54 protein-coding genes and 1 other RNA gene (1 of these 55 only partly in view) are annotated in these 56,304 nt (G+C 70.3%); 18 read left to right on the top strand and 37 right to left on the bottom strand.

Annotated elements, in window-relative coordinates; genetic code table 11:
• The 3 genes from AC0AIB_RS20225 to AC0AIB_RS20215 form a co-directional block, all read left to right on the top strand.
• Positions 1-1,727: the 3' portion of an NAD+ synthase gene (locus AC0AIB_RS20225; protein WP_328344152.1), read on the top strand. Its footprint begins 34 nt before the window's first position; 1,727 of the gene's 1,761 nt are visible here — the last part of the coding sequence; its start codon lies beyond the left edge, outside the window; it ends in the stop codon at positions 1,725-1,727.
• A 162-nt stretch (positions 1,728-1,889) separates the two neighbouring features.
• Entirely contained in the window at positions 1,890-2,735 is an 846-nt protein-coding gene (gene panB, locus AC0AIB_RS20220; RefSeq protein ID WP_328344150.1) for a 3-methyl-2-oxobutanoate hydroxymethyltransferase, read from the top strand.
• Positions 2,736-2,909: 174 nt separating this feature from the next.
• Complete coding sequence (locus tag AC0AIB_RS20215; protein WP_328344148.1) at positions 2,910-3,416, top strand: hypothetical protein; 507 nt, start codon at positions 2,910-2,912, stop codon at positions 3,414-3,416.
• A gap of 37 nt (positions 3,417-3,453) precedes the next feature.
• Here AC0AIB_RS20215 and npdG read toward each other — a convergent pair whose 3' ends face one another.
• From npdG to AC0AIB_RS20195, 4 genes are all read right to left on the bottom strand, one after another.
• Complete coding sequence (gene npdG / locus AC0AIB_RS20210; protein WP_465097244.1) at positions 3,454-4,152, bottom strand: NADPH-dependent F420 reductase; 699 nt, start codon at positions 4,150-4,152, stop codon at positions 3,454-3,456.
• 133 nt (positions 4,153-4,285) lie between these two features.
• Positions 4,286-5,719 (bottom strand): RNB domain-containing ribonuclease, encoded by a 1,434-nt coding sequence (locus AC0AIB_RS20205; protein ID WP_465097243.1) that lies wholly within the window; start codon positions 5,717-5,719, stop codon positions 4,286-4,288.
• A gap of 65 nt (positions 5,720-5,784) precedes the next feature.
• Positions 5,785-6,687 carry a histone gene (locus AC0AIB_RS20200; RefSeq protein WP_465097242.1) on the bottom strand — a complete coding sequence of 301 codons (903 nt, stop codon included), beginning with the start codon at positions 6,685-6,687 and terminating at the stop codon, positions 5,785-5,787.
• 82 nt (positions 6,688-6,769) lie between these two features.
• Positions 6,770-6,973: a hypothetical protein gene (locus tag AC0AIB_RS20195; protein WP_088644869.1), complete on the bottom strand. Its 204-nt coding sequence runs from the start codon at positions 6,971-6,973 to the stop codon at positions 6,770-6,772.
• A 341-nt stretch (positions 6,974-7,314) separates the two neighbouring features.
• On the opposite strand from AC0AIB_RS20195, the gene AC0AIB_RS20190 reads away from it, so the two are divergent.
• From AC0AIB_RS20190 to AC0AIB_RS20170, 5 genes are all read left to right on the top strand, one after another.
• The gene (locus tag AC0AIB_RS20190) at positions 7,315-8,535 is read left to right on the top strand and encodes a M48 family metalloprotease (protein WP_328344139.1); all 1,221 of its coding nucleotides are present in this window, start codon (positions 7,315-7,317) and stop codon (positions 8,533-8,535) included.
• Positions 8,536-8,843: 308 nt separating this feature from the next.
• A complete protein-coding gene (locus AC0AIB_RS20185; RefSeq protein WP_465097241.1) occupies positions 8,844-9,215 on the top strand; it encodes a hypothetical protein in 372 nt (123 codons plus the stop codon).
• Positions 9,212-9,700, top strand: a complete 489-nt coding sequence (locus AC0AIB_RS20180; protein WP_328344136.1) for a roadblock/LC7 domain-containing protein — start codon at positions 9,212-9,214, stop codon at positions 9,698-9,700. Before AC0AIB_RS20185 ends, AC0AIB_RS20180 begins: the two co-directional genes overlap by 4 nt.
• A 289-nt stretch (positions 9,701-9,989) precedes the next feature.
• Positions 9,990-11,408 (top strand): hypothetical protein, encoded by a 1,419-nt coding sequence (locus AC0AIB_RS20175; protein WP_465097240.1) that lies wholly within the window; start codon positions 9,990-9,992, stop codon positions 11,406-11,408.
• 225 nt (positions 11,409-11,633) lie between these two features.
• Positions 11,634-12,116: a hypothetical protein gene (locus tag AC0AIB_RS20170; RefSeq protein ID WP_328344132.1), complete on the top strand. Its 483-nt coding sequence runs from the start codon at positions 11,634-11,636 to the stop codon at positions 12,114-12,116.
• Positions 12,117-12,127: 11 nt separating this feature from the next.
• Here the strand turns inward: AC0AIB_RS20170 and AC0AIB_RS20165 are convergent, their stop codons facing one another.
• Entirely contained in the window at positions 12,128-12,559 is a 432-nt protein-coding gene (locus AC0AIB_RS20165) for a nuclear transport factor 2 family protein (protein WP_328344131.1), read from the bottom strand.
• Positions 12,560-12,652: 93 nt separating this feature from the next.
• Here AC0AIB_RS20165 and AC0AIB_RS20160 point away from each other — a divergent pair, with 93 nt between their 5' ends.
• Complete coding sequence (locus tag AC0AIB_RS20160; protein ID WP_465097239.1) at positions 12,653-12,886, top strand: hypothetical protein; 234 nt, start codon at positions 12,653-12,655, stop codon at positions 12,884-12,886.
• 112 nt (positions 12,887-12,998) lie between these two features.
• On the opposite strand, the gene AC0AIB_RS20155 is transcribed toward AC0AIB_RS20160, so the two are convergent.
• Genes AC0AIB_RS20155 through AC0AIB_RS20140 form a run of 4 tightly spaced genes read right to left on the bottom strand, consistent with a single transcriptional unit; the run spans position 12,999 to position 17,494 of the window.
• Positions 12,999-14,300 (bottom strand): hypothetical protein, encoded by a 1,302-nt coding sequence (locus tag AC0AIB_RS20155; RefSeq protein WP_465097238.1) that lies wholly within the window; start codon positions 14,298-14,300, stop codon positions 12,999-13,001.
• A 43-nt stretch (positions 14,301-14,343) separates the two neighbouring features.
• Entirely contained in the window at positions 14,344-15,558 is a 1,215-nt protein-coding gene (locus tag AC0AIB_RS20150) for a tyrosine-type recombinase/integrase (protein ID WP_465097237.1), read from the bottom strand.
• The gene (locus AC0AIB_RS20145) at positions 15,558-15,743 is read right to left on the bottom strand and encodes a helix-turn-helix transcriptional regulator (RefSeq protein WP_364310734.1); all 186 of its coding nucleotides are present in this window, start codon (positions 15,741-15,743) and stop codon (positions 15,558-15,560) included. The genes AC0AIB_RS20150 and AC0AIB_RS20145 overlap by 1 nt, the downstream gene beginning before the upstream one ends.
• Positions 15,740-17,494: a replication initiator gene (locus AC0AIB_RS20140; RefSeq protein ID WP_465097236.1), complete on the bottom strand. Its 1,755-nt coding sequence runs from the start codon at positions 17,492-17,494 to the stop codon at positions 15,740-15,742. Before AC0AIB_RS20140 ends, AC0AIB_RS20145 begins: the two co-directional genes overlap by 4 nt.
• A gap of 95 nt (positions 17,495-17,589) precedes the next feature.
• On the opposite strand from AC0AIB_RS20140, the gene AC0AIB_RS20135 reads away from it, so the two are divergent.
• Positions 17,590-17,943, top strand: coding sequence for a hypothetical protein (locus AC0AIB_RS20135; RefSeq protein ID WP_194822074.1), 354 nt, complete (start codon positions 17,590-17,592; stop codon positions 17,941-17,943).
• 26 nt (positions 17,944-17,969) lie between these two features.
• On the opposite strand, the gene AC0AIB_RS20130 is transcribed toward AC0AIB_RS20135, so the two are convergent.
• From AC0AIB_RS20130 to AC0AIB_RS20110, 5 genes are all read right to left on the bottom strand, one after another.
• A complete protein-coding gene (locus tag AC0AIB_RS20130; RefSeq protein ID WP_465097235.1) occupies positions 17,970-18,539 on the bottom strand; it encodes a DUF2637 domain-containing protein in 570 nt (189 codons plus the stop codon).
• Positions 18,536-18,727, bottom strand: a complete 192-nt coding sequence (locus AC0AIB_RS20125) for a hypothetical protein (RefSeq protein ID WP_208565250.1) — start codon at positions 18,725-18,727, stop codon at positions 18,536-18,538. Before AC0AIB_RS20125 ends, AC0AIB_RS20130 begins: the two co-directional genes overlap by 4 nt.
• 5 nt (positions 18,728-18,732) lie before the next feature.
• Positions 18,733-18,984 (bottom strand): hypothetical protein, encoded by a 252-nt coding sequence (locus tag AC0AIB_RS20120; RefSeq protein WP_208565251.1) that lies wholly within the window; start codon positions 18,982-18,984, stop codon positions 18,733-18,735.
• The gene (locus AC0AIB_RS20115; protein ID WP_465097234.1) at positions 18,981-20,597 is read right to left on the bottom strand and encodes an FtsK/SpoIIIE domain-containing protein; all 1,617 of its coding nucleotides are present in this window, start codon (positions 20,595-20,597) and stop codon (positions 18,981-18,983) included. Before AC0AIB_RS20115 ends, AC0AIB_RS20120 begins: the two co-directional genes overlap by 4 nt.
• A 279-nt stretch (positions 20,598-20,876) precedes the next feature.
• On the bottom strand, positions 20,877-21,272 hold the full coding sequence (locus tag AC0AIB_RS20110) for a transcriptional regulator (protein WP_104113758.1): 396 nt from the start codon (positions 21,270-21,272) through the stop codon (positions 20,877-20,879).
• A gap of 325 nt (positions 21,273-21,597) precedes the next feature.
• On the opposite strand from AC0AIB_RS20110, the gene AC0AIB_RS20105 reads away from it, so the two are divergent.
• The gene (locus AC0AIB_RS20105) at positions 21,598-22,848 is read left to right on the top strand and encodes a hypothetical protein (protein ID WP_465097233.1); all 1,251 of its coding nucleotides are present in this window, start codon (positions 21,598-21,600) and stop codon (positions 22,846-22,848) included.
• 36 nt (positions 22,849-22,884) lie between these two features.
• Here AC0AIB_RS20105 and AC0AIB_RS20100 read toward each other — a convergent pair whose 3' ends face one another.
• The 4 genes from AC0AIB_RS20100 to AC0AIB_RS20085 form a co-directional block, all read right to left on the bottom strand.
• Positions 22,885-23,661, bottom strand: a complete 777-nt coding sequence (locus tag AC0AIB_RS20100; protein ID WP_465097232.1) for a glycosyltransferase family 2 protein — start codon at positions 23,659-23,661, stop codon at positions 22,885-22,887.
• On the bottom strand, positions 23,649-24,461 hold the full coding sequence (locus tag AC0AIB_RS20095) for a GntR family transcriptional regulator (RefSeq protein WP_465097247.1): 813 nt from the start codon (positions 24,459-24,461) through the stop codon (positions 23,649-23,651). Before AC0AIB_RS20095 ends, AC0AIB_RS20100 begins: the two co-directional genes overlap by 13 nt.
• Before the next feature lie 156 nt (positions 24,462-24,617).
• Positions 24,618-24,815: a precorrin-4 C11-methyltransferase gene (locus AC0AIB_RS20090; RefSeq protein ID WP_465097231.1), complete on the bottom strand. Its 198-nt coding sequence runs from the start codon at positions 24,813-24,815 to the stop codon at positions 24,618-24,620.
• Positions 24,816-24,951: 136 nt separating this feature from the next.
• On the bottom strand, positions 24,952-25,284 hold the full coding sequence (locus AC0AIB_RS20085; protein ID WP_255597805.1) for a hypothetical protein: 333 nt from the start codon (positions 25,282-25,284) through the stop codon (positions 24,952-24,954).
• Positions 25,285-25,838: 554 nt separating this feature from the next.
• Here AC0AIB_RS20085 and AC0AIB_RS20080 point away from each other — a divergent pair.
• Entirely contained in the window at positions 25,839-26,261 is a 423-nt protein-coding gene (locus tag AC0AIB_RS20080; RefSeq protein ID WP_204959414.1) for a GntR family transcriptional regulator, read from the top strand.
• 60 nt (positions 26,262-26,321) lie between these two features.
• Here AC0AIB_RS20080 and AC0AIB_RS20075 read toward each other — a convergent pair whose 3' ends face one another.
• Positions 26,322-27,365, bottom strand: coding sequence for a DNA cytosine methyltransferase (locus AC0AIB_RS20075; protein ID WP_204959415.1), 1,044 nt, complete (start codon positions 27,363-27,365; stop codon positions 26,322-26,324).
• Positions 27,366-27,501: 136 nt separating this feature from the next.
• Between AC0AIB_RS20075 and AC0AIB_RS20070 the strand changes: the two genes are divergently transcribed.
• On the top strand, positions 27,502-29,760 hold the full coding sequence (locus AC0AIB_RS20070; protein WP_465097246.1) for an ATP-binding protein: 2,259 nt from the start codon (positions 27,502-27,504) through the stop codon (positions 29,758-29,760).
• Positions 29,761-30,322: 562 nt separating this feature from the next.
• On the opposite strand, the gene rnpB is transcribed toward AC0AIB_RS20070, so the two are convergent.
• Positions 30,323-30,742: RNase P RNA component class A (gene rnpB / locus AC0AIB_RS20065), an RNA gene on the bottom strand.
• Positions 30,743-30,878: 136 nt separating this feature from the next.
• Between rnpB and AC0AIB_RS20060 the strand changes: the two genes are divergently transcribed.
• Entirely contained in the window at positions 30,879-31,640 is a 762-nt protein-coding gene (locus AC0AIB_RS20060; RefSeq protein ID WP_465097230.1) for a sulfite exporter TauE/SafE family protein, read from the top strand.
• Between the two features lie 52 nt (positions 31,641-31,692).
• On the opposite strand, the gene AC0AIB_RS20055 is transcribed toward AC0AIB_RS20060, so the two are convergent.
• Complete coding sequence (locus tag AC0AIB_RS20055) at positions 31,693-32,925, bottom strand: MFS transporter (protein WP_328344127.1); 1,233 nt, start codon at positions 32,923-32,925, stop codon at positions 31,693-31,695.
• 77 nt (positions 32,926-33,002) lie between these two features.
• Here AC0AIB_RS20055 and AC0AIB_RS20050 point away from each other — a divergent pair, with 77 nt between their 5' ends.
• The gene (locus AC0AIB_RS20050; RefSeq protein WP_328344125.1) at positions 33,003-33,482 is read left to right on the top strand and encodes a MarR family winged helix-turn-helix transcriptional regulator; all 480 of its coding nucleotides are present in this window, start codon (positions 33,003-33,005) and stop codon (positions 33,480-33,482) included.
• 1,127 nt (positions 33,483-34,609) lie between these two features.
• On the opposite strand, the gene mctP is transcribed toward AC0AIB_RS20050, so the two are convergent.
• The 7 genes from mctP to AC0AIB_RS20015 all read right to left on the bottom strand — a co-directional run bounded on the left by mctP (position 34,610) and on the right by AC0AIB_RS20015 (position 41,403).
• Entirely contained in the window at positions 34,610-36,265 is a 1,656-nt protein-coding gene (gene mctP / locus AC0AIB_RS20045; protein WP_328344124.1) for a monocarboxylate uptake permease MctP, read from the bottom strand.
• On the bottom strand, positions 36,265-36,507 hold the full coding sequence (locus AC0AIB_RS20040; RefSeq protein WP_328344123.1) for a DUF3311 domain-containing protein: 243 nt from the start codon (positions 36,505-36,507) through the stop codon (positions 36,265-36,267). The genes mctP and AC0AIB_RS20040 overlap by 1 nt, the downstream gene beginning before the upstream one ends.
• A 199-nt stretch (positions 36,508-36,706) precedes the next feature.
• The gene (locus tag AC0AIB_RS20035) at positions 36,707-37,918 is read right to left on the bottom strand and encodes a bifunctional RNase H/acid phosphatase (RefSeq protein ID WP_328344121.1); all 1,212 of its coding nucleotides are present in this window, start codon (positions 37,916-37,918) and stop codon (positions 36,707-36,709) included.
• A 4-nt stretch (positions 37,919-37,922) separates the two neighbouring features.
• Positions 37,923-38,660: a zinc ribbon domain-containing protein gene (locus tag AC0AIB_RS20030; protein ID WP_328344119.1), complete on the bottom strand. Its 738-nt coding sequence runs from the start codon at positions 38,658-38,660 to the stop codon at positions 37,923-37,925.
• Positions 38,657-39,523: a Nif3-like dinuclear metal center hexameric protein gene (locus AC0AIB_RS20025; protein ID WP_328344118.1), complete on the bottom strand. Its 867-nt coding sequence runs from the start codon at positions 39,521-39,523 to the stop codon at positions 38,657-38,659. Before AC0AIB_RS20025 ends, AC0AIB_RS20030 begins: the two co-directional genes overlap by 4 nt.
• Before the next feature lie 55 nt (positions 39,524-39,578).
• Positions 39,579-40,160: a flavoprotein gene (locus AC0AIB_RS20020; RefSeq protein WP_328344117.1), complete on the bottom strand. Its 582-nt coding sequence runs from the start codon at positions 40,158-40,160 to the stop codon at positions 39,579-39,581.
• 16 nt (positions 40,161-40,176) lie between these two features.
• Positions 40,177-41,403 (bottom strand): helix-turn-helix domain-containing protein, encoded by a 1,227-nt coding sequence (locus AC0AIB_RS20015; RefSeq protein ID WP_328344116.1) that lies wholly within the window; start codon positions 41,401-41,403, stop codon positions 40,177-40,179.
• A gap of 255 nt (positions 41,404-41,658) precedes the next feature.
• On the opposite strand from AC0AIB_RS20015, the gene AC0AIB_RS20010 reads away from it, so the two are divergent.
• Positions 41,659-42,330, top strand: a complete 672-nt coding sequence (locus AC0AIB_RS20010) for a bifunctional DNA primase/polymerase (protein ID WP_328344114.1) — start codon at positions 41,659-41,661, stop codon at positions 42,328-42,330.
• A 331-nt stretch (positions 42,331-42,661) separates the two neighbouring features.
• Here the strand turns inward: AC0AIB_RS20010 and AC0AIB_RS20005 are convergent, their stop codons facing one another.
• The 5 genes from AC0AIB_RS20005 to AC0AIB_RS19985 are packed head-to-tail and all read right to left on the bottom strand — an operon-like array spanning position 42,662 to position 48,911.
• Positions 42,662-43,384 carry an FAD:protein FMN transferase gene (locus AC0AIB_RS20005; protein WP_328348703.1) on the bottom strand — a complete coding sequence of 241 codons (723 nt, stop codon included), beginning with the start codon at positions 43,382-43,384 and terminating at the stop codon, positions 42,662-42,664.
• Positions 43,385-43,431: 47 nt separating this feature from the next.
• The gene (locus tag AC0AIB_RS20000; protein ID WP_328344112.1) at positions 43,432-44,025 is read right to left on the bottom strand and encodes an FMN-binding protein; all 594 of its coding nucleotides are present in this window, start codon (positions 44,023-44,025) and stop codon (positions 43,432-43,434) included.
• Positions 44,026-44,038: 13 nt separating this feature from the next.
• The gene (locus AC0AIB_RS19995; protein WP_328344110.1) at positions 44,039-45,460 is read right to left on the bottom strand and encodes a ferredoxin reductase family protein; all 1,422 of its coding nucleotides are present in this window, start codon (positions 45,458-45,460) and stop codon (positions 44,039-44,041) included.
• Complete coding sequence (locus AC0AIB_RS19990; RefSeq protein WP_465097229.1) at positions 45,457-46,848, bottom strand: DUF1501 domain-containing protein; 1,392 nt, start codon at positions 46,846-46,848, stop codon at positions 45,457-45,459. The genes AC0AIB_RS19995 and AC0AIB_RS19990 overlap by 4 nt, the downstream gene beginning before the upstream one ends.
• A 20-nt stretch (positions 46,849-46,868) precedes the next feature.
• Positions 46,869-48,911 (bottom strand): DUF1800 domain-containing protein, encoded by a 2,043-nt coding sequence (locus tag AC0AIB_RS19985; RefSeq protein ID WP_465097228.1) that lies wholly within the window; start codon positions 48,909-48,911, stop codon positions 46,869-46,871.
• A 501-nt stretch (positions 48,912-49,412) separates the two neighbouring features.
• Between AC0AIB_RS19985 and AC0AIB_RS19980 the strand changes: the two genes are divergently transcribed.
• The gene (locus tag AC0AIB_RS19980) at positions 49,413-49,676 is read left to right on the top strand and encodes a DUF3040 domain-containing protein (protein WP_328344105.1); all 264 of its coding nucleotides are present in this window, start codon (positions 49,413-49,415) and stop codon (positions 49,674-49,676) included.
• Between the two features lie 37 nt (positions 49,677-49,713).
• Here AC0AIB_RS19980 and AC0AIB_RS19975 read toward each other — a convergent pair whose 3' ends face one another.
• The 3 genes from AC0AIB_RS19975 to AC0AIB_RS19965 all read right to left on the bottom strand — a co-directional run bounded on the left by AC0AIB_RS19975 (position 49,714) and on the right by AC0AIB_RS19965 (position 54,674).
• Complete coding sequence (locus tag AC0AIB_RS19975; protein WP_328344103.1) at positions 49,714-50,697, bottom strand: SWIM zinc finger family protein; 984 nt, start codon at positions 50,695-50,697, stop codon at positions 49,714-49,716.
• The gene (locus AC0AIB_RS19970; RefSeq protein ID WP_465097227.1) at positions 50,694-53,990 is read right to left on the bottom strand and encodes an SNF2-related protein; all 3,297 of its coding nucleotides are present in this window, start codon (positions 53,988-53,990) and stop codon (positions 50,694-50,696) included. The genes AC0AIB_RS19975 and AC0AIB_RS19970 overlap by 4 nt, the downstream gene beginning before the upstream one ends.
• Positions 53,991-54,152: 162 nt before the next feature.
• A complete protein-coding gene (locus AC0AIB_RS19965; RefSeq protein ID WP_328344099.1) occupies positions 54,153-54,674 on the bottom strand; it encodes a DinB family protein in 522 nt (173 codons plus the stop codon).
• 84 nt (positions 54,675-54,758) lie between these two features.
• Here AC0AIB_RS19965 and AC0AIB_RS19960 point away from each other — a divergent pair, with 84 nt between their 5' ends.
• Positions 54,759-54,956, top strand: coding sequence for a hypothetical protein (locus tag AC0AIB_RS19960; RefSeq protein ID WP_328344098.1), 198 nt, complete (start codon positions 54,759-54,761; stop codon positions 54,954-54,956).
• Positions 54,957-55,089: 133 nt separating this feature from the next.
• Here the strand turns inward: AC0AIB_RS19960 and AC0AIB_RS19955 are convergent, their stop codons facing one another.
• Positions 55,090-56,238: a polysaccharide pyruvyl transferase family protein gene (locus tag AC0AIB_RS19955; RefSeq protein ID WP_328344097.1), complete on the bottom strand. Its 1,149-nt coding sequence runs from the start codon at positions 56,236-56,238 to the stop codon at positions 55,090-55,092.
• Positions 56,239-56,304: the final 66 nt, after the last annotated feature.

The following is a 56,304-nucleotide window of genomic DNA, read 5'->3' as shown; positions in this document are numbered from 1 at the left end:
ACCCGACCGTCGGCGACACGGCCGGCAACGCCGAGCTGATCCGCGCCTGGACCCGTCGGGCCGCCGACGCCGGTGCCCAGCTCGTCGCGTTCCCGGAGATGGTGCTCACCGGCTACCCGGTCGAGGACCTGGTCTTCCGCCGTTCCTTCGTCGCCGCCTCGCAGGCCGCGCTGCGCCGGCTCGCCGCCGACCTGGCCGCCGACGGCCTCGGCGACCTGCCGGCCGTGGTCGGCTACCTGGACGCCGACGGTCCGCCCCAGGTCAGCGGGGACGCCCGGCCGGGTCGGGGGGCCCGCAACGCCGCCGCGCTGCTGCACCGGGGCGAGGTGGTGGCCCACTACTTCAAGCACCACCTGCCCAACTACGGCGTCTTCGACGAGGACCGCTACTTCGTGCCCGGGGACACCCTGACCGTGGTCCGGGTCGGCGGGGTGGACGTGGCGCTTACCATCTGCGAGGACCTGTGGCAGGCCGGCGGCCCGTTCGCGGTGGCCCGGCAGGCGGGTGTCGGCCTGGTGGTCAACATCAACGGCTCGCCGTACGAGTTGAACAAGGACGACGTCCGGTTGCCGCTGGTGCGCCGCCGGGCCGTCGAGGCCGGTGCCCCGATCGCGTACGTCAACATGGTCGGCGGCCAGGACGAGCTGGTCTTCGAGGGCGACTCGATGATCGTCACGGCCGACGGGGACCTGCTCACCCGCGCGCCGCAGTTCGTCGAGCACCTGCTGGTGCACGACGTGGAGCTGGCCGGGGCGGGCCCGCACGCCGCCGACACCGAGGACCTCGCCGACGGGATGCGGGTGGTACGTCGTACCGTCGAGGGGATTCCGGCGGCACCGACCGGGCCGGCGGCCGACGGCGGTCTGCTGGCGCCGGTCGCCGACGAGGCCGAGGTGTGGCACGCGCTGGTGCTGGGCCTGCGCGACTACGTCGACAAGAACCGGTTCCCCTCGGTGGTGCTGGGCCTGTCCGGCGGGATCGACTCGGCGGTGGTGGCCGTGCTGGCGGTCGACGCGCTCGGGCCGCAGCGGGTGGTCGGCGTCTCGCTGCCCAGCCAGCACTCCTCGGAGCACTCCCGGGCCGACGCCGAGGACCTCGCCAAGCGGACCGGCCTGGACTACCGGGTCGAGCCGATCCAGCCGATGGTGGACACCTTCCTGGCGAACATCTCGCTGTCCGGGGTGGCGGTGGAGAACCTCCAGGCCCGGGTCCGCGGGGTGATCCTGATGGCACTGTCCAACCAGGAGGGCCATCTGGTCCTCACCACCGGCAACAAGAGCGAGCTGGCGGTCGGCTACTCGACCCTCTACGGCGACTCGGTCGGCGGCTTCAACCCGGTCAAGGACGTCTGGAAGACGCTGGTCTGGCGGCTGGCGAAGTGGCGCAACGCCGATGCGGCCCGGCGGGGTGAGACCCCGCCGATCCCGGAGAACTCCATCGGCAAGCCCCCGTCGGCCGAGTTGAGCCCCGGCCAGCTCGACAGCGACAACCTGCCCGACTACGACGTGCTGGACCCGATCCTGATCGGCTACGTCGACGGTGACCTGGGCCGGGCCGGTCTGGTGGAGTCCGGTCACGACCCGGCGGTGGTCGACAAGGTGCTGCGGCTGGTGGACACCGCCGAGTACAAGCGTCGGCAGTCCGCGCCCGGCACCAAGATCTCGATGAAGGCGTTCGGCCGGGACCGCCGCCTGCCGATCACCAACCGGTGGCGCGAGGACGGCTGAGCACCCGACCCGTCGGGGCGGCGCCCGACCTCCGGGGCGGCCGGGTGCCGTCCCGACGGAGTGACATCCTGCACTGTTCCCTGCCGTCGACAGGTCGTGTGGTGCGACGATCGCGACGGAGCCCGGGGACCGCGACAGCGGCCTCGAGGAAAGGAGACAGCCATGGTGGAGTCCACCCCGACCGAGGTGACCGCCCTGTACGGCGGGCCGGCCACCCGCCGGGTCCGCACCCGTGACCTGATCGCCGCCAAGGAGCGCGGCGACCGGTGGGCGATGCTCACCTCGTACGACCAGTACACCGCCGCGATCTTCGACCAGGCGGGGATCCCGGCGCTGCTGGTCGGCGACTCGGCGGCGAACAACGTGTTCGGTTACGAGACCACCCTGCCGGTGACAGTCGACGAGTTGTTGCCGCTGGTCCGCGCTGTGGTCCGGGCGACCCGGCACACCCTGGTCGTCGGCGACCTGCCGTTCGGCTCGTACGAGGAGGGGCCGACCCAGGCGCTGCGCACGGCGGTGCGGTTCATGAAGGAGGGCGGCTGCCACGCGGTGAAGCTGGAGGGCGGCCGGCGCTGCGCCGACCAGATCGCGGCGATCACCGGTGCGGGCATCCCGGTGATGGCGCACATCGGGTTCACCCCGCAGAGCGAGCACACCCTGGGCGGCTACCGGGTGCAGGGGCGCGGCGACACCGCCGACGAGGTGCTCGCCGACGCGCGGGCGGTGGCCGGGGCGGGGGCGTTCGCGGTGGTGCTGGAGATGGTGCCGGGCGAGGTGGCCAAGCGGGTCACCGCCGAACTGACGATCCCCACCGTCGGCATCGGCGCGGGCCCGGACACCGACGCCCAGGTGCTGGTCTGGCAGGACATGGCAGGGCTGCGCACCGGAAAGGCCCCCCGGTTCGTCAAGCGCTACGCCGACCTGGCCGGGGCGCTGACCGAGGCGACCCGCCGGTTCGCCGACGAGGTACGCGGCGGCGACTTCCCCGCCACCGAGCACACGTTCTGAGTCGGGTGGCGCGGTGGCGGTGCCTCCTCCCCGGAGGAGCCGCCACCGCCCACCGGACCGCTGTCGGAACTGCCGCACCCGGGCCCGGCGGACAGGTGTCCGGGTTGGCAGGCCGAAACGGGTTGACCGGGGATCGGCGAAAGCCGCTAGGGTTCGCTCGTGGATCATGTTCGCTTGTCAACTGTCGCCCTGACCTGTGTCTCCGTGCTGGCCCTCGCGGCGTGCAGCACGGCGGAACCGTCGACGACGGCCGCGCCGTCGGCGTCCGCCAGCACTGCGCCGTCCGCCTCCCCGGCCACCACCGACCCCGCCACCACCGGCCCGGCGACCACCGGCCCGGCCGCTGCCGCCGACCCGGCCGCCGACAAGAAGCTCTGCACGACGGCGAAGAAGATCGCCGACGAGACGAAGGCCGACGTGGTGAAGGCCGCGACGTCGGGTGGCGACCCGGCCCCGGCCCTGAAGAAGGCCTACTCCGAGATGGCGACGGGCCTGGCGAAGGCCACGGCCGGCACCCCCGCCAGCGAGGCCGCCACCGCGCTGGCCGCGTTCGGCGCTGCCGCCGGCCGGGTGGCGACCGCCCCGGACATGGCAGCCGCCGCCGGCCGTCCCGAGTTCCAGAAGACCAGCGCGATGGCGAACGCCGCCTGCAAGAAGGTCGGGGTCGACATCAACTTCTGACGGGACGTCCACCACGGCCGCCGGGGACGGGTGGCGGTCAGAGGTCGGTGACCCGGATGCCGGCGTGCGCCTTGTAGCGCTTGTTGATGGCGATCAGGTTGGCGGTGAACGCCTCGATCTGGTGGGCGTTGCGCAGCCGGCCGGCATAGATGCCGCGCATGCCGGGGATCCGGGCGGCAAGCGCGCCGACGACGTCGACCAGTTCCCGATCCTCGGTGCAGATCAGCACGTCGAGGTCGATCCGGTCGACCTCCGGGTCGGCCAGCAGCGGCGCGCTGACGTGGTTGAACGCCGCGCACACCCGGGAATCCGGCAGCAGGGCCGCCGCCTGCTGCACGGCGCTGCCCTCGGCGACCGGCAGGGCGTACGGGCCCTGCTTGTCGAAGCCGAGCGGGTTGACGCAGTCGACGACGATCTTGCCGGCCAGCGGCCCGGCCAGCGCGGTGACGGTGGCCGCGTGCCCGTCCCACGGCACCGCGATCACCACCACGTCGCTGCGGCGGGCCACCTCTTCGTTGTCCGCGCCGGTCACGTCGACCCCGGCGGGCATCCGGGGCAGCGCGGCGATCTCCGCCGCCACCTCGGCGGCCCGCTCGGCGGCACGGGACCCGATCAGCACCTGCTGACCAGCCCGGGCGAACCGGTAGGCCAGCCCCCGCCCCTGGTCGCCCGTGCCACCGATGATGCCGACGGTCAGCCCGGACACGTCGGGGAGGGTGCTCGCGTCGTATGCCATACCGCCATCCTCGCAAACCGGCCGGGCGCGGCGCGGTGCCCCCGGCGCTCTCCTCTCGGCTGCCCGGCGGCCTCGCCGACCGGCCGCCGGGGACGGTCCCGACCGCCGGGGACGAGGACGCGGGCCGGGGAGTTCAGGCGCGGGCGAAGAGGACCTTGCGGTCGACCGGGTCGGCGGTGACCAGGCGTACGGTGACCCGCTCGCCCAGCGGCAGCTCCCCGGTGCAGCGGGCCCGCACCGGCGGATCGTCAAGCGCCACCGTCCCGCCGGGGACCCGGCCGGGCTTCGACTGGCCGTTCGGGGGCGCGTCGGTGTCCAGCACCGCCGCCGAGAACGTCTCCCCCACCCGGTGTTCCAGCAGCACCGCCTCGGCCAACTCGATCGCACCCCGGGTGGCCGTGCCCGCCGTCCGGTCGGTCGAGGCCATCGCCTCCGGCAGCCGGGGCAGCGCCGTCCGGGCCCACTCCGGCACCGGGCGACCCTCGTGCAGGGCCAGGCAGACCTCCGTGGCGTACCGGTCGGCGAGCCGACGCAGCGGGGCGGTGACGTGGGCGTACGCGGCGGCGACCCCGCCGTGCTGCGGCTGCTCGGGCAGCTCGCCGTCGAACGCCGTGTACGCCGCACCACGCATCAGCTCGGCCGCCTGGTCGACGAAGGCGGCGGCCCGGGGTTGCGAGGCGTCCAACCCGGCCAGCACCTCGCCCACCCGTACCCCGTCCGGCCAGTGCACGCCCAGCGGGGCCGCCGCCGCGCGCAGCCGGTCCACCGCCTCCGGCTTCGGCGCCGGCATGGTCCGCAACAGCCCGATCCGGCCGGCGAGCATGATGTCCGCCGCGGCCATCCCGGTGAGCAGGGAGATCTGGGCGTTGTGGTCCTCCATCGGGCCCGGACCGCGCAGCACCAGCCGCCAGCCGTCCCCGTCGGGCTCGACGTCCTGCTCGGGCAGCGGCAGGTTGACCGCACCCCGACGCAGGCCACGGGCGGTGAGCAGGGCACCGATCTCGGGCAGCAGTGCGATCGGTTCGGGGAGCCGGCCGGCGTCGGCGGCCACCTGCACCCCCGGGTAGTCCAGCTTGGCGCGGCTGCGGACCAGGGCGCGCTCCAGCCCGACGGCGACGGTGGCCCCGTCGGCGTCGAGGTCGATGGTCCAGAGCACCGCCGCCCGGTCGACGTCGGGCAGCAGGCTGGCGGCCCCCTCGCTGAGGGTGGGCGGATGCAACGGCACGTTGCCGTCGGGCAGGTAGACGGTCTGCCCGCGCCGCCAGGTCTCCTCCTCCAGTGGACCACCGGGGCGGACGTGGGTGGCGACGTCGGCGATCGCGTACCGCACCCGGTAGCCGCCGCCGGGCCGGCGGCCGAGGTGCATCGCCTGGTCCAGGTCGCGGGAGGTGGCCGGGTCGACCGTGACGAAGGGGACGTCGGTACGGTCGGCCACGGCGGGCGGCGGGGCGGCGGCCGCCTCGTCCGCCTCGCGCTGCGCCGCGGCCGGGAAGCCGTCAGGCAGTCCCAGCTCACGGCGCAGCGCGCCGAAGTCGATGCGGGGGGCGAGCACACGTCGGATGACCACGGGTCAATCCTGGCAGCGTGCCGCGTGATCCGCCCTCCGGCAGGCGGGCGACGGTCTCCGTACGGTCAGCCGGTGGCCTTCCGGGCGCGTGACCGGGCACCGGCCGGCGCGGTGGCCCGCGCTGCCGCCGTACGTCCGGGGGCCTTGCGGGCGGTGACCTTCTTGGCGGGCGTCTTCCTTGCTGTCGCCTTCGTCGCCGCCTTGCGGGCGGTCGTCGCGCTCGTCTTTCGGGCTGGGGCCTTCTTCGCCGTCGACTTCGACGCGGGTGCCGTCTTAGCGGTCGACTTCCTGGCCGGTGCCTTCTTCGCGGCGGCGGTCTTCTTCGCGGGCGTCGTCTTCTTCGCCGTCGTGGTCTTCCGGGCCGCCGTCGTCTTCGCGGGCGTCGTCTTCCGGGCCGCCGTGGTCTTCGCGGGCGCCGTCTTCTTCACGGCCGTGGTCTTCTTCGCCGCGGTGCGGGCGGTCGCGGTGGTCTTCTTCGCCGCTGCCGCTGTCGTCCGCTTCGCCGCGGTGGTCTTCTTGGCCGCTGTGGTCCGGGCGGTGGCCGTGGTCTTCTTCGCCGCCCCGGCGGTCTTCCGGGCGGCGGCGGTGGTCTTGCCGGCGGCCTTCTTCGCCGGGGCCTTCCGCGCGGTCGACTTCGACGCGGTGCTCCTGGCCGCCGGGGCCTTCTTCGCCGTCGACTTCGACGCGGGAGCCTTCTTGGCGGTGCTCTTGGCCGCCGTCGCCTTCTTCGCCGCGCCGGTCCTGCCGGCCGCCGTCTTCCTGGCCGTGGCCATACCGGCGACCGGCGACCGGCCCGAGCCGGCACCCGCCGCGCTCGCCGTCGCCCGGCCTGCCGTCGCCTTACGGGCCGCAGCCGTGGTCGTGATGGAGCGGCGGGCCGCAGTGCTCCGGGTCGCGCCTGCGGTCCGCTCCGCCGCGGCGGTCTTCGTCGCGGCCGGGCGGGTGGTGGCCTTTGTTGCTTCGGCCATCTCGGTTCCCTCCTTGGGGACATGCTCCCGCGTGCCTCCGCACGGAGGCACGGAGTCCTCGACGCGGGCCGTCCCGCGCCGTTCAGTTGCCCTCCCCGGCCCAGCGGGCGTCTTCGGCCTCCCACGCCTCGTTACGCTCCTGCACCTTTTGCAGGGCGTTCTCCGCGTCGGCAGCCGATGGATACGGTCCGAGAACGTGCTTGGCAGGGCACACGTCGGCATCGGTCTCGACCCGGTGGTGTCGGGTGCACCAGTAGTAGTGCCCACCACTTCCGCTGTCGTTCATGAGATCACTGTGCACCGGGCGCAGCCCGACCGCCACCGGATCGCCGCAATTGGTCGCGACCCCTTCCACAGTAGACGTGCTCGGACGCCCCGGAGACGGAATCGTCAAACCGGTCCCGACCTGCCCGGAGGCTGTCCCATCAGGTCCCGGCGGCACCCGCGTCGGCCGTGTCCGGGAGCGGCCGTGGGGGCGGGCCCGCCGACCGCGACGCCACCCCGGAATGGTCGGCGGTGGGCGGGATCGGGCGAGCCGAGAAGCCGGTGGTACGACTTCGACAGCCCCTGGCAGAATCGAACGTCGTGATCGAGCCGGGGACGTGTCCGCGCTGCGCGACGACGACGGTGTCGATACGTGCGGCGATGCCCTGGTGCCCGGACTGCGAGTGGAACCTGGACGCCTACGACCCGGGGTGTCGGGCACCCGAGTTCGGCTGGGGATGGGTCGACCGACGCACCCACCGGATCGCCGCCCGGCTGAACCGTCGGCAGTACGCCGACCTCGTCGGCCGCCCGTTGGAATCGGCCGGACCGGGAACGGCGGGAGTGGTGACGGCGACCGCCTCACTGCTGTTGACGGTCGGGGTGCTGGCGCTGGCCGGGCTCGGCTGCTGGCTGCTCTTCGCGTACCCTTTCCCGAATCTCGCTGTGTTCCCCGGGGCGGTGCTGGTCGTGCTGGCGGTGGTGCTGCGGCCCCGGTTCGGGCGGCTCGGCACCGATCTGGAGGTGCTCGACCGCTCGCACGCGCCGGAGTTGCACGCGCTGGTCGCGGAGGTGGCGGCGGCGGTCGGAGCGCCCGTGCCGCAGGTGATCGGGGTGGACGACAGCTTCAACGCGTACTCGACGTCGGTGGGGCTGCGGCGGCAGCGGGTGCTCTGTCTCGGGCTGCCGCTGTGGGGCGCCCTCGACGGGGCGCAGCGCGTTGCGCTGATCGGCCACGAGTTGGCGCACTTCGTCAACGGCGACGTACGCCGGCTGCTGGTCACCCAGCCCGCACTGACGATGCTCGGCGACGCCGCCGACCTGTTCCGGCCGTCTCCCGCCGACCGGGCCGGCGGGTTGCTGGAGATGGTCGGCGAGGCGTTGGGCCGGGCGGTCTCGTGGGTGCTGTCCCGGCTGCTCTTCGGCGTCCACCTGCTGCTGGTCTGGACGGCGTTGCGGGACAGTCAGCGGGCCGAGTACCTCGCCGACGAGTTGGCCGCCCGGACGGCGGGCAGCACCGGTGCGCGCGACCTGCTCGACGTCCTACTCAGTGGGGACTCGGTGGCCCTGGTGGTGCGGCAGGCGTCCCGGGCCGGGCAGGGGCCACGACAGTGGCGGTCCGGGGTGGCGCAGGCCAGGACGGCGGCGGCCGGGCGCATGCCACTGGTCCGCCAGTTGTCGGTCCGGGAACAGGCGTCGCTGTTCGCCTCGCACCCGCCGGCCGGGCTGCGCCACCGGATGCTCGCCGCCCGCGCCACCCACGAGCCGGCGGTGACGCTGGACGAGAGCCGGATGGAGCGCCTCGACGCGGAGTTGACCCGGCACTTCGACCGGGTGGCCCGGATCGTCGCCTGGTCCGGCTGAGCCCTCGTCCGCGCTGTCCGGGGTACGGCTACTGGCGCGGGAATGAGGGACTTCCGCCCCTACCGTCCGGAGCAGGTACTTGGTATCAGCTCGCCCCGAGATGAACCATCCTTCGGCATGGTCCTCTTGACGGGATCGCCGGCCGACCCTGGTCGGCCGGACAGGTCGATGCGCCTGCCCCGGATGCGACCGGGCGAGGGTGTGTGCGAGCCTCGTCAGACCTCTTGCGGCGCTGCCCCCGCCCGTCAGCTGGGCGGGACGACGAAGGTGTCGACGGCGCCGCCCTGTCGAACCGGGAGAACACCACCGTGGCTAGCCTGGACGTCGCCCTGAAGAACGCGATGAGCATCGATGGAGCGATCGGGGTGGCACTCGTCGACTACAACAGCGGGATGACCCTCGGCGTGGCCGGCGGCACCGGCGAGATCGATCTGACCGTCGCCGCCGCCGGCAACACCGATGTCGTCCGCGCCAAGATGCGCACCCTGGAAATGCTCAAGATCGAGGACGAGATCGAGGACATCCTGATCACGCTCGGCGGTCAGTACCATCTGATCCGACCGCTGACCGGCCACACCGGCAAGGGCCTGTTCCTCTATCTGATGGTGAGCAAGAGCCGGGCCAACCTGGCCATGGCCCGGCACCAGCTGCGCACCATCGAGGAGAGCCTGGAACTGTGAGCGCAGACAAGACCGAGACGATCCTGCCCCGCCGCTCCGCGCGCGCCACCAAGCTGCCGGCCGCCCGGCCGCTCCCGCCGTCGCTCGCCGGGGACCGCTCGTTGCCGTATCCGGCGATCGGTCGCGAGCTGGCGGAACTGCGGCACCAGATCCCGGGGGTGCACGGCTGCGTGCTGGGCGGCGTCGACGGTCTGCTCATCACGCACAATCTGCAGAACGAGGTGGACCCGAACGACCTGGCCGCGCTCGCCGCGACCACCTTCGGCCTCGGCCGGCAGGTCGGGATGCGGCTCGGCCAGGGAGACTTCCAACAGTCCACGGTACGCAACCAGGGCGGTTACCTGAGCGTCTACGCGGTCAGCGAGCAGGCCCTGCTCGCCGTGGTCGGCACGGACGCCGTCAACGTCGCCCGGCTACACCTGCACGCTCCGGGAGTGGCCGGCCGCCTCGCGGCGCTGCTGACCCGCGTACCGATGAAGGCCTGATCCGGACGGCGGGGGCGACGGCGGAGCACGCCGTGCCCCCGGCCGCCCGGGCCGGGGGTAGCCGGCCGCACCTGCCCACCCAGGTCGGAGACCTTCTTGAACGGGCGAATCCCGGCCGCTGTCCACACTCCACCGCACCACCCGACCAGATATCCCGGATCTGGCTTTCCCGAAATAGTCATCACTGCCGGGAAATAGTTATCACAGATGGGCCGGGGCGCTCGACGCAGCAACGATAATTGACCGCGAAAGTAACTGTGTCGACACAAGTTTCTGATCAAGTCGACGCATGCCACTCTCCGTACTCGCACCAGCGACGCGGGTCACGCGTCGGCCATTCCTGTTGCTGTCCGGGCTGATCGCACTGGCCATTCCCCTGGTAGCCACCCCCGCCGAGGCGGAACGTTCCGCCGCCGCCGTCAGCATGCCGACCTGCGCCTGGTCGTCGAAGTACGGGGCGACAAGCCTGAACGCCTACTGGCCGGACACCGCCGCCACCTACTGGTCAACCGTCTATCCGGTGACGCCCGGCCTGGAAATCACCATCTCCGGGGTCTTTCCCGACGCCAGATACGCGTCTTTCAACGTGTACGACGACAAGCCCACCTACTTCACGCGTAATGGTGTCAGCTCCAGCATGCCGGATTACCTGATCACACCGGACACGGGCAGCCTGAATCCGTGGCAGACCGCCGCGTCGCCGGGCGGCCGGTTCACCCTCACCATCAGCCCCGAGGTGGCCGTCGGCCAGACCAACCGAATGCCCCTGGCCCGCGAGGAGGCCCTGCCCGGCGCGAAGGCATCGGTGATCTTCCGGGTCTACCTGCCGGCCGGTGGCGATGCGACGGTGGTCCTGCCCATCATCACCCTCACCCTCGACGGGGTGCCGCAGACCCTGCCGCCCTGCACCTCGGGAGGCATCGCCCCCACCACGGCAGCGGTGGCGGACACGGGAAGGTCCGGCGCGGGTGGGCCCGGCGGGCCTGGGCATCCCGGGGGCGGGCCGGGCGTACCCGGACATCACCCTGGGGGCCCTGGACAACCAGGCGGACCAGGTGGGCCAGGTGGGCCAGGTGGGCCGGGTGGGCCAGGTGGGCCGGGGTTGCCGGAGGAGACCGGGCAGAAGCTCTTCACCCGAACGTCCGAGGTGGAGAACCTCGCGCCGAACCCGGACAACGCGTATCTCGGCGCCTGGGTAACTCCGCCGGCGGCGGACCAGGTCGTGGTGATCCGGGGCCGGGCGCCCCGCACGGTCTCCGGCAACCATCCGGGCGTCTGGCCGCGCCGGCACACCGACCTGCGCTACTTCTCGATGTGCACCAATCTCGGCGGCCAGGTCAAGCCCGTCGTGATCAACCGGTTCACCGACGCGCCGGCGAGCCTCGGCTGCCGCTACGACGACGACACCCGCCTCGACCGGCACGGCTACTACACGTACGTGCTCGGCCGGGAGCAGCAGCGGACGGCGATCGAGGCGGTGGACGACGCCACCTTCCTGCCGTTCTCCGTCTCCTACCCGGCGGCCCCGCACATGGTCCTGCTGCGCAACCTGATGCCGGTCGCCGGTTTCCCGCACGCCACCCAGAACGTGCCGGTGGACAGCTCGGCGGAGACCGCCGCCACCGTGATGGGGCCGCACTATCCGCTGTTGAGGGTGTGCTCGCTGGCCGACCTCACGGCCGACAGGCCGCACGGGTGCGCCACCTGACCTGAACCTCCGGGCATCGACGTCGGCACCGTCCGCCGGCGACGTCGATGCCCGGCCCAGCCGAGCGCGATGCCCGCCCACGGCGACTTCTCGGACGCCCCTGTCGTTCCACCGCCCGCCGAGACGGTGAGAGAAGACCTGATCGGATTCCGACCCGGCTGCAACCTGGTGCGCCGGTCGGGGGTGTATCGACAAAGCAGCGTCGCCGTCCGGACCGGAGGAACGATGTCACTGAAGAACCTGCGAGTCCTCATGCCCGTCGTCCTGCTGGCGGCTCTGGCCGCCTGCGACACCACCGCACCCGACCCGGTGGCCGGTTCCGGCACCGCGTCGCCCGTACCCGGCACAACGGCCACCACCGGCGCTGCCCCGTCACCCGACAGCCCATCCCCGACGCGTAGGGCGGTGGCCGCCACGCCGGCGGCCACCAGGGCGGCCTGCCCGGTCAGCGCCGCCACCCTCCAGCAGGCATCGGGGCTGGACAGAAAGACGCACCGGATCGACCCCGACCAGATCAGGTGTGCCCGGCAGTGGGCGACCGCCGGGGTGATCGCCGTCGACCCGGCGCAACAGGGCGACGGCGTGCTGCTCTTCACGCACTCGGCGAGCGGGTGGAAGAAGATCGGCGAGGGCAGTGCGCTGGAATGCCGCCCGTACGGCATCCCGAAGGAGCTCGGCGACCAGGTCGGCTGCCGCGACCACACCTGACCCTGCCGCAGCTACACACCGGTCCGGCGGGTGCCGCCGAGGCTCGCGAGCGCTTCCATCAAGGGCAGCGGGTTGATGTAGTCGCGGTACGACACGACCTGCCCGTTCTTCACCCGGAACACGGCGATGACCTGCTGGTGGAACGGCTCGGCGGTGGCAGTGAGGACGCCGTGTGCCTCGTACTCCACGATGATGACCTCCGGGTCGGTGGTCTCGTGCACGACGACATCGCGGTACTCGTCGAACCGCACCAGCGCCCCGGCCACCCCGGCCAGGTGCCTGCGGATCTCCGCGCGGCCCCGCACCCGCGCGGGGACGCCGGGCGGCCGGTACGGCCACTCGATGTACCCGTCGGGTGCCATCACCTCTACGAACGCTTCGATATCCAGGTCGCGACCCGCCTGTAGCAGCCGCTCGACGATCTCGCGTGACGTGACGGCCATCGCCTCGATCCCTTCGTTCGACGCTCGTTCAATGAACGACCGTAGAACGAGGCTTCGCCGCTGTCACCCTTCTCGCGGGCCATCGTCCACGGCGTGATCATCGAGGGTTACCTGCTTCGACTCGGCGGGCTGGCCGACGCGGCCGGGCCTCAGTTCACCCGGCCGATCTTCGTGCGTCTCATCAAGATCCGCGCCGAGCTTCACACCTGCTACGGCTGGACATGGCTGGACGACCATCGACGCCCGAACATAGAACCAGCTCAGAGCCTTGATCACGGCTCTGAGCTGGTGGGCGACGGACGAGTCGACCTGTACGCCGGATTATGAACGTGATTCGTGCCCTGAGCAGGCGTTCCGTTCGCCAGATACCCGCTCAGGGCGTCGGCAGGGCGTCAACCGCCTGACGCTACTTTCCTCCTCCGGGCGACCACTTCCACAGTCACCCGCCTACGCTGCCCTCCTCGTCGGAGTCACGGGGCGACCCAGCTCTCCATTCGTCAAACGCATCGAAAAGTTCAGCAGCACCCGGATGCGCTGCGGTGGCGTTCTTCAAGCGCCCCAACTCTCGCAACGTAAGCACCGAGCTGTGCGCCTGGTCCGTGAGTCGCGCAGCATCAAGAATCGCTGCTATCTTTTCGGTGTCGAGGCTGGGTGACATTGCCGTGAACCACGCGGCCACCGCAGCACAGTAAGGGAAGCTGGACGCATCCTTGAATTCTTCTATCAGTCGACCGAAGAGCTTAGCATCGGGATCGCTGATCCTTCCGAGAACTTCGGAACCACTGCTTGCGATTGCATCAGGAAGCCGGTCAGCAAGGTAAGAGCCAAAAGGCTCGGGAGGAATGAAGGCGAACAACTCTTCTTCGATCAGAAGATCGCCGATCGGTCGACGTCGCAACATTTCCTCGATTCGATGGCGCACGCTTTCCTGCAAAAGCGCAGGAACGCAGGGAACGTGCAGAAGGCCACCAACGAATCTGAGAAGATCATCTTCACTAAACCCGAGCTGGCGGTCACGCAAGAACTCCCTCAGCTGGGCCTCCACCTCTCCTGGCCTCAGATCATGAACCGCCACCAGGGCGCGGACATGTCGCCACCGAAGGTGCAGCGGCACCTCACCGGATAGAGCAGCTTTCGCCATCACCTTAACGAAATTGCGAAGAAAGCTGACACTTGCCCGCCTGATATAGCTTTCCCACAGATACACTTTTAGCTTTGAATCATCCGAGGGGAAAGAGTGGCCCGAAACCTCAGCCTTGAATCGCTCAATTGCACGCTTTCCGACTATTGGCCCATGCGCCAGAAGATTATCCACCGCCACCTGGAGGTGGAGACGAACAAGTTCAGCAGAAGGGTTGAACAGTTCATCCTCGGTGACGTAAGCAGGATGAGCGCACAGATTCCTGTCTTCCTTCAATCGCGCCAACTCATCGCGCTCACGCTTCTCGAAGAGTTGAAGCGATTCGGCTTCGTCAAGAAGTTTTGCTTCAATCCGCTGCAGAGTGAGAACGTCACGGTCCTTGATGGCCTTGGCCAGGGCATCTCGCTGAATTACCGCAGCAGCCTCACCCTGATCTGCCATTGCCCGAATTTTGTCGATGATGTCCGAAACGACAGCAATCCATAGCGCCATTATGGATGACCGATAAGAGCCGACATTGTAGGCTCCGATAGCTTCATCCACATAGGCCCTAGACTGGTTAGAGATGACCGCGTTGCGGAGATCTTCAAGTGGCCGCATGGGCTAACCATAGTTGGACGCAATCTAAGCAACGCAGCTACCTTCATATCGTTTCATCACTTTTCGTCCCATTCTTAATTAAGTCATCAATGGCGCGACGGGTGCGTTCCTCGCTGGCCGGCATCAGGTGCGTGTAGACACGGAGGGTGAAGCCGGGGTCAGCGTGGCCGAGGTACGAGGCGAGGGCCTTGATGCTCTCCCCCGCGTCAAGCAGCGACGAGGCGTAGAAGTGGCGTAGCGCGTGCATCCCCGTGGCCCGGGTCGGCGTGATGCCGGCCGCCACGACAGCCGGTCGCCAACTCTTGTTGTCGAAGGTGCGCCGGTTGATCGCACCCCGCCGGGTGGTGGTGAACAGCAGCGGCACCGTCACCCGTTCATCGTCGGCCGGGTTCTCCCACGGCAGGGTGAGCGGCACAGGGGCGAAGTCGTCGAGGTGTTGGCGCAGCGCCTGGGCGACGGAGTCGGGCAACGGCACCCGGCGGTCCCGGTCGTTCTTGGGCAACCCGAAGACCAGCCGGGAGCGGACGAGCTTGACCTGACGCGAGACGTGCACCCACCCCGCATCAAGGTCGATGTCGTCGACACCGAGCCCCAGGATTTCGCCCTGCCGTAGCCCGCACCCCGCGCCGAGGTCGACCATCGGACGGTACCGCCGGGCGAGGCCACCGCGGATTGCCGAAACCTGTTCGTACCGCCACGGCACCACCCGACGTTGCACCGGTCGCGGCGGGGTGACCGACTTTGCCGAACACGGATTCTTGGCGATCCGCTCGTCGTCGACGGCCGCGCCGAGGATGGTCCGCAGGTGCGCGAAGACGACGGCCCGGGTCGCCGGTGCCAGCTTGCCGACCATCGCGGCGTCCCACTCCCGGACGTGCCCCGGCTTGATCTCAGCCAGCTTCCGCGCGCCGAAGAACGGCAGCAGGTGTTTCCGTACCCGGAACTCCGTGCTCTCCCGGGTCGACTCGTCGAACGATCGGGTACGGAGCCAGGTTTCGGCGTACTCGGCGAAGGTCATCCGGCCGGCGACCGGGTCGACGTAGGAGCCCCGGAGCTTGTCCGTCTCGGTCGACACGAGGAACGCGTCAGCCTCGCGCTTGGCCCGGTCGGGGTAGGACTTCTTCCGTTCCTTGCCGTCCGGCCCGATGTACCGCACCCGGTAGCGCAGCCCTTTGCCGAACAGGTTCGTCTTGACCCGCTCCCGTCGTCCGCCCGGGTGGTGAACCGTCTTGTACCAGCGATCCTCCACGTGCCCCATCAGGCCGCCGCCTGCGCGCGTACCCAGGCCCGGACCGATTCCGGTTCGTACCGCAGGTGTCGGCCGACCCGGGCCGCCGGCGGGCCGTACTTGACCTTGCGCCAGCGGTACAGCGTTTCCTGCGGCACCCGCAGGTAGGCCGCTACCTCCCGCACCGTCCAGAGCCCGTCGTTCACCACCGTCATAGCCCCTCCCCCGTTGTGTCGCCCGTTCCTGTTGCTGATCCGTCGTTGGGGAGCTGCGCGGCGCGGTCCTTGGCGGCGAGCAGCTCGGAGCGCCAGCGGGCACGCTCGCTGATCGACCGCAGCAGCCGATGGGCCATGGCCGGTACGTCGGGGTCATCGGGCCGGGCGAGTTCCCAGGCGTGCCGGACCGGTTCGACGGTGGCGCCCTGGTCGGCAACCCCATCCAGGCCGACCGTGACACCGAGCAGCGACCGCACCCAGGCCCGCACGTCGTGCTTGTGGTCGCTGAGCGTCTTGCCGGACCAGTCGCGCGAGATGAGGATGCGCCGGCCGCCGATGCCGAGGGTGTCCCGCTGGTGGACCTTGCCCCTACAGCGGCCCGGCTTGAGCTTCGCGTTCGCCTTCTTCGGCTGGATGCCGTAGAGCAGCCAGTTCGCGCACCGGTCGGTGCAGGGGGTGACGCGCAGTTCCCGCCACAGCCGATCGAGGTGTTTGCGTTGCCGGTCGGTGGTGGTCTTGTGCACGTCGCCGGTGTGCTTGGTGATGTACTTCGTGACGTACCGGATGGTCCGTTCGGCGTCGGTGGTGCCGGGCATGACGCCGCGTGCGTCGACCTGGGTACCGAAGCGGACGACGTGCACCGGTTCGGCGTGCGGGTTGTCGTCGATGGCGTCGAGTGCTTCGCCCCAGGTGGTCAACGGGTACCGGGTGTCCGGGTCGACCCACGCCGAAGCGTCTTCGTCCCATACCGGGGGTCGGTCGGCGGTGTACTGCTGGACGTCGACCGGCGGCCACCACACCTGGTGATAGGTCGCGGCGGCGACGGTACGCAGGGTGTCGCGGGGGATGGTGCCCCGGATGGCGAAGTGGGCGTGTGGGGCGAGGCGGCGTTGCGGCTCGACGCAGCCGGCGTACTGGACGTTCCAGCCCTCACACCGCCGCAGGTTCTGCCAGAACCGGTCGAGGAGACGGGGGAAGTGGACGGCGTCCCAGGCGGCGCGGCGGTAGTCGTACCGGTCGGGGTTGACTGGGGTGCCGTCGGGGCGGACGGGGCCGTAGGAGTCGAGGGTGAGGGTCAGCCACATCGACGGCCGGTAGGTGGTGCCGTCCGCAGCGGTGTACGTCCTACCGACCGTGCGCCGCTCGACCTTGCGCCGAGGCAGCTCCGGGGCATCCTGCCGACGCCGGGTCGACCGCTTCCGACGCGGGCCGGTGTCGTCGTCGCCCTGGTCGTCGTCACCGGTCGCGTGCGGCGGGGCGACCCGACCCCGGAGCCCTTCGGCCGCGATCGCCTCTTCCACCTCACGGATAGCCCCGTCGAGGTCTTCGACCTGGCCCCACTGGCACGCCCGCGATGCCTCGTCACGGGAGAACTCCAGGTGCCCGCGCAGCAGGATCAGCGCCTTCTGTTCCTCGGTCGCCGGTTCCGGCGGCGGTAGGGGTTCGTCGTCGCGGTGCCAGCCTTCCCGGATCTGGGCCTGCCGCAGTCGGCGGTTCTTCTTGGCGCACGGGGCGCACTTGTCTTCCCGGGTGGCACCGCAGGGCAGGTCGATGACTTCGGTGAGGCCGGTGTCGAGGTCGGTGCGGCGCATGGCGAGGGGGCGCACGCAGACGCCGTACTCGGTGGCGATCTCCTTGAGGACGTCAACTAAGCGGGGTAGCGCCATGCGGGCCGCCCGCGACCCGGGTCGAGGAACAGCAACCGGGGTCGGGGCGACGGGTTCGAGGCCCGGGAGGGTCGGAGCGGTCATCGGCCCACCCCCGCCGTCAGTGGAATGCGGTGGTTCCGGGTGTGGGTGCGCCGGTACTGTCCGGGCTCACCAGCAACCCGAGTGGCGAGGTCGACATGAGCGGCGATGACGGTACGACGGTGCTGTGGCGTCCGACCGGACCGAAAGAGCTGGATCTCGTCCGCGAGTCCGGATGGCGGGCGTGGCCGCCGCGTCTGCCGGATCAGCCGATCTTCTACCCGGTACTGAACGAGGACTACGCGGTGATGATCGCCCGGGACTGGAACGTGCCCGCGTCCGGCGTCGGCTACGTCACCCGCTTCCGGGTGGAGTCGGAGTTTCTGCGCCGGTACCCGGTCCAGCAGGCCGGCGGGAAGACCATCCTGGAGCTGTGGGTTCCGGCTGAGGAACTGGACGAGTTCAACGCGCACATCGTCGGGTTGATCGAGGTCGTGCACGAGTTCCGGTAGCCGCCGGCCGGCGGTGAGGGCGGCCGTCATCGGATGATCCCGACGACGTGCGGCCGGTTCGACGGGACGACACGCGGAGGCAGCACGGCCGCCGGGGCAGCGATAGCAGCCGGAGCCGGGACAGCCGGCGGCACGGGGTCAGCCGGACGCTCGGGTTCGGTGGTGGCCTGCTCGGGCACCTCGTACCAGTCGCCCGGGGGTTGGTCCGGTTCGAGAGCCGGCGGCACGGCTGGGGCGTTGGACAGGACGACCTTGACCAAGGCGAGGAACGCCAGCGACGGCACCGCGGCCACGGTCCAGCCCCACACCGACGGTTCGGCTTCCGCCACCTGGGCCGCGAGGGACAGCAGGGCGAACGCCACCAGGAGCGAGCCGACCAAGCCGACAGGCCGACCGGCACGGCGGCGGGCGCGGAGTTCCAGGCCGAGGTAGATCGCCATGAGTTCGACGGCTACGGCGTTGGCCCAGCCGATCCAGTCGGGCTGGCCGTGGGCGACGGACAGATCATGGACGTGGGTGAAGGCGGCAGCGCCGGCCATGGTGCCGATGGCGAGCAGGATCACCAGGCGTACGGCGATTTCGGTGCGTGCGGTCATCGCCACTCCTGCATCGGCTTCTCGCGGATGGTCAGGTCGATGCGGATGCGCCGGTCTGCCATGTCGGGGCGGCGGTTGACCATGTGCGCGAGGCCGTGCAGGGCGGCGGCGGTCTGGTCGGCGGGGCCGACGAGCCGGATGCGCAGCGGACGCCGGAACCGGTTGATGACGCGGGCAAGGGTGGTCATGACGGTTACCTCCGGGCCGGTCGGATATCAGTGCGGATGTAGTCGGGAGGGGTGCCGAGCGTGGCGACGGCTTCGGAGAGACAGCGCCACAGCGCCCACGCCTCATCGGGGGTCAGGGACATCCGCCGCCGGCCCGCACCGACCGCCAGATAGACCGGGTACGGGTCGGGTCGGTCGGGGTCGACGCGGACGGACACGGCGGTGACCGGTTCGGGGGTCCGCAGCCGGTAGAAGCGCCGGCCGTCGGTGCCGGTCATCGGGGTTCGCCCTGGTCGGTGTCGAGGATGGTGCGCAGCGCGTCGGGCAGCAGTGGCCCGCGTCGAGGCCGGGGCAGCGCCGGCCGGAGGGGTTCCGGGGTGGACTCACGGCCGACCTGGGCGAGGATGTCCGCCGCGTCGGCCGGAGCCGGGTACCGGTGCGCCAGGTCGCGGATGTCGTCGTCGCTGACATAGGAGAACCGGACCCGCATCGGCTCCGGGATGCCGTCCAGGATCACGTACCCCACGCCTTTGGCCCATCGGGGCATCTGATCCGCGAGGGCACCCCGGTTGCGGGCACCGTCGCCCAAGACGAGATCAACCTGAGCGGCTTCGGTGAGGCCGAGGGCGATGCGGGTCGGGAACAGGTCCCGGAACGGCAACACCTCCTTGCGGGGGTCCTGCAACGCGGCCACTACCAGCACGCCGACCCCGGCACCCTGCGACAGCAGCACCCCCAGCGAGCCGGCGATGCGCTTACGCAGGTCGACGTCTTGCAGGTACGCCGTCAGCGCGGCCATCTCGTCGACGACGACCACGACCAGGGGGTCAGCCTCGGTCGGCGTGTGCACCCGCACCGTTCCGGCGAGCCGGGTCTGACGCTCCCGCATCACCGTCACGGCCTCGTCGAGGAGATCGGCCATGGCCTCGAACGACTTGCAGGCGAACCGGGCGAACAGCGGCCGACCCATGGCGAACTCCATCCCGCCCTTGGGGTCGATCACCCACAACCGCACCAGGCCCGACGTGATGCCACCGGCCAACGCCCGCACCAGCGACCACAGCACCGAGCCCTTCCCAGAACGGGTGGCCCCACCGACCAGCACATGGGTGGCGAGCAGGTGCAGCGACCAGGTCCCCAGGTCCTCCCGCCGCGCCAACGGCAGCGCCGTGAAGTCAGGGACGGGCGGGGTGTCGAACGGCGGCACCACCGGCCGCAGCGCATCCGTGCGGACGAGGACCAGGTAGACCAGCGTGGGCCGGTCCCGGAACCGCAGCCGGTCGACCCAGCTGAGCGGCAGCGCCCAGTAGCCGGTACGGGTCGGCGGGGTGTCGGGCCGCTCGGAGTAGACCCGGGCGTGCCGCCGGCCGAAGGCGTACGCGAGGTTCGCGGTGACCTGTTGGAAGGCGGCCGGGGTCTGCCCCCGGACCATGCGGACGGTCAGCACGTCCAGGGCCTGATCCGAGCGCACCCGCAGCAACTGCGGCAGGACCGGCAGGTGGTTGTAGGTCGCGGCCAGGCCGCACAGGGTCATCGCCTCGTGCCAGGCCCGCCGGTAGACGACGACCTGACGGAACCGGCCGAGCAGCGGCCCGGCGCACCACCGCCACCAGGACGCCTCATCGCGCCACCGCCACAACGCCGACACCGCCGACGCCAGCACCAGCGGCACGACCAGGCCCGGCCAGCCGTGTTCGGCGTAGAGGACGACGGCGGCCACGGCCAGGCCCACGGTGACCGGGTGACGCAGGCACCACCAGCAGAACCGGGCGGCCCAGCGCAGCACCAGGCCGAGCACGACCAGCCACATCGGCAGGACGAACCGCTTCGGCCGGACCACCATCAGATCCCCGGCGGTCACCATCACCACCCCGCCACGCGGCCGGCGCATCATCGCCCACCCCGCAGCGACACGAACCGGCCCGACGCATCCCGGACCGGAGGAAACGGAAGAACGAGCTGCCCGACACACCCCCCACACCGACCGTCGGCACCGGTGGCCGGGTCGAACCGGGACTGACACACCTCGCACCGAGGCGAAGCCGGGGCAGCCGAACGCCTACGCTTGGACACGTCACTACCTCTCTCGACAGAGCAGGGGAAAGAGACACCAAGGGGGCGGGGCTGCCGTCCGCCAAGACCAGACAGCCCCGCCCCCGACCTTCAGCGGCTACGCCGCCGCCTTCTTCGCCACACCCGCCGGAGCACGCATCCCGGTCGCCCGCAGCGAGTACGCCATCCGGTTGTTGTTGGTCACGTACGGCGTCACCGTCATGCCCTCGAACTCCACCGCCTCGAACGGCGCACCCGTCGGCGGCACCGGCTGGTAGTCGGCGGAAATCTTGACCGTCGTCTCCCGGGAACGCTTGCCAAGCTCCGGGTCCAGGTCCATCACCCGCACCTGCCACACCCGCTGGCCGGTCAGCTTGTCCTTCGCCGGGCTACGCCGCCCGGTCTTCTCGTCGTAGTCCTCGACCTCACCCAGCGACTCGGGGACCAAGGCGCACCCCGCCGGGAACACGTCCTCACAACGCACGGCGAACCTCGTACCGCCACGCAGAGCCATCGCCCAACCTCCAAGTTGTTGACATGTCTGCCAAGTAGAGACTCCAAGGTAGACCCAACTTGGCAGACAAGTCAACAAGTTCATCGAACATCCGCTTGAATGGAGCAGGGAGCCACTGGCTAATATGACTGGATCGCACTTTTTGTTTCTTTTGACCCGCTTAATGTGTCTGATTGTCGACGCCAAGACTTCCGCCGCCGACTGAACTACTGACAAACGGATCGGCAGTTGATTTGATCTACCAGCAAAGCAGCGAAAGTCGATCAAATTGCCATCAGCCAGAAGTGGGCTGAGATTAATCCGCCGTAACGCCATAGGAGTCTTCGTGGCACCCGATAGCGAAGAACAGATGACAGCGAACCAAGGTTCGATCGCTGAACCTTGGCACCGAGGCGTGCAGCTATGGTGGTGCGGAGCAGGGATCACCATCCTTGCATTTGCCTTCATCCTTAATAACTTTGGCCACGGCAGCATGGCAAGCATCCTGAAAGCCGCACCTGCATTGGGAGCTCTAGTTCTTGCGCAGACATTGGTTCTGATGATCGGCTCAGCCGATCCGTCGCTTGCGCCGCTCTCCGGACTCGCTGGCCTCGTCGCAGCTCATGTTTGGCAAGCATCACACGAATTATCAGCAGGAATCATTGCGGCGATTGTGCTGGGCTTAGTAGCAGGTGCCATTAACGGCACTGTTGCCGCTCACACCGGGGCCGTGCCAGCCCTCGCCGCAACATGTAGCGTATGGCTCGCTTTTGCGTGGATATCGGATAAATTGTCGTCCTCTGGCCCTGTAGCGATATCCGCCACTCAAGCCGAAGCCAGTGCTGATTTCATGCTCTACAGCTACCTCGCCGTGACCGCATTCACCGCCCTTTTATTGGCACTTCCTCCAGGCCGCCGCATATACACGTTGGCACGATCGCATTCCAGAGAGATTCCCTCGATCGCGGTGGTGCGCAATTTCGCCGCAGCGGGAGCACTTGCTGCGGCATCCGGAGCGGCGAGCGCAGTCTCGGCGGGACAGGCGGATTCGGCACCCGAAGAGCTGGCCATCTACATGTTTGCGGCTGCTCTAATTGGCGGGTCGAGCATCCTTGGGGGATACGGTGGGGCAGCCTCTGCGCTCGCAGGAACGGTGATCCTGATATCCGTTTGGCAGGTGCTTGACCTGGCCGGTCAGCATACTGGCTCTGTATCGTTCGTCTTAGTTGCTATGGCTATCGGAGTGCTGGCGATTCTGCTTGATGCCGCGAGGCGGGGTCGGGCCGGGTTCTCAGCGGATCTGAATCGCCGAAAAGCTCGATCGAAAGCCGCTCTCAAGACTCACCCAAGAGGGTCGCAAGAGGCAGGAGTGGATAGCGTAAAACGCGTGACCGCTAGCGTCGGAAGCGTCTTCCGGAAGTTGGGATGGGTGCTAGCGATTTGGTGGTTCCTATGCCTCATCGAGTTCTTCACCCTGCCGTTCTTCCTGCCGGCCAGCATGGATCTGGGAGAGAAGAGCACAACGTGGCTCCCCATCTACGGAGTGACACTTCTGGTAGTCCTTCTGGCTGTCCTTCTTCAGGAGGACCAATCTTGACAATGTCATCAAGTGGCGAACTCAAACAGCACGAGGCTACGCCAGAGGTTCTATCTGTAGACCGTTCGGCAGCATCGAGGTCAAGGCGTTGGCTCTGGCCTCGATGACCCTCATTCGGGCCTGATACTCAGCCGGTGCCCGATGACTGGCCTGGCTGGTGACCTGTCCGGGCCATTTGCGGTAGAGCAGGCCGTACTCCCGGGTGAAATACCCGGCGGTGACGGCGTTAGCAGCCAGGAGGAGGCCGGTGTCTTCGGAGGCAGGTAGAGCCATCCAGCCGCCCAGGGCGAAGACAAGATCCCGCCGCAGGCAGAGAGTCGCAGGGTGGACGGATGCCCGATAGTCATTGGCCTGCCAGAACGCCAGGACCGCGCCTCGGTCGATGACTCCGCCGGCCGGGTCTTTGTCCCATCCGGCGGTCGACCCGTCGGGAAGCAGGTCGAGTACCCGCGAGGTGGTCCACCCGATCTGTGGGTGCGCGTCGAACGCGGCGATGTCCCGCCCGAGCGCGCCGGGGGTCAACTGGTCGTCAGCATCGAGAACCTTGATGAGGTCCCCGTCAACCCGGGACAGCGCAAGGGTCCGTGCAACCCCAGGCCCGCCAGGTCGGCCGGTGCCGAGGCTGATCCGGGGGTCGTCGGGCAGGACGTCGGCCAGGGCTCCGGTCTGTCCGTCTTCCTGGACGAGCCATTGCCACTCCCACCCCGGCGGCATCTCCTGCTTGGCAAGCGACTCATACGCGCCAGCCAGGTACTCGATGCTGGGCGCGTGGACCGGGGTGATGACCGAGACGAGCTGCGTCAAGTTTTCCACCGCTGGAGTTTGTGGGAGTAGACCAACTCGGTCCGGTCCCCCGGCATCACCACGTCAGCGACCTCGACCACCCGGCCGGTGGTGTCGACGGAGGTCTTGCGCACGGTGAGCACGGAGACGCCCGGATCGATGTCCAACAGCTCGGCCTCATCCGGCGACGGGGGCCGGGCGCGGATCTCGTCGTCGATGCGGTCCAGCTCGATGCCGAGGGTGTAAAGCTGGTGTTGCGTGCCGCCGGGCCAGGGTTCCTTACTCTCGTCGAGCAGGTCCGGGTTCGCGGCGACCAGGTCATACGGAAGGTAGGAGTACGACACGGTCAGCGGCGCGTTCTCGTGCCGCGACGACGTCCAGTAGACCCGGCGCAGCAGCGGCGCACCCGGCTCGACCTGGAGGGCCGCCGCCATCTCCTCATCGGCATCCACGCGGGTGTACTCGGCGTGGAACTTGAGGTCGTCGACGGTCAGGCCGGTGTCGTGCTCGGTCGCGCCGGTCTTCAACCGTTCGTCCTCGTCGAGCAGGACCCGGTCCTTCTCCCACTGGTACCGCTCGGTATTGCGACGGCGTACCCGCTGGCGGGGTGCCCGCACGTAGGTGCCGCGCCCCTGCTCCGCGCGGACCAGTCCCCATTCGCGGAGCTGGCGGATGGCGTTGCGGACGCTCGTGCGGGACAGCCCGGACGACTCGGCCAGCTCAGTTTCGCTGGGCATCAGCGTGCCGGGGGCAAGCTCCCCACTCATGATCTTCACCCGCAACTCTTCCGCGAGTTGCAGGTAGCGAGGGCGCCAGTCCCGGCCATGCACACCGGCCACCGTACCCCCTAGACGTTCCAACGTCTGCCAGGTGGTCCCCCCCAGCCGGACGCTCCGGCACCGCCGGCACCACCACCGCCCCACGCGGAGCCTGCCCACGACGCCCACCAGGACCACGCGCAGCAGCGGCCCGCCGGCTGCTGGTGTTCACCGCGTCTCTCCCGTCCGCCCGTGCCGCCCGGCCTGTGCCTGCATGGCGTGTCGGGTGTGGGTCAGTTCCTCGATGAGCCGGTCGACATGGGTGAGCGTCAGGAGCACGGTTTGCGTGGTGCCGTAGTGGGTCGCGTCGAGCTTGATCGCCGGGTCGCGGCGGGTGAACCGGTCGATGAGCAGTTGCAGACTCACCCACCCGGTTCCCTCCCGCCCGATCGTGGCCAGGTACCCCCGGTGCATCGGATCGTTCGGGCCACAACCCCGGCACCACGGCGGACACACCACCGGCCGAGGCGACGCCGGCAGCCGCCGGTTCATGGGGAAGCCGTCACTCATCGCCGGCCCCCTGCCCGCCGGCCTGCGCCAGCAACCCGCGCAACTGCTCCACCAGCTCGGCCGCCTCCGACAGCGACAACTCCGCCCAGGCGTTCCCCGCCCGACACGACGCGTGCACGCACACCAGCGGAGCACCGGGAGTCTCCGCACTGATCAGGTACGTGACGACGAGTCCACTCGCCCGCTTCTCACCGACCCTGAGCATGTGGCCGCGATGACGACGGGCCATGTGCGCCATCACCGGCGGTACCAGATAGCCGCACCGCTCCGGCGTGCACCAGTCCGGGTGGCTCGTGACCGGGGCCGGCTTGCTCGGGCGGGTCATCGTGTCCACCGCCCGCCGTGCCCTCGGTGTGCCTGAGCCACCGTCATCAACGGCGCGTACCGCAGCATGGGCAGTTCCCGCGTGACGTCGACCGGCCACCAGGGCGCAGCGCCGGCCGATCCGCCGGACGACGCGGACGGCGTGTTGCTGCTGGTGGCCGGGATCGGTGTACGTCGGCGTGGCCGCCAGGACGACAACCAACCGCGTCGACGATGAGAGCCGGACATCGCACCTCCACAGGTAGACGAGGAACCGGCGGCCGACCACGAGCTTGGTTGTGGCCGACCGCCGGCCCGGATGAAGGCACGGCGCACCGTCCGACGCCGGACGGGTCGGGTACCGCCGAGCCAACTTGTCTACGCGGCTACCGCAACCGGTCCCGCAGGACGCCGCGCATAGGTGCGACCAGGGCCGATACCGCGACCACCCCTGACACGAGCCGTCACCCCGGCCGCACACCAGGAAACGTATCTACAAGTGGACGAGTTGTCTAGACGTCGAAACACGTCGCTTGCTTGGCACTTGGTACAACAAGTGCCAGGTACGGTGAACAGGTGCCCACCCCGCACTACGGACAGCCCCGCTACCGCACCATCGCCGACGAACTTAAACGCCGCATCGAGGGCGGCACTATCGCGCCCGGAGCTCTCTTACCAGCCGAGAGCGCGCTTACTGCCGAGTTTCGGGCAAGCCGCGGCACCATTCGGCAGGCCATAGCCGTATTACGAGATGCAGGCGCAGTGACTACCGAACACGGTAGGGGAACCTACGCAAACCCGCACCGCATCATCCACCAGTCAGATCACTCAAACGACCTTGAAGCAACGCAGCGCGAAATTTCCGCAGATTCAAAGCTTGCAGCCATCTTCGGGGTAGACGAAGGATCACCTTTGACCGAACACGAATTCGTGACGCGAAAAAATGGCAGAGCACACAAAGTCATCCGCGTATATCAGATTGACAGATCGATGACTTAGCTATATTTCGATCCGTCCAGCACACAACAAATCGCAGCAATTGACAGGCAATTCGTCACTTCAGAGAGACTTCTTCAGAAGCTCTTTAACCGCTTCGCCAAGCACTTGCGCCATTCGCACTGGCACGGCATTTCCAATTTGCCGCTCAATAGAGCCAAAATCGCCAGAGAAATGGTAGCTTGGGGGGAAAGTCTGAAATGCTGCAGCTTCGCGTAATGTAAGTCCCCGATGTTCGGTCGGGTGTATGAACGAACCACAGGCAGGGGTAACGCAGCGCGTCGTCATCGTTGGAGCAGGCGCATCAAGCCGAACCCGACCATAGGAAGCAGTCGCGCTTCTTTTCTTAAGGTTTACGTGGCAACTAAGCTGATGCTCTGCCGGCAGGTCAAATCGCGTGCCTCCGACGGGGACCGCCGAAATGCGGGCGACCACCTTCGACGAGTGAGTGCGGTGTCTGTTGAGCGCGTCGTCAGCAGGAACACTCTTGCCAAGTTCTTCCAGTGCGTCTCTTGCAGTTTTAGGCTCTTCAACAAGCCAGTTCCCAAGCAGTGAAGGGAGGGAGTTCGGAAGTTGGGCTCGACGCCCACGTATCGCAATCATAATTAAGCGACGCCGCCGTTGCGGCACGCCCACATCTGCGGCATCCAGCTTGAAGGAGGTAAGAGAATAGCCGATTCTCTCTATTGCCAGCTTTATCCGACTGAACCGCGAGTCTCGCTCCAATCCGGGCACGTTCTCCAATAGAACGGCGGCAGGGCGCAAAGCTCGAACGAATCGAACGACATCTAGCACCAAGTCATTTCGCGCGCTGTCGCTCGGCGACTCGTCACGTCGCGCCAAGGTGGAGAACCCCTGGCAGGGAGGGCACGCCTTGAGAAGGGTTAGACCGCCTGACTCAAGCCCTAGCTCACGCCTGACCTGGCTAGCGGTCAGCTCGCGTATATCTCGCTGCCATAACCTAGTAGCAGGGTGGTTCATCCGATAGGAGGCTGCGGCGGTGGGGTCGACCTCCACTGCGCCGATCACGTCGTAGCCGGCAGCACGAAGACCTTCGGTAGCACCGCCCGCCCCAGCAAACAAGTCGATGCATGTCAGGCGGTCCACGGGGGGGATGATACATGATCAATGGTCAGACTTAAAGCGTGACGTACTGTAAGTTTTACGTCTACAACCGGGTAGCGCTCCCGTCACTCCATGAGTAACGATACTTCCTTACACCATGGAGGGTCAGGTGCAACGAATGCAGGAGCCGGCTGAATTTGCAGGTGGGGAAGCTTTGGGTCAGCCCATCGAGACTACATCCCACCGCGTGCCGGCGATGCGTCGGCCTGGTGACGCCGAGCCATCGAAGCCCAAGTACACGATGAAGATTAGCCGTCTCACGATCGACAAACTGGGCATCAAGCTTTACGACCGCGTGACGGCGGTTCTGGCAGAGTTGATCGCTAACTCATATGACGCGGACGCCGAAAAGGTTGAAATCACCCTACCTTGGGGAGTATTTCTAAGTTCCAGCGGATCAAAAACAGGCCCGGCAGACACCCTGATCGACGTATCAAGCGCTGACGACTTGCCTGGTTCAGGCACTTTTGCCGCGCCACCTCAATCACCACTCGTAGCCTATGAAGATGCGCAACCCGTTGTAGCCACTCATGAGATCACCATTGTGGATGACGGCCACGGGATGACTGCAGACGAGCTCAATCGTCACTACCTATCAGTAGGGGCGGACCGTCGCAAGCGCACCGGCAGCGATAAATCTAGAGATAAACTACGGCCCGTAATGGGGCGAAAAGGCATCGGGAAGCTCGCGCCCTTTGGCATATGCCAGACCGTCGAAGTAATAACCGCAGGCGGAGAAGAGAGCCCAAGAGGCTACCGCGTTTCTCACATCGTGATGAAGCTTGCGGAAATGCTCGCAGACACCGATGCAGAGTACAACCCAGAGCCGGGCGAGCTTGACGGCACTTATAAGGAAGAATCCGGCACTACAATTAAGCTTCGGGATTTCTTCCGCAAGCGGGTACCCAGTCGAGAAGAACTAGATCGTCAACTGTGTGCACGATTCGGTCTAACCCGCGATGACTGGAAAGTGACCATCTATGATTCGCTCAGCAGCGGTGCCCCCTTTGAGCTAGGCACGCTTAAGATCGATTACCTTGAGGATACGCAAATCGATCTAAGCGGGCGGCCAGTCCCGTATGAAGATACCTTCCTTCCCGTTACTGGCTTCGTGGCATACGCACGCAAGCCATACAAAGACCCCGCAATGGCCGGGGTCCGCATTTATGCCCGAGGGAAGATCGTTGCCCAGACTAGGGACTTCGATATCGGAGCGGGCTTCACTGGCGAATTTAAGATGCGCTCGTATCTAGTGGGGGAAATCCATGCTGAATGGCTAGACCAAGAGGACGATCTCGTGCGCTCAGACCGCCAAGACATCATATGGGCGTCTGACCAAGGTGAAGCCTTAAGGAGCTGGGGCCAGCGCCTGATAAAAGAACTTGGCAAGCAGGCAGAGAAGGCTCTCAGCAAGGAAAAGTGGACCGATTTCAAACAGAAGGCCCAGCTTGACAAAAAGCTGGGAAAGATATCAGCAAAAGAGCCCGAGCTCCGCGACTCTGTAAATGAGGCGGCTAAACTTCTGGTAAAGGATGTTGATCCGGAAGCCCTTGAGGATCAGGACCATGTGGACCGAATTGCCGACCTCGCTATAGCCATTGCTCCGCACCGCACGCTTCTCGGCACTCTCCGGGAAGTCGCAGAAACGACAGCTACGACAATCGATGCAGTGATGGTGCTATTCCAACGCGCCCGCTTATTGGAAATGTACTCACTCGGCCAGGTTGCAGAAGAGCGACTGGATGTTATCGCCAAGCTGGAAGAACTCGTTGCGGACCGGTCCACCCTGGAACGCCCCCTGCAAGAACTGATCGAACAAGCCCCGTGGATTCTTGCACCAGAGTGGACGCCGCTCGGCATGAACGAATCGCTTAAACGCGTTCGCGCAAGCTTCGAGTCCTGGTATTTCAAGAAGTTCGGTCAAACTGTCGTAACCTCGGCCATCGACAACGAGAGGAAAGAGCCAGACTTCGTAATGCTAAACGACTCTGGCGTTCTTTGGATTGTGGAAATCAAGCGGCTCGATTACCATCTCACAAATGGCGAGTACGCGCGAGGAGTCGACTACCTGCAAGCTCTAGAAGATTTCCTCGACCACAACCCCGAACTTGGCAACCAGTTCCCAATTCGTCGCCTGACGTTTGTCGCAGACCACATCGACAGCCTCGGAGCGGTGGCAAAGTCTTCACTAGCATCGGATCCGCGGGTGTCACATCAGACCTGGCACGGGCTCTTAGATCTAACAAAGCGTGCCCATAAAGACTTTCTGGCCAGAGTAGACGCGATCAAGGCAGGCCAGCTTTCGGAGCCTTCAGACGAAACTGGCGACGTACTGTTCGAGGTGGATGGAGATGGTGCAGTAAATATCGTCACCTAGCGACAGGTTGGCACAACTGCCGAATAGCTCTGTTATGGATCAAGGCACCGCGCTCCGCGCGGTGCGGGGCGGCAAGCCCGGCCGGCGGCAATCCGCCCCGGATGCCTGCGGCACCGGGGCGGTAAGCCGCCGACAGCCGCCGGGACACCGCCCCATCAACCAGAGGGACCAGACCCGGCGAGGCCGTGACGGAAGCCGGCCGGTCGGACTGGTCGCGTGGTCGGGGCTTCCGGCTGCCGCGCCAGTCCAACCCCGGGACTGGCTTGCCACTGGCTCATCCCATCCCGGCACCCAGCTCCACGGCCAGGACGTGCCCGGCCCTCCCCCGCAGCCGCCGGCCCCTGCCCGGGAGCCCCACGCGCCGACCCCTTCAAAGGCCCCACGACAGCGCAGCCCGGCCGACACGAGGCGAGGCCAACTGAGCCAGCACTCAGGGCGTCTCCAGGGCGTCAGGGCGTCCACAGGGCGTCAAACGCCGGCCAACGATGACCAAGAACGACCATCGACACCCGAACATAGAACCAGCTCAGAGCCATGATCACGGCTCTGAGCTGGTGGGCGACGGACGAGTCGACCTGTACGCCGGATTCTGTGCGCGGCGCGTACCCCTCGCGGGGCCCGCACCGGCGGCGGCCATCCATCTCGGCCTACCGTCGCCGGCAGGCTCCTGCGGCCTACCCGCAGACATCGGGCGGGCAGCCCTCGAGCGTCTGCGCCGGGTCGTCAGCTTGCGGTGACGGCCCTTGCTTGGCCTTGCTCCGGGTGGGGTTTACCTAGCCACCCCGGTCACCCGGGGTGCTGGTGGGCTCTTACCCCACCGTTTCACCCTTACCGTCCCCGAGTGGGGGTCGGCGGTCTGTTTTCTGTGGCACTGTCCCGCGGGTCACCCCGGGTTGCCGTTAACAACCACCCTGCCCTGTGGAGTCCGGACGTTCCTCGGCGACGGGCCGCAGCCCGCCGACGCGACCGCCCGGTCGACTCGTCCGTCGCGCTCCCATCCTAACGACGCGACGTGCCCCACCGATGCCGCCCCGGTCCGCGCCGCGACGAAGCCGAGAATGGTACGCGGTTGACGCGGTGGGAGCGCGCTGATCAGGGCGTACTAGCCTCTGGGCACCATGGACCTCTCCGATGCCGCGCTGCTGCTCGTCGCCGGTCTCGCCGCGGGCACGGTGAACGCGGCGGCCGGCGGTGGTTCGCTGATCACCTTTCCGGCGATGATCGCGGTGGGTCTGCCGCCTGTCGCGGCCAACGTCAGCAACTCGGTGTCGGTCTTTCCCGGCTACGTGGCGAGTGTGGCGGGCAGCCGGATGGACCTGCCGCCCCGGCGGACGCTGTGGTCGTTGCTGCCGACGGCGGTGCTCGGCACGGGTGTCGGCTGCCTGCTCCTGCTGGCCACCCCGGCGCGGGCGTTCGAGCTGGTGGTGCCGTTCCTGGTGCTCGGGGCCACGGCGGTGCTGGCCTTCCAGGGGCCGCTGCGCCGGCTGGTCGGTCACCCGGCCGACCTGGGCACGCGCCGCCGTACCCTCACGGTGCAGGCGATGGTCGCGGTCGGCACGGTGTACGGCGGCTACTTCGGCGCGGCGCTGGGGGTGATGCTGGTCGCCGGCCTGGCCCTGGTGTTGGACGCGACGCTGGCCCGGGTGTCGGCGGTGAAGAACCTGCTCTCCGCCGTGGTGGGGTTGACCACGCTTGTGGTGTTCGCCCTGTTCGGGCCGGTGAACTGGGCGGCGGTGGCGGTGGTCGCGCCGGCCACCATGTTCGGCGGGTACGTGGGCGCCCGGGTGACCCGTCGGCTGCCGCCGGTGGTGCTCCGGTCGCTGATCGTCTGCTTCGGTACGACGATCGGCCTCTACCTGCTCTGGCGCGCGCTGGGCTGAGCAGCCGCGCCACCGCAACGCGAGAGCGCACGCCGACCGGAACGCTCGACCGTCAGTACGCCTCGCCGACCGGTTCCTCGGGGGCGTGTTCGGCCTGCCGGGCGGCCCGGTTCCAGCGCGACCAGAGCACCCGTTCGCCATAGCCGGCGGCCATCAGGTGCGCGAAGGCCAGGTAGACCAGCAGACCGACGGCGAGCACCCCGAAGCCGACCCAGAACGGCAGCGCCAGGCTGTGTTCGGCGAGCTTGCCGGAGAGGATCGGGGCGGGTGCGGCAGCGCCCCAACGGACCAGGTTGAACGCCCCGGTGGCGACCCGGCGGTCACCGGAGCCGAGGCCGAGGGCCAGGTCGGTGAGGTTGGCGTTGGCCAGGCCCATGCACAGGCCGGCGACGACCAGCACCACAAGCGCCTCGGCGGTGCCGGCCGAGGTCGCGAAGAGGACCATGCAGGCCAGCAAGCCGAGCAGGGCCACCCCGACGGTCTGCACCGCGCCGATCCGGTGGGCCAGCCGGTGGCCGACCAGCAGGATGCCGGCGGCCAGGCCGAGGCCCCAGCCGGTGAAGGCCAGCCCCAGGGGGATGACGTCGAGACCGAGGAAGAGCGGCGTGTAGCCGAGCACCACGAAAAAGACGAAGTTGTACGCGGCGGTGACCACGCAGAGGGTGACGAACGCCGGCCGGCGGTAGGTGGCGAAGATCTGCCCCAGCCGTACGGGGGCCTGCCGGTTGGTCGGCTCGCGAAGCCTGCGGGCGGCCACGATCAGGGCGAACACCATGAACACGCCGCAGACGAAGAACGGCAGTCGCCAGCTGACCTCACCGAGCAGGCCGCCGATCAGCGGACCGACGGCGAACCCGAGGCCGAGCGCGGTCTCGAAGAGGCCGACCACCCATTCCCGGTCGTTGGCCAGGTTGACAAGCACCACCATGGCGGTGGCGAAGAACATCGCGTTGCCCAGCCCCCAGACGCCACGCAGCACCGACAGTTGCACGATGTCGTTGCTGAACGAGGCGGCGATGGCGGCCAGGCCGACCACCGAGACGCCGGTGACGAGCACCGGCTTGAAGCCGAACCGTCCGCTGGCCAGGGTCGCCGGGATCATCCCGACCGCCATCACCGCGATGTACGCGGTGAAGAGCAGTTCGACCTGCCAGGCGGTGACCCCGATCGCGGTGCCGATGGCGGGCAGGATGGGGTCCACCACGGCGATGCCGGCGATGGCGAGGAAGGCCACCAGCGTGGTGGCGTAGATGGCACTGCGGTGTGGTTCGTTACGCCGATCCACTCCAGCCCCCTTGTCCTTGTCCGGCCGAGGCCGAAGATAGCTGTATCGTACAGTTAGTTTTGTTGTAGCATACAGCCATGACCGACGAACCCGCGACGGGAACGGACCCGGGCGACGGCACGCTCGGCCGGATCGAGACCGAAGTCGCCCTGCTGATGCGGCTGGGCGAGGCGACCCGCCGGGCCACCGGCAGCGCCGAGCACCGGGTCCTCGACCGGGCGGCGTACGTGATCCTGCGGCACCTGGACGCCACCGGCCCGCAGAACGTCTCGGCGCTTGCCGCCCGGCTCAACCTGGACGGCTCCACGGTGACCCGCCAGGTGTCGGCGCTGCAACGCGACGGCCTGATCACCCGCGCCCCCGACCCGGCCGACGGGCGCGGCACGGTGATCTCCCCCACCCCCGCCGGGCTGCACCGGATGGCCGCCGTCCAGGCCGCCCGGACCCGGCTCTACGGCGACATCCTCGCCGACTGGACCCCCGCCGACCGGGACACCCTGGCCACCCTGCTGGGCCGACTCAACGAGGCCCTCGACTCCCGTACCCGCCGCCGCTGACCCCGCCCCACCGCCCTGCCGGCCCCACCGCCCTGCCGGCCCCACCGGCCCCGCCGCCCTGCCGGCCCCACCGGCCCCGCCGCCCGCCGCCCTGCCGGCCCCACCGCCCTGCCCGCCCCACCGCCCTGCCGGCCCCGCTGCCCCGCTGCCCTGCCGGCCCCGCTGCCCCGCTGCCCTGCCGGCCCCGTTGCCCACTGCCCTGCACCGCCTGCCGCCCGCCACCCGACCCCGCCGCCCGCTGCGCTGCACCGCCTGCTGCCCGCCGCCCGACCTCGCGACTGCTGGCCGCGGGGCAGGCAGGGCAGCCACGTCCCGTCCCGTTATGGCAGCCCTCAGCGCGAACCAGGGCAACCCTCAGGGCGACTGGTGCCACACCGAAGGTGGCGAGGACCACGCTCACCCGGATGCCGGCGTCTCACCCCCGAACGCTGCCGGCTTCCGGCTGCCGGAAGTTAGGCAAGGCGACCAAACTGGCGAGCCAGCAGGTGGACCGGATGGAGGCGGTGCTGAAGGCGTGCTGAAGGCGTGCTGAAGCCCGGACCTACTCGATAGAGACGGGAGGGTGGGTAATCACATTCGGATGCTGTAGAGCTGAAGACGTTAGCGATTCAGCCGGCCTGGAAGATCGTGAATCGCTAACGTCATCAGCTCTACAGGGCGCGAAGTAGTACAGGTACACCACCGACCGAGGCCCAGGACCGAGGGCCCAGGGGCCGGTGCACACCATCTGCGACGCCCCCACCGGCTGGATCCGACGTGGTCCGTGGCGCGCCCGTCAAAGCCGGCCCCACCGGCGACCAGGGCGACCAGGGCGACCAGGGCGACCAGCCCCATCGGCCAGCACCATTGTCCACAACGCCTCCACGGGCTGGCTCCGACGTGGTCCGTAGCGTGCCCGCCCAAGTCCGCCCGGTCCGCCCAGTCCACCCGGTCGACCTGGTCCACCCGGTCCGGTCCACCCCGCCCGGTCCACCCGCTCCGCGTCGAGCCGGCCTCGCCGGCACACCCCACCGGCCACCCCGCCTACCGATTCCGCATCGAGGAAGGGATGGCGGAAGGACGGGTAGCGGAGGGCGGCAGGCGGGGACGGAGCGGCAGGGGCGGGGACGGAGCGGGGACGGGGCGGGTCAGGCGACCGGTTCGCGGGCCGAGTCGGCGTCCCGGTCGGGGCCGGGGGTGACGCGCGGGTCGCCCTCGTCGGCGAAGTAGTCGTCGGGGGTGGTGCCGTCCACGCCCTCGGCCACCTTCGCCGCCCGCAGCGCCAGCGTGACCAGCACCGCCACCACCAGGTTCACCAGCACCGCGACGATGCCGACGTAGATCGTCTTCTTGGTGTCGACGCCGAAGTCGGACAGTGGGAACGCCGACCCGCCGAAGTGCGCGCGCTTCGAGACGGGATTGGGGATCTGGTAGAGCATCCACATGCCCAGCCCCATACCGGCCGCCCAGCCGGCGATCAGCGCGCCCCGGTGGAACCAGCGGGTGTAGAGGCCCAGTGCCACCGCCGGTAGCGTCTGGAGGATGATCACGCCACCGATCAGCTGTAGGTCGATGGAGAACTGCGGGTCGAGGAAGACGATGCAGGCCACCGCGCCGACCTTCACGACCAGCGAGGTGATCTTCGAGACGTTCGCCTCCTGGGCCGGGCTGGCGTCCCGCTTCAGGTACTCCCGGTAGATGTTGCGGGTGAACAGGTTCGCCGCCGCGATCGACATGATGGCCGCCGGCACCAGTGCGCCGATGCCGATCGCCGCGTACGCCACCCCGGCGAACCAGTCCGGGAACTGCTTGTCGAACAGCACAGGCACCACCGTGTTGCTGTCGACGGTGCCCTCCTTCGCCCCGGGCAACGGCTTCACCCCGGCCGCGATGGCCATGAAGCCGAGCAACGCGATCAACCCGAGCAGCAGGCTGTACGCCGGCAACGCCGACATGTTCCGTTTGATCACGTCCCGGCTCCGGCTGGCAAGCACGCCGGTGATGCTGTGTGGATAGAGGAACAGCGCCAATGCCGAACCGAACGCCAGGGTGACGTACTGGAGCTGGTTGTCGGCGTTGAGCAGGATGCCGTCGTTCGGGTTCGGCGAGGCGGCGAACTTCGCGTCCGCGGCGTCGAAGATCGAACCCCAACCCCCCAGCTTGTACGGCAGATAGATGACCGCCACCAGGATGACGACGTAGATCAGGCTGTCCTTGACGAAGGCGATCAGCGCCGGGGCGCGCAACCCGGACTGGTAGGTGTAGGCGGCCAGGATCGCGAAGGCGATGATGATCGGCAGGTGCCGGGCCACCGCGTTGTCACCGGTGACCCCCATCGTCTTGAGTACCGCCTCGATGCCGACCAACTGCAACGCGATGTACGGCATGGTCGCGACGATGCCGGTGATCGCGATCAGCAGGGCCAGCACCGGCGAGTCGAACCGGCGGCGGACGAAGTCGGCCGGGGTGACGAAACCGTGCCGGTGCGACACCGACCAGAGTCGGCAGAGCACCAGGAACACCAGCGGGTAGATGACGATCGTGTACGGCACGGCGAAGAACCCGGCCGCGCCCGCCCCGAACATCAACGCCGGCACCGCAACGAACGTGTACGCCGTGTAGAGGTCACCGCCGACCAGGAACCAGGTGATCCAGCCGCCGAAGCTGCGCCCGCCCAGACCCCACTCGTCGAGGTGTGCCATGTCCTTCGGCGCCCGCCACCGGGCCGCCACGAAGCCCATCGCGCTCACCAGCAGGAAGAGCGCCGAAAACACGATGATCTCGACCAGATGATCCCGCCACATTAGTGGTCACCCCGCTTCTTGGTCATCTGGTAGACCAGCGTGGTGGTGGCCACCCCGAGCAGGATCCAGACCAGTTGCAGCCAGTAGAAGCGCGGGAAGCCGAACAGCCGGGGCGAGTCCGCGTTGAACAGCACCGGGATCAGCGGCACCACGATCGGGACGAAGAGCAACCAGTTCCAGGGGCTGTGGTCCTTCGCCCTGGACGACGCGGTACGCGGCGTCTCCGGTTCGCCAGCGGTCATCTGATCCACCTCCGGTAGTCGTGCCGGCCGGTAACGGCCGGACGCTACGACCCGGTGGAGCCAGTCATCGTCGATCGGCGCTTGACGATGCGCCCAACGGCCGCCCGGCTGCGCCGAACGGCGCGACGCACAGCCCGACGCATCGACCCACGACGAACCGGCCCGGGACGTCCCGGGCCGATCGACGTCCTACCCGGGATCAGTCGGTCGGGAGGTGGGCGGTGTCGTTGACCGAGCGGACCGCGACCCCGCCGTCGGGCCACATGTCGAGCACCGAGATGCCGGCCGCGTCCAGGTAGAGCCGGTGCAGGAAGGCGTCCCCGGCCGCGAGGGCGTCGCGCAACGCCAGCTTGATCGGCGAGACGTGCGAGACGACCACCACGGTCTCCCCCGGGTACGCCTCCCGTAGCGCCGCCATCGCCCGGTCGACCCGCTGCGCGACCTCGGCGAACGACTCACCGCCCGGCGGGGCGATCCGGGTGGAGGCGAGCCAGGCGTCCAACTCGCCGGGCCACCGGTCGCGTACCTCGGCGAAGGTGTGGCCGTCCCAGTCGCCGAAGTCGCACTCGATCCAGTCGTCCTGCGGGCGTACCGGCAGCTCGCCGAGCGCCCCGGCGATCGCCTCGGCGGTGGCCGTACACCGGGACAGCGGGGAGCTGAGCACGGCCGCGACGGACGGGGCCAGCGCGGCCACCCGGGCGGCGGTGGCCCGCGCCTGGGCCTGGCCGGACTCGGACAGCGGGACGTCGGCGCGGCCGGCGTAGCGATGCTGCACGGTCCACTCGGTCGCACCGTGCCGGACCAGGATCAGCCGGGTGGCGGTGAAGGTCGGCCTCGGCTCCCAGGACGCCTTGACGGTCGCCGGGTCGGTGCCGGCGGTCCGGGTGTCGGCGCGGGCGGCCACCTCGCGGGCCTGCGCCCGGGCCGGTGAGTCGGCCGCCGCCACCGGCCGGGACGGCGCGACGTCGACCGGCGCGGCCACCGGCCGGGACGGCTTGCCGGCGGCGGCGTCCATCGCCGCGTTGGCCAGGGCGTCGGCGTGCTTGTTGCGTTCCCGGGGAATCCAACTGAACCGGACGGTGTCGAACCGGTCGACAAGCGCGGCGGCCCGCGCGGCGAGCGGACGCAGCCCCGGGTGTTTGATCTGCCACCGGCCGCACATCTGCTCGACCACCAGCTTCGAGTCCATCCGGGCGTCGACCTCGACCGCGCCCAGTTCGGCGGCGGCCTCCAACCCGGCGATCAGCCCCCGGTACTCGGCGACGTTGTTGGTGGCCGTCCCGATCGACTCGGCGCGCTCCAGCAGCACCTCGCCGGAGGCCGGGTCCCGGACCACGGCACCGTAACCGGCCGGCCCGGGGTTGCCCCGGGAGCCGCCGTCGGCCTCGATGACGACCGCACGCACCGCCACCGGGCTACAGCCCCGACTCGTTGGTACGCACCATGATCCGTCGGCAGTCCTCGCAGCGGACCACCTCGTCCGGGTCCGACCTGCGGATCCGGGCCAGGTCCGCGCCGGAGAGATCCAACCGGCAACCGCCGCAGCGGCCCGCGGTGAGCAGCGCCGCGCCGAGCCCGGTGTCCTCGCGGATCTTGTCGTACAGGGTCACCAGCTCGGCGGGGAGGTCCGCGGCGAGCGGCTTGCGCGCGCCCTTCTTGAACTCCTCCTCCTTGGCGATGGCGGCCAGGCTGTCGTCGCGGCGCTGCTCGGCGGCGGACCGCCGGTCCCGGGTCTCGGCGATCCGGGCCTCGATCCCGTCGAGGGTCGCCTGGGCCGTCTCCCGCTGCTCCATCAGCTCCAGCTCGGCGTCCTCCAGGTCGCCCTGGCGGCGGTTGAGGGAGACCAGCTCGTGCTGGAGCGCCTCCAGCTCGCGGGCCGGCCCGCTGCCGCTGGCCAGCCGGGCCTCGTCCTTGCTCTTGCGGGCCCGTACCTGGTCGATGTCCTTCTCCAGCCGGGCGATGTCCCGGTCCAGGTCGTCCACGGCGACCTGGGCGCGGACCCGGTCGTCCTCCAGCGCGGACAACTCGCGGGCCAACCCCTCCAGCTCGGCCCGTTCGGGCAGCGACCGGCGACGGTGGGCGAGCTGGGCGAGGGTGGTGTCGATCGCCTGAAGATCGAGCAGGCGGCGCTGGACCTGGGGTTCAGCCTTCACGGTCGGGGCTCCTTGTCGTCCATCGCGGGTGCGGCGGCGTGCACGGTCCACGGGTCGGTGTCCAGGTCGGACACCACGGTCTCGACGCCGAAGCCGGCCCGCAGGTGGGCGGCCACGTCGTCCAGCCAGGGTCGTTCGGTCGCCCAGTGTGCGGCCTCCAGCAGGGCGGGCCCACCGGCGGCGAGGTGCTCGCCGGCGGCGTGGTGCCGCAGGTCGGAGGTGAGGAAGGCGTCCGCCCCGGCAGCGGTCGCCGCGGCCAGGAAACCCTCGCCCGAGCCGCCGCTGACCGCGAGGGTACGCACGATACGCCCGGGATCGCCGCCGGCGCGAACCCCCCACACGGTGGCGGGCAGGACGGCGGCGGCGTACCGGGTCAACTCGGCAAGCGTCAGCGGGGCGGGCAGCTCACCGACCCGGCCGATGCCCCGACCGCCACCGGCCGCCGGGGAGCCCGGGGCGGAGGGTTCGAGGGGCCGCAGGCCGGTCAACCCGAACCGGGCGGCCAACGCGTCGGAGACGCCCGGCGCGGCGATGTCGGCGTTGGTGTGCGCCACGTACAGGGCCACCCCGGCGCGGATCAGGTCGTGCACGATCCGCCCCTTCCAGGTGGTCGGGGCGACCGACGAGACGCCGCGCAGCAGCAACGGGTGGTGCGCGACGATCAGGTCGGCACCTGCGGCGAGGGCTTCGGCGACCGTCTCGGGGACGACGTCCACCGTGCCGTAGACCCGGCGGACCGGGTCGGTGGGCTCGCCGAGCACCAGACCGACCCGGTCCCACTCCTCGGCCCAGGCGGGCGGAAAACACCGATCCAGCTCGGAGACGACATCGGCGACGGACGGCGGGGACGCGGTTGTGCTCACGGCCGGTCAGCTTACCGGCGCGCAGCGGCGGCCACGCCCACGCCCGTCGGTCGGGTCAGGCGGCCGAGGCGGCCCGGGACCGGTCCGGCAGGGCCGCCACCGCCGCCTCCCACGGAAAGGCGTGCAGGTGCCGTTCCCCCGTACCGGGCGGGTGCAGCGGGTAGACGTGGTCGCCGAAGAGCACCGTGGCACCCCACTCGCGCAGTCGTTGCAGACCGGTCTGGAAGGCCGGATGCCCGGCCATCGCCGCATTGGTGAACGGCACCACCACCACCGGCACCCCCTTGCCCTGGCCCTCGACCAGCAGGCCCAGGGCCAGGGTGTCGGTGATCCCGGCCGCCCACTTGTTGACCGTGTTGACGGTGGCCGGGCAGACCACCATCGCGTCGGCCGGGGGGAGCACGTCCGGGTCGCCCGGGTTCTTGTAGTGGGTACGGACCGGGTGCCCGGTCTGCCGGGCCAACGCGGCCCGGTCCACGAACTTCGCCCCGTCGGGGGTGGTGACGACGCAGACCTCCCAGCCGTCGTCCTGGGCCAGGTCGACCAGGCGGTCGAGGTGACGGGCCAGCGGCGAACCGCAGGCGATGACGTAGAGCACCGCTCGGTGCTCGCTGCTCTGGTGCGGGCCGCCGCTCATCCGGCCACCGTCGTGCTCATACTCCGACTCCCATCTGCTCAGCCAACTCCGCCAGCGGCCCGGGCAACGCACCCCGTGTGCGACGCAGGACGTCGGAGAGCACTTCGTGGGCGATGGGCCGGCAGCGGATCTCCGACGAGGCGAGCCGGTCGCCGCGCAGCAGCATCTCCCCCGCCATGGCGATGTCACCGAGCTGGGTGTAGCCCCGGGCGATGTCGAGCAGGTGGTGGGCCCGGCGTTCGGGCAGCAGCCCGTTGAAGCTCGGCTCCGGGATGCGCTGGTGGATCTCCACCGCCCGCCCGCCGTCGCCCATCTCCACCGCGGCGGCGGCCCGGTGCAGTTCGAGGTTCGTCGGGCCGAACGAGGTCCAGTAGTGGTTCTGGTCGCCGCCCAGCATGACGGCCGCCTCGTGGGCACCGTGGAACAGTTCCTCGACGGCGTCCGAGTCGCCGAACCGGGCGGCTGCCATCGCACCCTGCAACAGCAGCGTGCCATAGACGGAGAGCCGGGCCGGCTCGCTGTCGTTCATGCCGCCGGGGGCGAGCCGGTTGGCGATGCTGACGTTCAGTTCCAGGGCGGGGCGGGCCCGGCCCATCGCCACCAGCGCGTTGCAGACCCGGGAGGTGGCGACACCTGCCAGCAGCGGGTCGTCGGCGCGTTGGGCCACCGCCATCGACCGGTCGGCTGCCAACCAGGCCAACTCGCACTCGCCCAGTTTGCGCAGCACCGAGGAGGCGATCTGGTAGACCTGCCCTAGCAGGTGGGCGGCTTCCTTCGCCTGGTCACCGTGGTAGCCGGCGTCGGCGGCCTGGGCCTCGCGCAGCAGCTTCGGCAGCGCCCGGGTGAGCATCCCGTAGCGGCCGTACTGGTAGGTGAGCCAGGCGTGCGTGACGGCCTTGCGCATGTCGAACAGCGGCGGCGGGTGCGACACGGCGTCGAAGTACGCGGTCATCGAGCTGTACTGCTCCAGGGCCGCCCGGATCTCCTGCACCTCGATCTGGTCGATGCAGCTGAGTGCGTCGGTACGCCGTTCCGGGTCCTTGCCGAGCAGCAGCTGCACGTCGATCCGGAGGATGACGGCGATCTCGTACAGGACGGAGAACTTGTCAAGTCGGCGTACCCCGCGTTCGACCTTGTCGACCCAGCTCTTGGACTTGCCGAGCCGGTCGGCGAAGACCTGTTGGGACATCTTGCGCCGCCCGCGCCAGTAGGCCACCCGTCGCCCTATCGGCAGCTCGTCCATCTTCTCTCATTCCTCCCCATCGTCGGTTCGTCCGGCCCGGTCTCCGGACGTCCCGCGCGGGGCGCTTCCGATCCGTCCGTTCCAGGTATTCGCAGGTCGCACAGCAGGTGCGCCTTTCATGCAGCTCGTTCTCTTACCTTTCCCGTGCAAGTTGCACGAGCCGTTCGTCAGGACAACGATCCCGGGTCGGGACAGTGACGGCGCTCGACGTGAGGGGTGGCCGTGACCGGTCGGAGTGAGCGGAGAGCACGGAACATGTGGGAAGTCGTCGGGCCGAGGGTCGCCCAGCTGTCACCGATCGAACGGGTCCGGCTGCGCCGGATCGCGGTGCGGTACGCGGTACACGGCTGGGAGGTGACGCCCGGCGCCTGTCTCGCGCGCAGCCGCTTCGTGTGCGGCCGGGCCGGTTGCCCCACCGTCGGCTGCCATCCCGCCCTGGAGAACTGGGAGCGCGGGGCGAGCACCGACCCGGCCCGGGTGGCCACCTGGTGGCGCAGCCGCCCGCACGGGGTGCTGCTGCCCACCGGCCGCGCCTTCGACGTGCTGGAGATCTCGGCGCACCTCGGCCGGCGGCTGCTCGACGCGGTTCCCGGCCACCCGGCCGGCCCGGGCGCCCGGGGTCCGGTGGTGGTGACCCCGACCGGACGATGGATGTTCCTGGTCCGCCCCGGCGACCCGCTCCGCCCCGAACTGGAGCACTGCTTCCACGTGGTACGGCACGGGACCGGCTCGTGGATTCCGGCACCGCCCACCCGGCTGCCCGAGGGCACGGTGCGCTGGGCGGTCGCCCCGGAGCAGGCCCGCTGGCAACTGCCCGACTCGTACCTGTTGCAGAACACCCTGATCGAGGTGTTACGGGCCGACGGGGTGACGCTGACCCCGGAGCTGCTGCCCGGCCAGCTCCCGCTCCCGCGGCGCGGCCACTGAGCAGGGCAGGCCCGCCAGCGTCCGGGCCGACGCCGGACTCGTTGCACACCACGACGGCGCGACCGCGCCACCGGAGCGGGGGTAGGACATGGCCAGGGACGACGAGATGCCGTACACCGACGACACCGAGCCACCGCACCGGTGGCGACCACGCCACTGGTCGGACACCCGGCCCGCCGGTTCCCGACCGGGGCGGCCCCGGCCGACCGGCTCCCGTCCGGCCGGTACCCGGCGCACCACCCGGTGACCAGCACGCCGACGGGCACCACCCACGGACCGGCACCACCCACTGAACCCACCTCGCCACTGGCCCTGAACCGCCTGGTCGGGGTCAGTCGGCAAGCGGCAGGGTGGTGGAGCGCAGCAGCCGACGGTCGTCGGTGACCACCGCGTGCAGGTGGCCGGGGAGCCGGTCGAGCCAGCCGACGCCGGCCACGCCCATCGCCACCGCCGCCGTGGCGTACGCGTCCGCGACGCCCAGGTCCGGGCCGACCACGGTGACCGAGCGCAGGCCCCGGGCCGGCTCACCCCGCCGGGGATCCAGGACGTGGTGCCCCCGCTCGTAGACGCCCGAGGTGGCCACCGCCAGGTCGGTGCCGGTGAGCACCAGGCAGGTGGCGGACGCGTCCCAGGGATGCCGGACGCCGATCCGCCACGGCTGCCCGGACGACGAGTGCCCGCGTACCCGGACGTCACCGCCGGCGTTGAGGCAGTGCTGGCCCGCCCCGGCCGCCACCAGCCGGTCCGAGGCGACCTGGGCCGCCCAACCCTTGACGTAACCGGAGGGGTCCCACCTCCCGGTGGCGTACGCGTCGAAGTAGCCGTCGGTGTCGCCCCACAGGTCGGCGCAGCGGGCCAGCACCGCGCGCAGGTCCGCCGACGCCCCGGCCAGCGGCAGCTCCCCCCGGTCGAACCGGCGTACCTCGCTGTCCTCGCGGTAGGTGGTGAACCGGGCGTCGACCTCGCGCAGCCAGCGGAACGTGTCGTCGGCAAGCGTCCCGAGGGTGGCGGCGGGCAGGTCGTCGGCGAGGTCCAGGCTGATCGCCGTACCCATGACGTGCTCGACCCGGCGCAGACCGGGCCGGGTCGACGGCACGGTCATCAGCGCGCCTGGTCGAGCGCGGCCTGCAACGACTGTCGGTAGCCGTTGCTGGTGGCGGTCGCCTGGGAGATCGTGTCCAGGCTGGCGCCCTGCTGGCGCACCACGTCCCCGGAGGTGCCGCTGTAGGCGTCGTCCACCCGTTTGCTGCGCAGGTCGGACTGGCCGCCCTGGGGCAGTTCCAGGGCCACCGCGTTGACGATCTTCGTGCCGGAGACGGTGAGCTGCACCTGCACGTTGCCGAACTCCGTGACGACCACCGGGCCGGTGACCTTGCGGGTGGTCGACTTCGGCGCGGCGGCGGTGCTCCTCGGGGCGGCCGGGGTGCGCCGGGTGCCGCTGCCACCTGCGGTGGTCCGGGCGGCACCGGGGGTGCGGCTCGCCGTGGCCCCGGGGCGACCGGTCGGCCGGGTCGTCGCGGCGGCCCGGTCCGGAGCCACGCCAGGGCTGGCCGGACCGGTCCGTCCGGGCGTCCCGACGGGTACGCCGGCCGGCAGGTCCTGGGCGACCTGGCTGCCGCCCGGTGCGCCCTTGAGCACCACCAGGGCGGTGGTGCCGGCGGCCAGCCCGGTGATCGCGAGAAGCGCGCGACGCATGTCAGGTGCCTTTCTACAGCTCGAACGGGGCGAGGTGGATCTGCCGACGGGGCACGCCGGCCTGGCGGAGCACCCGCACCGAGGAGTCGACCAGCCCCTGCGGCCCACACAGGTACACGTCCCGGCGGATCAGGTCGGGCACCAGCCGGCGCAGCCCGTCCGGGCTCATCACCTGCCGGGGGCCGGCGTCGGCGCGGGAGCCGACGACATACCAGACGGAGGTCTGCCGGGCCTGGGCAAGCCAGTCCAGTTCGTGCTGCAGCAGCACGTCGGCCGGGGTGCGGGCCCGGTAGATCAGGGCCGCGCCGGGCGGCAACTCCTCGAGCATCGCCCGCAGCGGGCCGATGCCGCTGCCGCCGGCGATCAGCAGGGCCCGTTCCCGGGTCCGGTGCGCGGCGGTGAAGGTGCCGGACGGACCCTCCGCCCAGACCCGGGTGCCCGGGTCGAGATCGCGCAGGTCGGCGGTGTGCCTGCCGACCACCTTGACGGTGAGCCGCAGCCAGCGGCCGTTCGCCGCGGCGGAGAGCGAGAACGGGTGTGACTGCCACCAGCAGCCCCGGGCCAGGAACCGCCAGCGCAGGTACTGCCCGCCGAGCAGGTCGAGTTGGTGGAGCCGGTGGCCGGTCAGGTAGATCGAGACGGTGTCCGGGCTCTCCGCCACCACGTCGGCCACCCGCAGCCGGTGCCGCAGGTTGAGCAGCAGCGGCGCGACCAGCCGGCCCCAGAGCAGGGCGGCGGCCACCAGCAGGTAACCGGCGATCCAGCAGGTGCGTACCGGGCCGGGCGGGAAGAGCTGCGCGCCGTTGCTGAACTGGTGGCCGAAGCCGAGCAGCAGCGCCAGATAGCTGGTCAGGTGCAGGTGGTGCCAGAGTTCGTAGGGCATGGCCCGGCGGATCGCCCGGATGCCGGTGCCGCCGACGAGCAGCAGGATGCCGGCCGCGACGAAGGCGGACACCATGTCGTCGAAGTCGCGCAGCAGCACCCCCACCTGGGCGGTGACCGGGTTGTCCTGGGTCCGCGCGTAGCCGACCACCAGCAACGACAGGTGGGCCGACACCGCCACCAGCAGGGTCGCCCCGAGGTCGCGGTGCACCCGGGACAGCCGCTCACCGCCGACCCCGCGTTCCAGCACGCCGAGGCGGCTCATCATCAGCACCTGCACCAGCAGCAGGTAGCCGGCGACCAGGCCGGTGACCCGACCGGCGGCGGTGAGCAGGTCGGCGGTGCCGGCCAACGAGCCGGCCGGGGTGTCGAGCCACCACGGCAGGACCGCGGCCACCAGGCCCAGCCAGAACAGCCCGGACAGCACCCGCCGACCGGCGGACCCGCGTCGGGGCCGGGCCGGCGGCGAGGGTACGGACGCAGCCGACCGGCCGCCGTACCGGGACTGTTCCCCGGTATGACGGCCGGCTGCGGGCAGGCCCGGACGGGTCACGCGTAGAGCTTCATCGGAGTGAACTTCTTCCTCGGGAAGATCTTGTCCACCTGCGCCGTGGTCAGCCCGAACCGGCCCTGCGCCACCGCACCGTAGACGTCGAACATGTTGTTGTACTCAGGTACGTCGCCCGAGTCCAGATCGCTCAGTCCGTCCCAGGTGCCCAGCAGCGAACCGGCGAGCTTACGACCGGACAGGATGGTGACCACCCCGCCGTGGCCGTGGTCGGTGCCGCCGCCGTTGGAGGCGACCCGGCGGCCGAACTCGCTGGACACCATGATCGTGACGTCGGCGGCCCGGTCACCCAGGTCGGTGAAGAAGGCCGCCATCGCGTTCGCCAGCTCGCCGAGCCGCCGGTGCAGCTGACCGCCGGAGCGGGTGCCCTGGTTCTCGTGCGTGTCGTAGCCGCCCATGCCGACCGTGGCGACCCGGACGTTCGCCCCACCCTTGATCAACTGGGCGAGCTGCTGGAAGGCGTACCCGACGCCCTCGTACTCGACGCCCTCCGCCGGCTGGTACGGCTTCGCGGCGAGCTTCTGGGCGGTCGACAGCGCGCCCATCCCCTCGATCACCGCCTCCTCGACCGGGTGGTTGATCCCGGTGAACAGGCCCCGGATCGCCTTCTCGGTGGCCGCCCGGTAGCGGTCGTCGCCGTTGAGCCGCAACGAGCCGACGCTGTTGAGCGACAGCGCGCCGTTGGTGCCGACCAGCGAGCGGGGCAGCGTGCTGCCGATGCCCACGCTGCGGAACGCGGTGCCCTTGCCGAGGGAGTCGACCAGGCTGTCCAGCCAGCCCCGGCCGCCTGTCTCGTTGGGCAGGCCGCCCAGGTTGCAGGCGTCGGCGGCCTGGAAGTGGCTGCGGGACAGCCGCTCGTCGGAGACCGCCGGGACGAAGCCGAGCTGACCGGCCCTGAGCCACTTCTCCAGCGGGGCGAAGGCGCTGGTCAGCTTGAAGCCCCGGCCCAGGGCCAGCGAGTCGTCGCCGAGCAGCAGGTCCGGGCGGGCCTTGGCCAGCACCGGGTCGTCGGCCGGGGCGACCAGGCTCAGCCCGTCCAGCCCGCCGTAGAGGAAGACGTGGATCAGGGTGCCGGTCTTCGTCGCCGCGAACGAGGCGGAGGTGGTGACGAACTGGGCGGTGGCCAGCGTGGTGGCGGTGGCGGCGGCCCCGGCGACGAAGGTCCGCCGGGTCACCCCGCGCCCGTCCTGCTGGGCCTCCTCCAGGTCCTCCAGCCGGCGGTAGCGGTCGGCCTCGGCGGCGTTCTCGGCGACGACCACGTCGGCCTCGGCGCGCAGCAGCGCCTCGGCCGGGTCGTCGGCCAGCCGGCGCAGGTCGGGGCATTCGGGGTGCAGGGGGAACGGGGGCACGGTCTTCTCCATCGGGTGCGTCACCGGCTTCTCCATCGACTGCCTCACCGCAGGTGGTGCTGGGGGGACGCGAGGATCGCCCGCGCGACGGCGGTGACGGCACCGTCGAAGGTGGCGTCGACCTTGGCGGTGGCGGGCACCCCGGCCACCCCGAGGATCAGGTTCCTCTCGCGCGCGGACAGCTTCTGGTGCACCAGCCGCTGGGCCAGCGCGTCCACGTACGCCCCGGCGGTCGTCGGCGGCTTGGCCACCAACTTCTCCGGTCTGGTGTACGTGAACTGGGTGCGGTTGCCGGCGATCAGGTCGGCGGCCTCGTTCCACCCGTTGACCATCGTGCCGGCCGACGTCCAGGCGACGTAGACGTCCGGGTAACCGTCCGGGGTGGGCTGGCCCATCGGGTACTGGCCCAGCTCGCGCAGCTTGTCGTGGACCTGGCGCAGCCCCTGGGCGAACGCGGTGCGCTTGCTGTCACCCTGCCGGAAACCCGGTCCGGCCTGCGGCTGGACCCCCAGCGTCCGGTACGTGGCGACCAGGTACTCCATCGGCCGGCGCACCTTCTGGCCCACCGCCGCCCAGAACTCCGAGGAGCTGAACAGCGACATGAGCAGCGGCTTCACCGAGCCCTTGTTGACCGTGTAGATCTTGGCGAGCCGATCCACCAGGGACTTCGGCGGGGTGTCCGAGACGAACCGGGTGGCCAGGCTGCGGGCCACGTACCGGGCGGTCGACGGGTGCAGTGCGATGTAGGTGATATAGGCGTCGATGACCTGGTCGGCCTTCTTCGGGTCGGCCGATTCGTTGGGGTGGCTGAAGCCCAGGATCTTCACCTTGCCCCGGTAGTGCCGCTCGTCGCGGAAGACGTACTTCCCGTCGTCGACGCCCCGACCGGTCTGGAGCAGGGCGGCCTGGCGGACGTCCTTCTCGGTGTAGCCGCCGTCGACCCCGACCGAGTACAGCTCCAGGTTCTCCCGGGCCAGGTTCTCGTTGACCGCGTCGGCCCGGGAGTCGTTCTGGTTGAGGTAGAGCAGCAGCGCCGGGTGCTTGTTCGCAGCCACCAGCATGTCCGGGTAGCTGCCCATGGCGTGCTTGCGGACCACGTCCCGGTCGAACGAGTTGCGGTACGCCTCACCGCCGTCGAAGTCTGCCGCGACGTGCAGGAAGTCGTTCCAGAAGTCGACCATCACCTCGTAGAGCTGCCGCTCCGACCAGATCTGCCGGGCCAGCGTGCCGTCGACCATCTCCTTCTCCGGCTGCGCCCCCCGCTCGTTGAGCTGTTCCCGCTGGTCACGCAGCTGCTGGCTGGTCAGCTTGAGGGTGGGCAGCTCGGCGAGCTTCAGCTCGGCGGCGCTCGGCGCGATCTTCTCCGGGTCGAGCTGCTGACGCACCCAGGCGTCGATGCCCATCCGCCTGATGTCGGCGAGCACCTTAGGGGTGGCCCCGAAGGTGGCCCGGCTGGCCAGATGCCGGACCGGGTCCTTGGCCAGCACGGTCTTCACCGTCACCGGGGTCTCCGCCGCGGCGGCGGCCGGGCCGGAGAAGGTGCGCCCCCCGCTGGGCGAGTTCTTCTTCAGCGCCGCACCGGCCCGGGAGCCCATGTAGCTCTCGTTCTGCTCGGTGTAGGTGCGTACCGTGCTCGGCTGCTGGCCGCTGGGGCGCGCCGGCGTGCCGTCGGTGACGGTGGCCCCGGTGGCGTCCCCGGCGGCGGTGTCGGCACCGAACAGGCCCCGCACCTGGGGGCTCATCGCCAGCGCCGCGCCACCGGCCACCACGGCGGCGGTGCCGCCCAGCGCGACCAGGGCGCGTCGTCGGCCGACCCGGCCCCGGTCGCCGTCCCCCTCGTCGTCCAGGGTGGGCAGTCCGCTGCCGGCCGGCTGGTGAAACGCCTGCCGACCCAGACCCTCGGGGCCGACCCACTGCGGGCCCCGGGACACACCGGCGGGCGGGTACCCGTGCTCGCCGTGCGATGCGGCGGGATGACCGGGGGCGTCGTAGGACACCGTGGGATATCCGTCGGCGGCGGGATGTCGTCGTCCGTCCCAGCCGCGGTCGTCGCGCGGTCGGTGCGGTGGCACATTCTGGTCGGCCATGTACCGGTCCCGTTTTCTTTCGGTGCGCCGTACCACTGCGACCGGAGGCGGGTGGCGGGTGCGGCGGCTGTTGCCGGAGGAGTTGCCACGGGAACGTAGCCAACGGGTGAGAGGCCTTCAAGGCTGCTCACGACGGCCCGGAAGGGCACTTAAGACGCAGCTCAGCGGCACCCTCGGCCGGGCGGTTCCGCCCCGGCCGGGCGGCGGCGTCCCCAGCAGGAACGACGTGTCCGGCTGCGACCCTGCCGTACCGTTCCCGCGGTACGCGTCGCCGAGCGCGACGTTCACCGGCACAGCGAAACTTAAGGCACCGGTAAGCCGCCGTTGAGGTCGCCCCGGGCACCCCCGTGGCCCGGTTTCGGGCCGCCCGTCCCGTCGCCGACCGGCCCGTTCCCGCGTGCGCGCAGCCGGGACCGAAAGTAGCAACAGCAGGAGGGCGTGACCCGCCGCCGAAGCGGGTAAGCCGCCGAACCGCCGAAGCCGTGAGGGGAAGGCACCGCCATGCTCAGCAAAGAGGATCAGCGCAGATTCGAACAGATCACCCGGCAGCTCCGGGAGAGCGACCCGAAGTTCTTCGCGAGACTCGACCATCGGGTCCGGGCCCGACGCGGACGCTGGCTGATGTTGCTGACCGTCATCCTGTGGGCGTCGCTGCCCGCGATGACCGTCCTGGCCGGACGATCGGCCGGCGCGATGTGCGTCGTGCTCCTGGCGGCCAACACCGGCCTGATGTGGCACTTCCGGCACCGCTGGCGCTGGCGCTGACACTCGGCCCACCCGATACCGGCCGGACCGAGACCGGTCAGCCCGGGCCGAGGGCCTGGTAGGCCCGACGCAGGCGTTCCAGCAGGCCGGGGCCGCCGATCGCCGGTGCGGGCGAGCCGAGCTGACGCAACAGCAGTTCCGGGTCGGTGGCCAGGATCGTCGGCCGGTCCGGTAGCGGCACCGGCGGCAACCAGAACCGGTCCGCCGCCTCGGTGAGCGGCACGTCGGGCAGGTCGGCGAGCACCCGGGCCGACCCCGCCACGGTGGTGTCCGACCCGACGTCCGCACCGTCCACGAGCGACGGTACGGCGACCGGTGTCCGGCCGGGCGCACCACCCGACGCGACGTCGACAGGCGAGCCGTCGACGGGTGCGGGTGACCCGACCGCCTCGGCGCGGAGCGTACGGAGCCGGCCCAGCAGTTCGTCGCGGCTGCGGCCCCGCCAGTGCAGCAACTGGAACGGATCGGCGTCGAACGCCTCGGCGAGCAGGTAGAACGTCGCCGCGAGGTGTTTGCACGGCACCGCGAAGTCGGGACAACCGCAATGCTGGGTCAACTCCCCCACCGAGGCGGGGAACAGGGGCGCCCCGGCGGCGGCGAACACCTGCTCCAGCTCTGCGGGCAGGTCACCGGCGAGCAGTCGGGCGCTGAAGAACGCCTGCCCGGCCAACTCCCGCTCGACCCGCTCCCAGAGCGCGGCGGGAAAGGGGGGCAGGGCGATGACCACCGGGTACGGCTGCGGCCGGGAGCCCTGCACGCTCGCCTCGACCCGCCCGGGTGACACGTCGAGTCGGCGCACCTGACCCCGGCGGGCGTACGCCCGCCCCCGGGTGAGCCGGGTGCCGAGCGCGAACGACTCCAGCACCTCCAGGAAGCGTCGGGACCACCAGGAGACCCCGATCGCACCCCGGGCGCTGCGGGCCTTGAGCCCGTCGTCGACCCGGCGCGGCGGCCCGAACTCGGCGAACGAACCCCCCGCCCCGGCACCACCCGCGCCGGGTCCGGCACCCCGGGGGGTCATTCGACCACCGCCCCGGCGTCCAGCGCGAACAGCTCCCGCAGCTGCCCGGTGGACAGCTCGGTGACCCACTGTTCGCCACTACCCACCACGGACGCGGCCAGGCCCCGCTTGTCGGCGATCATCGCGGCCACCTTCTCCTCGACGGTGCCGGCGCAGACGAACTTGCGGACCTGCACCCGCCGCCGCTGGCCGATCCGGAACGCCCGGTCGGTGGCCTGGTCCTCCACCGCCGGGTTCCACCACCTGTCCACGTGCACCACGTGGTTGGCGGCGGTCAGGGTGAGCCCGGTCCCGCCGGCCTTGAGCGAGAGCACGAACAGGGCCGGTCCGTCCGGGGACTGGAACCGGGTGACCAGGTCGTCCCGGTCGGCCTTGCCGACCCCGCCGTGCAGATAGAGCACCTCCCGGCCGAAGCGGGCCGACAGGTGGCCGCGCAGCAGCGCGCCGAACTCGGCGTACTGGGTGAACAGGAGGGCCTTCTCGTCGGCCGCGAGCACCTCGTCGACGATCTCCTCCAACCGTTGCAGCTTGCCGGACCGGCCGGCCAGCGGCGAGCCGTCGCGCAGCAGTTGGGCGGGATGGTTGCAGACCTGTTTCAGCCGGGTCATGGTGGCCAGCACCAGGCCCCGCCGTTCCATCCCGTCGCTGGACTCGATCTTCGCCAGCATCTCGTCGACGATCGCTCGGTAGAGCGAGGCCTGCTCGGCGGTGAGGTTGCAGAGCACCTCCATCTCCAGCTTCTCCGGCAGGTCGGAGATGATCGAGGAGTCGGTCTTGAGCCGGCGCAGCACGAACGGACCGGTGATCCGGCGCAGCCGCGCCGCGGCGTCGGTGTCCCCGTGCCGCTCGATCGGCACCGCGTACGACTGCCGGAAGCTGCTCGCCGGGCCGAGCAGGCCGGGATTGGCGAACTGCATGATCGACCAGAGGTCGGCCAGCCGGTTCTCCACAGGCGTACCGGTGACGGCGACCCGGTGCCGGGCGGGCAGCCCCCGGATCGCCTCGGCCTGCCGGGTGGCCGCGTTCTTGATCGCCTGGGCCTCGTCGACCACCACCCGGTGCCAACCCACCGACGCCAGCGCGACGGCGTCCCGGGCGGCCACCGAATAGGTGGTGAGTACCAGGTCGGCGGCGTGCACCGCCGCCTCGAACTCCGCGTCCCGGGCCCGGTCCGCGCCGTGGTGCACGTGCACGCGCAGCCCGGGGGTGAACCGGGCCGCCTCCCGCTGCCAGTTGCCGACCAGCGACATCGGACAGACCAGCAGGGTCGGCCCGGCGTCCGGTGGGTCCCCGGCGAGCAGGGCGAGCAGCTGCACCGTCTTGCCCAGCCCCATGTCGTCGGCGAGCACCCCGCCGAGCCCCAGCGACTGGAGGAAGGCCAGCCAGGCCAGGCCACGCCGCTGGTACGGCCGCAGGGTGCCCTTGAAGGCGGACGGCGGGTCCAGTGGCACGAGCCGCCGTTCGGCCTGCCCGGCCAGCAGGTCACCGAGCGGTCCGTCGGCGGTCACCTCCAGCACCGGCAGCGCGTCCGACCGGTCCGCCCCGCCCAACCCCATCTTGAGCAGGTCGGCGACTGTCAACTCACCGGAGGAGCGCAGCAGCCGCAGCCCGGCGGCCAACCGCTTCGGGTCCAGCTCCACCCACCGGCCGCGCAGCCGCACCAGGGGCGTCTTCAACGCGGCCAGGGCGGCCAGCTCGTCGGCGTCGACCGTCTCGTCACCGAGCGCCACCTCCCAGCGGTAGTCGACGAGCGCGTCCAACCCGAGCCCGCCGGAGGCGGCGGCGACGGTGCCCGGGGCCGTGCGGCTGCGGGCCTGCAACCGGGTGCCGAGCCGGGCCGACGGCCGCCGCCACCAGGACGGCAACTGCACCCCGAAGCCGGCGGCGTGCAGCACCGGAGCACCGTCGCGCAGGAACCGGTGGGCCCCCTCGACGTCCAGTTCGAGCTGCTCCGGGGCGGGGGTGCGCAGCGCCTGGTCCAGCTCCGGCCAGAGCCGCCCGGCCCGGCCCAGCTCGGCCAGCAGGGTCTCCTGCGGGTCGTCCCACCGGCCTGCGAGCGCCGGCAGCCGCTCCGGCGTCCGCCAGATGTCACAGGCGGCGACATGCAGGCCCGGTTCGTCGGCGGCCTGGAGACCGAACTCGATCCGCCACCGTCCACCCTGACCGACGACTGTCGACGGGTCGGCCGGCACCACGGTCAGGGCGTCGACGATCTCGTCGTCGGCCGGCTCGACCAGCCGGAAACTGGCCCGGACCGGGCCGCCGACCGCGTCGCGCTGCCAGGCGTCCAGCTCGGCACGGAGGGTGGCCAGCGCGGTGGGTTCGGCGGTGAACCGGCGTTGCGGGCCGGTCAGCGCCGCCAGCCAGCCGGCCGTCGCCCCGTCACGTCGGCCGCCCCTGACCAGGTCTGTGTCGGCCAGCACCCGTCGGGCGGCGGCATCGGTGAGCAGGTCCAGCACGTCGGCGACCAGCACACCGGCCCCGGCGACACCGGGACCGGACCGACCCTCCGCCGCCTCGGCACCGGGACCGGGCGGCATCACGGCAGCCTCGACCACACCGGAGACGGGCCGCGAACCGGGGGTCTCGACCGCACCGCTACCGGGCGATTTCCCGTTGGTCACCCCGGCCGCCTGGCCTGCGGCGGGGCGGGAACGGGAGGTGGGGGTCGCCGCATCGGCGGCGGCCCGGACGGCCGGGGGCAGGGCGAGGGCCAGCGACCGGGCCCAGGCGGCGTCCGCGCCGGTGAGCAGGGGCCGCCACACCGCCCACCCGACCGCCGCCCCGGCGGAACGCGCCGACCGACCGGCCGGTGACCGGGGTACGTCCCCCGGCGGGCGATCGGCCACGCCGGGCAGCAACCGGCCCCGGGCCACCAGGTCGACCGCGAAGCCGGCCAACTCGGCGAGGTGGCGCAGGCCGGCCCCGACCACGGCATCGAGCCCGTCGAGGGCACGCAGCAGGTCGAGCGCGTCGTCCGGGGCGTACCGGAGGGTGGGGGTTCGCCAGCCGGCGAGGGTGACCGGGCCGCGGACCGGTTCCGCGACGGTGGCCGGGACCAGCTCCGGGGAGTGCAGCGGCGCACCGGCCCGGGTGGGGAGGGTGAGCAGCACGGTGCCGGCCGGGTGGTCGCCGAGCAGCGCGGACAGCGCGGCCGGTTCGGCGGCGAAGGGGTGGGGGCGCTCGCGGGGGGCCCGACCGGGCCGTCGCGGCACCTGCGTCGGCCGGGTGGAATCCTCCGCCCAGACCGCCAGCCCGGTCCCGACCAGCCACGCCCCGTGGACGACCAGCACGTTTTCCCCCTCGTCGACGCCCGGGGGCCAGGATAGGCGGCGGTAACCGGTTACCGTCGGCGCCATGGCCGCCCGCCCCGACTGACGTCGCCCGCCCTGATGGGACGGGCGGGGTGGCCCTGCCGCCTCCGGCCCGACGACCGCGACGGCCCCGGGTGCGGGTCAGAGCTGGCCGGTGCTGCCGTCGGTCAGCTCACGGAGGATGTCGGCGTGGCCGGCGTGCCGGGCGGTCTCCTCGATCATGTGCACCATGATCCAGCGCAACGACACCTCGCCGAGCTGCGGTTGCGGGACGACATGGTCCAGCGGGAACCGGGCGGCCAACTCCCGGGAGCGGTCACAGGCCCGCTCGTAGGCATCGGCGAGCGAGTCGAGGGTCTCCCCCTCGGCCAGGGCGAAGCTGGCCGCCGCGTCCTCCTCGGAGGTGGGGAAGACGTCGCCGGGGGCCGGGTCGAGCAGGTAGGGGAACCAGTTCCGCTCGACCAGGGTGAGGTGCCGCAGGAGGCCGGCCAGGGTGGTCGCCGACGGCACCAGCCGGCGGGTCGCCTCGGCGTCGGTCAACCCCCGCGCCTTGCGCAGCACGATCGCGCGGTGGAAGTCGAGGAACGCGTCGAGCACGGCCCGCTCGTCACCGGTGCGGGCGAGCACCGGAGCTAGCGTCACGTCGATCTGGATCTCCGCCATCACCGGACGATAGCCGCATCCGGTGGCGACCCGCTGTCCCGGCCAAACCCTGCGGTCCGGCGGCCGGCTTGGCAGGATGGGCGCATGGCTTCGACGGTACGGATTCCCCTGACGGACGGCCCGGCTGACGGCGAGGCGGTCGACGTCGAGCTGGACAGCAACGAGCGCCCCCCGCTGACCCACCACCACCTCGGCCCGCAGGGCCTGGTCGACGCCCAGATCTACGAACTGGAGTCAGCGGGCGACACGTGGCGCTACCGCTGGCGCGGCCCGGCGGTCTGACCACTCCGTCGTCCGGACGGTCGGGTGTGCGCCGCAGGGGCGCGCGGGTCGGGGTCGGCGGCGACACACCAGGTGAGCCAGCGCCACCCGGCCTGCGCAGGTGGGCGGACGCCACCCGGCCTGCGCAGATCGGTCAGGCGGCCATCCGGGCCAGGGTGCGGGACCGCAGGCCGTCCAGCACGGCCCGGGTGACCTGCGAGGTGCCCCGGGCCTGTTCACACACCTCGGCGACCCGCCGGGCGGTGGCCTCCCGCCGGGACTCCCGTTCGTCCCAGAGCCGGTCGACCTCCGCCAACAGCGGACCCTCCACCTCGCGTTCCACCCCGCGCAGCGCCGGCACGCCGAGCCGCTGGGCCAGGTCGAAGACCTTCCCCGCGTACGGCAGGGGCAGGAACGGGGTGCCGACCATAGCCGCGAAGATCAGGAAGTGCAGCCGCATGCCGACCGCCAGGTCGAAGTGTCTCATCAGGCCGAGCACCTGCCGGGGCGAATAGTCGCCGTGCAGGATCCGTCCCCGGTCGGCGGCGACCATGTGGGACAGCACCCCGTGCGAGTGCCGGATGTCGTCGCGTTCCATCGGGACGAAGAGCACGTGCGCGTCGATCCGTTGGACCAGGAAGTCGCCGATCTGGGCGAGCAACCGGTGGTACCCGTCGACGTCGAGCCGCTCGGCGGCCCGTCCCGGCTCGCGGACGCTCAAACCGACCAGGCGCTTGCCGGCCGGTACCCCCTCCTCGCGCAGCAGCCGCGCGGGAAAGTCCTCCGGCTCCAGCAGGAACGCCGGGTCGGCGGTGACGGTGATCGGGTTGAGCAGCCCGGCCTCCTCCAGCGCCATCCGGGACTCCTGGTCCCGGACGGTCACCTCGGTCGCCCCGGCCAGCGTCTCCCGGACCATCCCGGTGTCCACCCCGTCGTTGAGCGGCCCCACACCCACCGCGTACGTCAGCAGGGGCAGCCCGCGTTCCTGGGCCACCCGGACGACCCGCAGGTAACGGCGGGCCTCCTTGTCGTACAGGATGCCGCCGCCGCCGAGGATGAGCAGGTCGAGCTGGGCGAGCACCTCGGACGAGTCGACCCGGCTGACGCCCTCCCAGGGCACCGCCTCCACGTCCGGGTGGGCCAGCGCGGTATGTGCTGGATTACGGGAGAACACGATGATCCGGGCGTTCGGCTCCTGCTCGCGTAGGTCGGCGAGGAGCCCGGTGAGGATCGCCTCGTCCCCCAGGTTCCGCCCCCCGTACGAGCCGAGCACACCGATGGTCAAGCCGGTAGGACCCCTCATCCGCGCTCCTCCCCAAACCGTCCCGCCCGCATTCCCCCCCATCCCCAACCCATGCCCACCCCCACC

The organism is Micromonospora sp. DSM 43699 (assembly GCF_055517075.1).
This window is presented reverse-complemented; position numbering and strand designations above follow the sequence as displayed.

Bases quoted from the DNA above. Each gene is read 5' to 3' on its own strand.
- AC0AIB_RS20085 (WP_255597805.1), bottom strand. From the start codon at position 25,284: ATGACCCGCCCGAGCAAGCCGGCCCCGGTCACGAGCCACCCGGACTGG.
- AC0AIB_RS19980 (WP_328344105.1), top strand. From the start codon at position 49,413: ATGCTCAGCAAAGAGGATCAGCGCAGATTCGAACAGATCACCCGGCAG.
- AC0AIB_RS20130 (WP_465097235.1), bottom strand. From the start codon at position 18,539: ATGACCGCACGCACCGAAATCGCCGTACGCCTGGTGATCCTGCTCGCC.
- AC0AIB_RS20040 (WP_328344123.1), bottom strand. From the start codon at position 36,507: ATGACCGCTGGCGAACCGGAGACGCCGCGTACCGCGTCGTCCAGGGCG.
- AC0AIB_RS19985 (WP_465097228.1), bottom strand. From the start codon at position 48,911: ATGGCCGACCAGAATGTGCCACCGCACCGACCGCGCGACGACCGCGGC.
- AC0AIB_RS19975 (WP_328344103.1), bottom strand. From the start codon at position 50,697: ATGACCCCCCGGGGTGCCGGACCCGGCGCGGGTGGTGCCGGGGCGGGG.
- npdG (WP_465097244.1), bottom strand. From the start codon at position 4,152: ATGGCATACGACGCGAGCACCCTCCCCGACGTGTCCGGGCTGACCGTC.
- AC0AIB_RS20010 (WP_328344114.1), top strand. From the start codon at position 41,659: ATGTGGGAAGTCGTCGGGCCGAGGGTCGCCCAGCTGTCACCGATCGAA.
- AC0AIB_RS20005 (WP_328348703.1), bottom strand. From the start codon at position 43,384: ATGGGTACGGCGATCAGCCTGGACCTCGCCGACGACCTGCCCGCCGCC.
- AC0AIB_RS20120 (WP_208565251.1), bottom strand. From the start codon at position 18,984: ATGACCGGCACCGACGGCCGGCGCTTCTACCGGCTGCGGACCCCCGAA.
- AC0AIB_RS20135 (WP_194822074.1), top strand. From the start codon at position 17,590: ATGAGCGGCGATGACGGTACGACGGTGCTGTGGCGTCCGACCGGACCG.
- AC0AIB_RS19960 (WP_328344098.1), top strand. From the start codon at position 54,759: ATGGCTTCGACGGTACGGATTCCCCTGACGGACGGCCCGGCTGACGGC.
- AC0AIB_RS20050 (WP_328344125.1), top strand. From the start codon at position 33,003: ATGACCGACGAACCCGCGACGGGAACGGACCCGGGCGACGGCACGCTC.
- AC0AIB_RS20110 (WP_104113758.1), bottom strand. From the start codon at position 21,272: ATGGCTCTGCGTGGCGGTACGAGGTTCGCCGTGCGTTGTGAGGACGTG.
- AC0AIB_RS20195 (WP_088644869.1), bottom strand. From the start codon at position 6,973: ATGAACGACAGCGGAAGTGGTGGGCACTACTACTGGTGCACCCGACAC.
- AC0AIB_RS20000 (WP_328344112.1), bottom strand. From the start codon at position 44,025: ATGCGTCGCGCGCTTCTCGCGATCACCGGGCTGGCCGCCGGCACCACC.
- AC0AIB_RS19965 (WP_328344099.1), bottom strand. From the start codon at position 54,674: ATGGCGGAGATCCAGATCGACGTGACGCTAGCTCCGGTGCTCGCCCGC.
- AC0AIB_RS20150 (WP_465097237.1), bottom strand. From the start codon at position 15,558: ATGGGGCACGTGGAGGATCGCTGGTACAAGACGGTTCACCACCCGGGC.
- AC0AIB_RS20175 (WP_465097240.1), top strand. From the start codon at position 9,990: ATGCCACTCTCCGTACTCGCACCAGCGACGCGGGTCACGCGTCGGCCA.
- AC0AIB_RS20125 (WP_208565250.1), bottom strand. From the start codon at position 18,727: ATGACCACCCTTGCCCGCGTCATCAACCGGTTCCGGCGTCCGCTGCGC.
- AC0AIB_RS20020 (WP_328344117.1), bottom strand. From the start codon at position 40,160: ATGAGCGGCGGCCCGCACCAGAGCAGCGAGCACCGAGCGGTGCTCTAC.
- AC0AIB_RS20060 (WP_465097230.1), top strand. From the start codon at position 30,879: ATGGACCTCTCCGATGCCGCGCTGCTGCTCGTCGCCGGTCTCGCCGCG.
- mctP (WP_328344124.1), bottom strand. From the start codon at position 36,265: ATGTGGCGGGATCATCTGGTCGAGATCATCGTGTTTTCGGCGCTCTTC.
- AC0AIB_RS20070 (WP_465097246.1), top strand. From the start codon at position 27,502: ATGCAGGAGCCGGCTGAATTTGCAGGTGGGGAAGCTTTGGGTCAGCCC.
- AC0AIB_RS20015 (WP_328344116.1), bottom strand. From the start codon at position 41,403: ATGGACGAGCTGCCGATAGGGCGACGGGTGGCCTACTGGCGCGGGCGG.
- AC0AIB_RS20145 (WP_364310734.1), bottom strand. From the start codon at position 15,743: ATGACGGTGGTGAACGACGGGCTCTGGACGGTGCGGGAGGTAGCGGCC.
- AC0AIB_RS20115 (WP_465097234.1), bottom strand. From the start codon at position 20,597: ATGCGCCGGCCGCGTGGCGGGGTGGTGATGGTGACCGCCGGGGATCTG.
- AC0AIB_RS19955 (WP_328344097.1), bottom strand. From the start codon at position 56,238: ATGAGGGGTCCTACCGGCTTGACCATCGGTGTGCTCGGCTCGTACGGG.
- panB (WP_328344150.1), top strand. From the start codon at position 1,890: ATGGTGGAGTCCACCCCGACCGAGGTGACCGCCCTGTACGGCGGGCCG.
- AC0AIB_RS20170 (WP_328344132.1), top strand. From the start codon at position 11,634: ATGTCACTGAAGAACCTGCGAGTCCTCATGCCCGTCGTCCTGCTGGCG.
- AC0AIB_RS20165 (WP_328344131.1), bottom strand. From the start codon at position 12,559: ATGGCCGTCACGTCACGCGAGATCGTCGAGCGGCTGCTACAGGCGGGT.
- AC0AIB_RS20200 (WP_465097242.1), bottom strand. From the start codon at position 6,687: ATGGCCGAAGCAACAAAGGCCACCACCCGCCCGGCCGCGACGAAGACC.
- AC0AIB_RS20140 (WP_465097236.1), bottom strand. From the start codon at position 17,494: ATGACCGCTCCGACCCTCCCGGGCCTCGAACCCGTCGCCCCGACCCCG.
- AC0AIB_RS20155 (WP_465097238.1), bottom strand. From the start codon at position 14,300: ATGCGGCCACTTGAAGATCTCCGCAACGCGGTCATCTCTAACCAGTCT.